The organism is Salipaludibacillus neizhouensis, from assembly GCF_002886185.1.
Lineage (GTDB): Bacteria > Bacillota > Bacilli > Bacillales > Salisediminibacteriaceae > Salipaludibacillus > Salipaludibacillus neizhouensis.
Map to the genome: position 1 here is coordinate 3,465,495 of NZ_KZ614146.1, position 57,671 is coordinate 3,523,165.

The following is a 57,671-nucleotide window of genomic DNA, read 5'->3' on the forward strand; positions in this document are numbered from 1 at the left end:
TCGTTATTTTCAAAAGTGAGAGGATCACCGACGACAATACCACGGAAATTTACAGCTCGTGCAACATGAACATGCTGTGCTATATCCACACCAACAACAAGATGTTTATCAGAAATTCTTTCAATTAGTTGATTTTGTTTGTCTTGCATTTTAAACTTCATATAAGAGCTCCTCCTTAGATTTGAGTTTTAGTTTGGTATCTATACTCTTATCTTACTGAGGGGCTCTATTTTTTTCAAAGTCGAAATTAACGCACTACAGGAATGCTATACTTACTAGCTGTTCCAAAGGCACTCATACCTAACTGTGCTAAAGCAACATTAGTCCCAGATAAATACAAATAACCTGTAAAGCCAACTAAAAGCAGGGCAATGCCAACTTGGACACGAAGCAAGATAAGAACAAATAAACTAATGATCCCGATAATCCCAACTACTTCAGGACTCATTTGGATGCACCACCTTCCGTACAGCTTTCAAAAAATCTACGATTACTGTCAAAGCATAAAACAAAATACCTACTGCGCAAACTAGTACAAATATACTAACAGGAAGCTTAAGGTCTCCAGTTACACTACTTGATACTTGGTTGGCGTAAGAATAGGTTTGCCAAGCCATCAATACTAACAGCACCAGAATAATGATATATGTGATACCATCCACAACAGCTTGTGCTCTTACAGACAGTTTATCAATAAAAACACCAACTGATATGTGACCCTTTTTCTGCTGTGTATAACCTAGACTTAAAAAAACAATTAGCGCTAGCCACAAATACGTTAACTCATAAGTGCCTGTAACAGGTCGCCATAAAAAGCGCCCTGTTACATCACTAAACGTTAAGATCATCATTAAAAATAATAATGTCGCAGAGACTTTCGAAGAAATACTGTTCAAGAAACCTACCAATTTCTCGAAATTAATCAAAAAACTCATAAACATAATAATTACACTCCTTGGTCGCGAAGTCGAACAGCTTCATCATAAACTTCTTTACCTGGTAATCCTTCTTCTTCCATCTCTTCAATCCATTTTTCGTAAAGTGGCTCTAATGGTTTTTTCCATATAGCAAGATCTTCTTCAGGAATTTCGTAAATATCAATCCCCGCTTCTGTTGCAGTATCCCAACCACCGTCAGCATCGACGTTATATAGCTCTGCAGCTTTAGTTGCCATGCCCTCACCAATAATCTCTTCAATGGCGGTTTGATCTTCTTGTGAGATTTCTGACCATGTATTAGGATTGATGACTACAAAGATACTACTTGTATAGAAATTACCTTTTGTAATATAATTTGTTACATCACCCAGTTGGAAGTTTGTAATAACAGATGCCGGAGCTAATGCACCATCAACTACACCTTTTTGCATCCCCTCGTATACATCCCCCATAGGCATTGAAACTGGGATCGCACCGTATGATTCTAATATTCCATTTGCTGAAGCAGAAGGTGTTCTTATTTTTAAACCTTTTAGATCCTCAGGAGAAAGGATAGGCTTATCAACTGTTAAGATTTGTGCAGGATCATTTTTAAATAACCAGCCAATTTTTGTACCTTCGTGCTCTTCTGCTATTTCGGGGAACGTCTCATTTAGTCCCCAAAAGATTTTAGTAGCATCTGTTGCATTTTCACCCATAAAAGGTAGTTCGGTAACCCCTGTAAGAGGGAATTTCCCTGGAGTATAACCGTGTAAAGACATTGACATATCAGCTACACCATTAACAACTAAATCATACTGAGCATTAGCTTCACCTAGAGCATTGGCTGTATATAATGTGCCAGTTACACGACCATCTGTTGCTTTTTCTATCTGCTGAACAAATGGTTCAAGAATTTCTGTGTGTTGTGGGTGAGGTCCTGGCATAAAAGTAGAGATGGTTAAATCGACCACCGCTCCTGATGGAGTTGTAGTGTTGTTAGAGTCGTTATCTGTACTATCGGTGTTTTCTGTGTTATTAGTATTATTTAAGTTATTTGATTCATTGGTTGTAACCGAATCTGTTTCACTACAAGCTGCCAAAACAACAATTAAAAGACCTATCATACCAAGACAAAGTAAGCGATTCCATATTTGTTTTTTCATTTTGCACCCCTTTTTAGTTAATAAACCTACTATTATATTTTCGAATGATCACATAATCTTGCTTTGGTCAAACTATCAAATGAATTATTCTCCTGTAATACGAACGTCTAACACAGCTGATCGACCTTCTCTTACAACTTGGACGGCTTTTTGTAAAACTTCTTTTAATTCATTTGGCTCATCTATAGTTCTAGCAAAGGTTCCTCCAGCTGCCTCTGCAACTTTCGCCAAATCAGAAGAGGGCACAAATTTCGTCCAGAATTGATCTGTTGTTTGGCAATCCCATTAGGATGTACTCCTAATGCTGAAATATAATAGTCAAAAAAGGAGTATTATACCTCCTAGCCATCCAGTGAACGGGGGTAGGATTATTAAAGATAAAGCACCCATCACCACATACCACCAATTGCGCTCCTCCCATTCCAACCTAAAGAACTCGCCCCTCTTTGTGAAGTAAGTACCTGCCTTTACTCTAGGTAAATGTTTATTTACCATTGAAAAGTTGGTAATTGTCCCACTCATGATAATCGTTTCTTCATCAATGATTTCTTTAATACAAGATGTTAATGCTAACAACTCAGGGGTAATTCTCCCTTCATCACTAGCTACTTTAAGATTAGTCCAACAATTCACTGCACTTGATGATATTGCATCACCTCCTTATAACGGGTCTTGACCATATCCTTGTTAGTTTTAAATTTTCTAGATAACCGTTTAACTGTTGCAGAGCAATAAGTGTATCCGCCTTAAAATAGCTCTCCGATGGGATATACCAAAGCGGGGTTTTCTATTTCAACGGATCAACCATCTACATAATATATCTTGCACTCCTCCGCGGGCTTATTGGTTAAAGAAATCTAGGGAACTTCACTATCTAAAACCAAACCAACACTAAATCTGCTTTTGTTAACTGCTCATCTTGCCCTGGTTTATTCCACACATATTCAACATGTAACAAAAACTATAGTTTATTCAGATCCGCAAAAATGTTTTTTTATCTTAGTAATTACCTTTTTATTTTGCAATATAACAATGTGTACTTATTGACTTTCATTAACTATCATAAAGCCAACTTACTGATAAATGTTTCTACTAACGCTCCTTCCATCCCTCCTCGTTTAACTATACGAGGAGAGAGGAACCTTCCCACTCTAATGGTAAACCAACATAATTTTCGGCAAGACTCTTTAAAGCTGTCCGAGAAGATGTGACATAATCCAATTCACTTAGCTGAATACTTCGTTCAAATGATGTTTTATTATGATCTGTATGAAGCATTGTCGTCATCCAATATGAAAACCGCTGTGCTTTCCAAATACGACGTAAAGCTATTTCCGAATATTTATTTAACAGTTCTTTTTCTCCAAACTGATAAAATCTGAGAATACCTTGTTTCAAAACTTGAATATCGGTCATCGCTAGATTTAAACCTTTAGCTCCAGTTGGAGGAACAATATGTGCAGCATCGCCAGCAATAAATAGTCGCCCATATTGCATCGGTTCGCAAACAAAACTACGCATAGAAACGATATTTTTTTGAACAATAGGACCATCTGGTAACTTCCAACCGTCATTAGTGTCTACACGTGTTTTCAATTCTGTCCATATTCGGTCATCAGACCAATTAGAAATATCATCTTTCGGATCAACTTGAATATAATGTCGTTGTAATTCTGGAGTTCGTGTGCTTAACAATGCAAATCCCCTATCATGATTGGCGTATATAAGCTCTGGATTTGCAATCGGAGTTTCTGCAAGAATCCCTAACCAGCCGAACGGATAAATTTTTTGTTTTTCCTGACGGAACAGTTCAGGTATCATTTTACGACTCGGTCCATGGAATCCATCACACCCAGCAATAAAGTCACAGTGCAATTCGTGTGCTTCTCCATCGATGTCACTAAATAATATTTGTGGCGATTCAGTAGAAATGCCATGAAGAGATACACCTTCAACATTAAAAAATATCTCTCCCCCTGCATCTAAACGTGCAGAAACCAAATCTTTAATAACCTCATGCTGTGGGTAAACCATAATTTCTTTACCCTCTGTCAGTTCATGCATATTCACTCGGTGTCTTTGGCCATTGTATTGAAGCTCAATTCCATGATGAATCTTTCCTTCCTTCATCATTCGCTCACCAAGTCCTGCTGCATTGATGAGGTCCACAGTCCCTTGTTCAAGAACTCCAGCTCGAATAGTTCCTTCGATTTCTTCTCTTGATCGAGATTCTAAAACTATCGAATCAATCCCTTCTAAATGAAGTAGATGTGAGAGCATAAGTCCAGCCGGACCAGCACCTATAATTCCTACCTTTGTTTTCAATTTTGATAACCTCCCTTATCTCTCCAACACTTTTTATGATTTCATTGTTAAAAATAGGTACAATTCTCTTAGTGAAGCACCCTCATGAGAATTACACCACTTATTTAAAATGGAAACTCTCGGTATTTGGTTTGAACAGAGACCCATTTTGTCACCGTAAATTCATCCACTACCCAAGGGTTACCAAAACGACCTAATCCACTAGCTTTCGTTCCACCGAACGGAATATTAGGAGCATCATTGACCGTTTGGTCATTAATATGTGTCATGCCTGCATCAACCTGCAATGCAAGTTCTTCTCCACGTTCCAAATCACTTGTAAATATCGCTGAACTTAACCCGTGATCGGTATCATTAGCTAATTTAATGGCTTCTTCATCTGACTCCGCCTTAATGATTGGTGCAATCGGAGCGAATAATTCACTCTGTGCTAAACTGCTGGCATTATCGACATTCATAAACACATACGGGGTAAGAACATTCCCGACTTGTTTTCCTTCTAAGGCAACTGTCACCCCCGCTAACTTAGCTTCTTTCACAAATTTCAACGCTTTCTCCATTTGTTTTTCATTCGCTAAGGGGCCAATCACAGTTTTCGGATCACTCGTATCACCATACGGAAGTGCACTTGCTTTTTCTACAAACTTTTGTACAAACTCTTCATACTTATCCTTATGAACGATCAATCGGTTGATAATCATACAAATTTGCCCCTGGTGGATAAACTTCCCGAAGATCGCTGCATCCACAGCACGATCCACATCCGCATCTGATAAAACGACAAACGGGCTATTCCCTCCCAGTTCAAGTGCCACTCGTTTCAAATTTTTGCCGGCAATGCCCCCAATATGGCGGCCGACTGCGGTGGAACCTGTAAAGCTAATAAGCTTGGAATGGCGGTTATCGAGCATGCCATCCCCTATTTCATCGATATCCGTCAACATCATGTTTAATACACCTTTAGGCAATCCGGCATGTTCAAATGCTTTGGCAATGATGACACCCCCACTTAAACCAACTTGAATATCCGGTTTGTGTACGACACTATTTCCTAATGCGATAGCAGGAGCGATCGTTCTCATAGAAAGATTCATCGGGAAGTTAAATGGTGAGATGGAAGCGATTACACCAAGTGGCAAACGATGAATATGGTTTAGTTTCCCATTTACTTCCGGTACTTCCCGAACCGTATTCACTTCTCCTGTATATTTTATCGATTCTTCTAAAAATTCGAGTGTCAGATGTAACTCTACATTTCCCTTTAAAACACTACCACCTGTTTCACGACTAATCACGCTTACAATCTCATCACGGTTTTCTTTTAAATAGTCCGCTGCGCGCTGAAGGACCACTTTTCGCTCATCAACCGTACTCTTCGCCCATTCCTTTTGCGCCCTGTTTGCAATCTCGAATGTTTCTTCTAGTTGTCGTGCTGTTGCTAAAGGTACAGAAGCAATCACTGAATGATCATATGGGTTCGTAATGTCATACGAACGTTCACTAAACCCCTTTGTCCACTCTCCACTGATAAAGCTCTTGTTATAGTTTTCATAGTTTTGCATGTTAGCCACTCCTCCTATTTTTTTATAAACTTATTTTTAATATGTTCCTCTACTAGTAGCTTATTGATATTGATTGATTAGATAGTAATTAAAAAGATACATTTAAATAAATAGAAATCCAAAGAGTTTGAATCTATGAAATGTCTTTTTGAACTATTTCCCTGTAATACGAACATCTACCACGGCTGATCTACCATCTCTTACGACTTGAACTGCTTTTTGTAAAGCTTCTTTCAAATCATTTGGATTATCCACAGTAAGTGCATAGGCTCCACCAGCAGCCTCGGCAACTTTTGCTAAATCGGAAGAAGGTCCAAATTTTGTCCAGAACTGATCCGTTTGTTTGGCAATTCCTTCTGGATGTACTCCTAATGCTGAAAATTTCGGTGCATTCCATTGTTCATTGTTATAAATAATCGTTAAAAACGGAATACTATACTTTCTAGACATCCAGTGGACGGGGGTTGGGTTACTAAAGATAAAGCATCCATCTCCGCATAAGCTAACAATCAGTTTATCCGGTGAAGCTAATTTTGCACCGATTGCAGCTCCCCCATTCCAGCCTAGAGAACTTGCCCCCATCGTGAAGTATGTCCCTGGCTTTACTCTAGGCAAATGTTTATTTACCGTTGAAAAATTCGTAATCGTTTCGCTCATGACAACGGTATCTTCATCAATGACTTCTTTAATACAGGATGTTAATAACTCAGGAGTAATTCGCCCCTCATCACTAGGTACTTCAAGTTTAGCCCATTCAAGCCGCTGTGTTTGATGATATTGTGTCACTTTCTCATAACGTGTCTTTATCATATCCTTGTTCAGTTGTTTATTATCAAGATAAGCGTTTAACTGTTGCAGAACTATAAGAGTGTCCGCCTTAAAGTAGCTCTGAGAAGGTATATACCAAAGCGGGGTTTTCTCTTTTAACGGATCAACGTCTACATAATAAACCTTACACTCCTCAGCTGGCTTATTGTTTAACGGAATCCAAGGAACATCGCTATCTAACACCAAAACCAAATCTGCTTTTGCTAACTGCTCATCTTGCCCTGGTTCATTCCATACATAGCCAACATGTAATGGATGTTTGGAAGGGAAATTCAAATAACTTGGAGCTGATTCTAGAACTGGAATTGCTAAACGTTCAACCAGTTTTAAAAGTTCACTGACACTTTCCTGTTTTCGACCAACGTACGATGTTACAATCAAAGGATTTTCGGCTTTGATAAGTTCTTCTGCAATCTCCTCCACATTTTGTGGCGGAATGGCAGCTGGTGATAATGGTCCCCATCTTTGTGTGTCTAAAGAAACTTTCTCTACTTCTTCCTCTAGTACTTCACGTGCTGCGATTAAGTATGCAGGACCTTTAGGGTCACTTTGAGCAAGCTGCATCGCTCTATGGAGCAATTGTTTGACATTCCTCCCTGTTCGAATTTCATTGGTGTACTTAGCATACTCCCTAACAATACCACGTTGATCAGATACATCTTGAATCCAATGAATGTACTCATTTCGACTGCCTGTAAGTTCCCCTTCTTGAGTGGAAGGAGATGTACCAGCAAAAATCAAAACTGGTATTCTTCCTTTTGCTGCGTTATGAACAGCTCCGCCAAGATTTTGTGTCCCGCAGTCAACGTGAATGACGACGACTTGCGGTTCTCCAGTTAACTGAGCAAATCCATGAGCAGCACTTAATGCAACCATCTCATGTTGACAAATAATGACTTCTGGCATCTTTCTTCCTTCTGCTTGAAACCTAGCAAAACTCTCAATTAAAGCAGGGTGATCACTCCCTAAATTTGCAAAGATATACGAAACCCCTAATTCCTGGAATGATTCTAACATTTGATCAGCTGTCGTATATAGTTTTCTTTCAACTGATACATTACTTTCAGTATCTTGTAATTTCATTAGTGATTTCCTCCTAATTTATTAAATTCCACATTATGATAACGCTTTCAATAATTGATGTTTACTTACTTGAGTTCAGAATATCTCATATCGGTCCTTTATAAAACATTATTATTCTCCTATGCGGAACACACTATAATTTAGGGCCCAATGCCACAAACTAATAAAAAAGTTTACACATTGTCTTCTGTTCAAAACGCTCTTCGCATTTTGAACAGTTTTTCAATGGATGACTCCGAAAAAAATTATTAATTTTAATTCGTTAGGTTTAGGAAAAAGTACTGTTAGCAGATTAATATCTACTCTATCTAGTGAAGGTTTTGTAGTGAGAATACCTGAAATAATCGTTACCGTTAGATATGCCCATTTTATAACTTACCACCTTCTATACTTCTAACTTTGAAATTCACAAGCGATGTCTGTCTCACACCAATTAACGAATTCTTGATGTTCCTGAAATTATTTACACAAATTTGAAAGTAGTCATCACTTTCGTACTTTTACCCTTATCAGTAGAAGGAATCCACCTACTGTACAAGTTCTGGGAAAGTTTTGTTAGCTTTTATTGATGAGTACTATTTTGTTTTGCAGACATATTTCAATACATTAGGTATATAGTAATTACCCACTAATCACTAGATAATCTTCATCTATTTTTCACCATGTTATGCGGATCAATCACAAACTTTTTTGAAACTCCGCTGTCGAATTGCTGGTAACCTTTAGGCGCTTCCTCAAGAGAAATTATCGTCGCATTAACAGCTTTAGCTATTTGAGCTTTTCCACTTAATATGGCCATCATTAGGTCCCGATGGTACTTCATTACTGGTGTTTGTCCCGTAACAAATGTGTGTGCCTTAGCCCAACCTAAGCCGAGACGGACCTTTAAAGTACCATGTTTGGCATCATTGTCAGCAGCCCCAGGGTCTCCCGTCACATATAATCCAGGTATACCTAATCTTCCACCTGCTTTCGTTACTTCCATGATTGAATTAAGTACAATTGCTGGCGCTTCCTCTTTTGAGTCACCATGTCCATGTGCCTCAAATCCAACGCAATCAATCGCACAATCAACTTCAGGGACTTTTAATATTTGCTCTATTTGTTCCGCTAAATTTGGGTGTTCTCGCAGGTTAACAGTTTCACATCCAAAACTTCTAGCTTGGGCTAATCGATCATTATTTAAGTCACCGACAATAACAACCGATGCACCTAAAAGTTGTGCTGAATGAGCAGCAGCTAAACCTACAGGACCTGCCCCTGCAACATAAACCGTTGCTCCAAGTCTGACTCCTGCACTAACAGCACCATGGTATCCAGTAGGGAATATATCAGAGAGCATCGTTAAATCGAGAATTTTTTCCATAGCTTGATCTTTATCAGGAAATTTGAGTAACTGAAAATCTGCATATGGGACCATGACATATTCTGATTGGCCTCCAACCCAGCCACCCATATCTACATAACCATAAGCTGATCCAGGACGTTCTGGGTTAACATTTTCACAAATATGTGTGTTTTGCTGTTTACAGCTAGTACAACGACCACACGCAATGTTGAATGGAACAGATACTAAGTCACCTTTTTTAATAAATTCAACATCGTTTCCCACCTCAATAACTTCACCCGTGATTTCATGACCTAGTACCAATCCACTCGGTGCAGTCGTTCGTCCTCTCACCATATGTTGGTCACTACCACAGATGTTCGTAGTTATTACCTTTAAAATAACACCATGGTTACATTTCCTTCCGACATTTAGTGGATTAACTCCCGGTCCATCGCGTAAAACCAATTCTGGAAAACTTATGTCTTGAACTTCTACTTCACCAGGTTTTGTAAACACTACTGCGTTATTACCAGCCATTAAAAAATCCCCCTTACAGATATTTTTTTCATACAAGAATTACTCATCTTCACACATGAACTCTTTTCTCTTAAATTATAAAAGCATACTCATGTTCATCGTACTCATCACCGTTTGATCAGGCAGAATCCGACGAGAAACCAACTTCCATTCTCCCTCTATTAATCTAACAACATCATCACGTTGACCAAACATTTCTTCTGTCTCTACCATTGAACCTCGACTTCTTTTGTACAAGAAATAGCTCCGAACCTTATATTCATCCGTTTTGTCTCCTAATTCAATGAAGACATTTGAAACAAAATGACGTTGTCTAGTTGAGGGGTTTTCCACCCAAGCAGATTTCGTGTACAGACGGTTTACTCTGGTTCTAAGAGAGGCTTTCGTTTCGTCAAAAAAAGCGGAGTCCTCTGAAATATTATCAACATTTACTCCTTCTTTCGTTTCTCGCATAGGCATCACATAATTTAAATCATCAGATAATAATTCTAGCCATTCTTTATATTTTCGGTTATCTAGGAAAAAAGATTCTTGGTAAAGGAAGTTTGTAATCTGATCCTTTATTTCAAGGGAAACTTGAGAACTTACGCTGAAACTCATTTATTTACCTCCTTTACAGTATCTTTCGTAATCAAGTCTAGCCAGTGTTCGTGCATTCTTCTCGATAAAGCATCCACATATGTTGTTGGGTATGCTATCCCTGGGCCCGGAAAATCTTTATCTGGTTTCACGTGACTAAATCCCATCAAATAGTTACTAACATTATTATAATTAAGCTCTTTATTCTTCATCATGGAAGCTTTACTAACTTCCACAATTCGTGCCCACGTTTCTGTGTCATCCTGTTCTAGCGTCCCTGTTGGTCCAAAAGATCCCAAATAACCTCGATATGCATCTTTCTTATAGCTCTCCGGGGCATCTTTATCAATCATAAACCAACACCAAACCTCTACTTTATCAGGGCCCAGTGGTCGCCAAACTCTAAAATTAAGGTAGTTATGCATTTCCCCCTCTGTACCATGAATTGGACTCACAAATGACAGATTAGGATATACCCCGCCAACAAAAACTGTGACTCTTTCCATAATATCCGCCTGTTTCTCTGATAGGTTTCGTTGGAACATTGGCCACATCGACTGAGGCATACTTTGAAATGCAGACTTAGAACGACCTGTCTTAGAAGTAATGACATTTAATCCGTGCCCATCATTCATTACTATTTGATGCCCATAACTAGCGTAAAGCGGATCCTCGGGACTTATTCCCATTTCCACCGTTGACCGATGAGTTGTCTGGACGTGATACGGATCTGCTGAAAAATTCTCTTGTGTCGACTTCCAATTTGCTTTAGCTACCCATCTCTGAGGCAGCCCAATAACTTCCATGCCGTTATCACTTCTTCCGAGCATCATGTCAAAATACCATTTCATGTCACCTAAATAATCTTCTAACGTCTCTGCTTCTGAATCCAAACACCCAAAAATCATTCCTCGGTAACTTTCAACTCTAGGTATTGGACGAAGGCCCCAATCATCTTTAACCATTTCTTCTCCATAAATTTTATTTCCTGCTACAATGCCGACTAAATCCCCGTCAAGATTATATGACCAACCATGGTACGGGCATGTAAACGTTTTCTTTTTTCCTCGATCAGCGGTGCATAATTGCGTACCACGATGAGAACAAGAATTTAGATAAGCTTTTATCTCGCCTTTTTTATTTTTCACCATCAAGACAGGATCGTTCACCATCCATCTAGTGACAAAATCTCCATTTTCTTTTAATTCAGTTTCATGACCAAGAAATTGCCACTTTTTGCTAAATATTTTTTCCAGTTCCAACTCATAAATGTCTGGGTCGGTTATGACCCATTGAGGTAAAAGCCCTTCTGCCATTTTTTCCTTCAATTGCTCAACAAGTTTTTCGTCAATTGTTCTATTAATCATGAATTATTTATTCCTCCTTGTGTTCAAATGAAAGTATTTCTATGCACATTCATAAATCAGTAAATCTATTACTCTGTTAAACTTGGTAAATAGAGAACGATCTCAGGAAAAACAACCAAAAGTATTGTAAAAAACACCATCACTATTACCATCGGTGTCACCCCTCTAAAAATCTTGTCTATCGGGACATCTTTCACCACCCCACTAATTATATAGATACTCAAGCCTAATGGAGGTGTTAAAACGCCAATATTTAAAACCATTACCATGATTATTCCAAACCATATCCCATCAAACCCGAGTTGCGTAACAATTGGATAAACGATCGGAAGTGTCAATACCATGATCGCGATTCCTTCCATGAACATTCCCAATACAAGATAAACGAGTAATATCATTGCTAAAATAATAAATGGTGACATATCTAGGGATCCTACGTATGCAGTTAATTCCATTGGAATTTGACTTAAAGCTAAAAACCTTCCAAAAATAGTTGCTCCAATTAATATTAAGAAAAGCATAACCGATAGGCGTATAGTATCATCTAATGATAAAAGGAATTTAGACCACGTTAATCGTCTCGTGATTATGGTAACTAAGAAAGCTCCCATTGCACCAATTCCACCTGCCTCAGTAGGAGTAAAAACTCCAAAGTATATCCCGCCAATACTGACCATAAAAATCAATATAAAAGGCCAAATGGTTCCAAGAGAAAGTATCTTTTCTTTATAAGACGATGTCTCTTGTGACCGAGGTGCAAGTTCCGGTTTTAATCTGACTTGTATATTTATCGTTACCATAAACACTAGCGCTAATAAAAGTCCGGGCACAATTCCGGCAATGAGAAGCGGACCAATTGGTTCTGAAGTTAATGCCCCATATAAAATCAATATTACACTTGGCGGAATTAATATTCCTAGCGTACCACCTGCAGCTACCGATGCCGTTGATAAAGACGACTGATATTTATATTTGTCCATTTCAGGAATAGCGATTCGAGCCATTGTTGCCGTTGTTGCATTGGTTGAACCCGAAATTGCTGCAAATATAGAACTAGCACCAATAGTGGCGATTGCTAATCCTCCTCGTAAATGTCCAATCCATTTATCTACTGCCTTAAACATATCTTGACCTAAACCCGTATTTGACATAAACATACCCATTAATATAAACAATGGAATGACACTTAAACTATAACTATTTGCCATACCAAAAGAAGCTGTTGCTAACTGTGCTAGACCGACATTCCAATCAGTTAAGAGCGATACGCCTAAGAAACCGACTAAGAAAAGGGAGAGACCAACAGATACATTTAACATAATTAAGAGGAGCAATAAAATAATTCCTAGCATTCCAATTAGTTCAGGACTCATTCTTTTGCACCACCTTAGTGAATGAATTAATCATATTTAATAAAATCGTCAAAGTATAAAAAAACATACCTATTGCCGCTAAATAAGCAAAGTAATTCATTGGGATTCCTAAATCTCCACTTGTCTGGTTACCGAACCTTTGAGCATAAACAATTAATTGCCATGAAGTTAATGACAATAAAATTATAATAACAAACGAGGTCACCACATTCAGTGATTCTTCAACTTTCATTGGAAGTTTAACGGTTAAAAAATTAATTGAGATATGATCCTCTTTTATCTGAGTCATCCCTAAGCTAAAGAAAATGATGATCGCCATAGAGAGACTCGTTAACTCTACAGCGCCAGTTATTGGATTATTAAAGAAGTATCTTCCAACAACGTCAACTACAGTTAATGACATCATAAAAAACAAAATGACCATGGAAACTCTATGTGTAATTTTATTCAACATATGAATAGCTTTTTCTAATCTGCTTTGTCTCTTATCTGGAAGAGAAGACTTGTCGGGCTCCTCAGAACCCAACAAATCTTTCTTAACACTTATGTCCTTATCTTTGGACTTCATTCTACATCACCTCTATGGGGTTATTTCTTATTCCTCCATTAATTTATGTGCTTCATCAATAATAGCCTGACCATCAACACCTTTAGCTTCCATGTCTCCAAGCCATCTCTCTGTCACTACTTCTGAAGCTTCTCTGAATCTAGCTAACTCGGCTTCCTCTAATTCATAAAATTCAATACCTTCTTCGATTGATTTATCGTAGGCATCTTCTCTTTGAGTATCGAATGCTTCACCGGATTGCCGAGCCATTTGTTCGCCACTCAGCCCTTCAATAATTTTCTGGTCTTCGGGAGAGATACTATCCCAGCTACTTTGATTCATGAATACATAAAATAATGATGTATTAAAATTACCTATAGTAACGTAGTCAACAACGTCATAAATATTAAAGTCTGCAATTGCTGCTACAGGAAGTACTCCTCCATCAATTACACCGCGTTGCATCGCATCATAGATTTCCGGAGCAGGCATGGAAACCGGTGTTCCACCCCATGACTCTATCATTTCGCCGCCCTCCACGTGAGGAGTTCTTAAACGTAATCCTTCTAAGTCTTCTAGTGTCTCCACTTTAGTGCCCGCAGTAATAATGGCATACGGATCAGCAGCGTGTGTCCATAGTACTTTTACGTCACCATACTCTTCCTGAATTTCAGGAAATGTATCATAAAGCTTTTGCGTGACTACACTTAAATCCGCTGCTGTACCTTCTGCCAAAAAAGGTAATTGCATTGCTGAGTGAATTTCCCAAACACCAGCATTATAGCCTTGAAGTCCCCAGCCAGCATCCATAATTCCAGTGACAATATTATCGTACGTTTCAGGAGGACTACCTAAAGCACCTCCTGGATAAATTTGAAATTGAACTCTACCTTCTGTGGCTTCAGCTACTTGTTCACTCCAAGGTCTCATGGCCAGTGAATCCTGTACATGGTCAGTCGAATTCATATGCCCCAAGCTGAATTCTAAACCCTCCACTGATGCCTCAACCGCAGTATTATTTTCTTCATTTGCATTTGATTCAGCAGAATCGTCCACTTCATTTATTTCGGTATTATTTGAGGTTTCCACTCCACTCGAATCATTTGTATCCCCACAAGCACCCAGAAAAAGTAACGTTACCATCAACATTGAATTTAAAGTAAGCTTTTTCATTTCTTTTTAACCCCCTAATTTATTTGGTATTAAGAACAAAAGCGGACCGAACATCACAATTAATTAAACGCTTACATTTAAGAATATTCGCTCTTTTCTTAATAGTCTTTATATTATTATTTAAATAACACTTATACAATAGTACCGTTCTGTTATAAACAACATCTGTAAATAAATTTTAAATAAAGGAACTTTATCAAATAAAGAAAATGTTCTAGTTTACAGATCTCAGATGTCTGACAAAGAGAAAGTGTGGATAAAAAAATAATTTAGGTGAACCGGGCCTCGCTGACCTAGTACACCTTCAGCTAGTATCTAAATTCACTCCGCCGTAGAATTTAATGTTCGACATTAAAAGGTTTCCTCTCTGCTATATCAGATCTGCTTTGTTCCAGTTAAAAAAATTAGAAAAAAAGATTTGGCAGAGCTTAGTAGCTTTAATAGTAATAAAAAAGCCTTCCGCGAGTTAACACCTCGTGGAAGACCTCTTTAACTTTACACCTATAACTTAAAACTCCTAACAGATTTTTGTAAATCTTCTGCCATCTGACTTAGTGTTTCAGCTGATGAAGAGATTTCCTCCATCGAAGCATTTTGTTCTTCTGCTGATGCTGCAACAGTTTGCGTACTCGTTGCTGAGGTTTTCGCTATATTACCAGACTCTTCAACAGAATGTAACATCGATTCCGTGCTTGATGTAATTTGCTGCACAGCTGCTGATACTTCTTGTACTTGCGTAGTTACGCCGTTTACTGCTATGGAAATTTCCTTGAATGTTACTCCGGCATTATCTCCGTATACAAGACCTTCTTCTACAGACTTTCGTCCTTCATCCATGGATATTACAGACTGACGAACGCCATTTTGAATATCTTCAACAAGTGTACCTATTTTCCCGGCTGATTGGCTCGATTGTTCTGCTAGTTTCCGGACTTCATCAGCAACGACCGCAAAACCTTTCCCGTGTTCACCAGCTCTGGCAGCTTCAATCGCTGCGTTTAATGCTAGAAGATTTGTTTGGTCAGCAACATCTGTAATTAGAGAAATAATATTGCCAATCTCGTTCGACTTCAGCCCTAATTGCTCCATACTTTTAGAGGTCGAACTGGTCTTCTCATTAATCTGGTTCATTTGCGCGACAAGTTGATTGATAACATTCGAACCTTCGTCTGATTTATTGCTTGTTGTAATCGCCGATTCATTTACTTGTTCCATGCTTCTAGCAATTTGATTCATTCCTGAAGAAATTTCATTTACCGTGTTCGTAGCAAAGTTAGCACTGCCAACTTGTTTTTCTGAACCCTCGGCAACATCTTGAATAGATGATGCTATGCTTTCTGTTGCTTTACTCGTTTCCTCTGCGCTAGCAGTCAATTCTTCCGCAGATGCCGCAACTTGTTCTGATGTGTCTGATATTTTATGCAACAACTCCCGTAAACTATCAAGCATTTGATTCATATAATTGCTCAATTTTCCAACTTCATCGCCAGAGTTCACTTTAATTTTTTCAACTTGTAAATCGCCTTTACTAATGCTTGAAGCCATAATCATTACCTTCTTTAAAGTACCAGTGATGCTGTTACTAAAGAGTACAAATAAAGCCGTACCAATGATTAACGCTAAAGCTAGAGATATCCCAAAAATAGTTTTGGTATTTTCAACAGCTTCATCGGCTACTAGTCCCGCTGACAGCATTTGCTCAAATACTAAGTCTGCTAACTCAAGAGAAGCCTCCGCAGAAACATCTCTGACCTCGTTTAATTCTACCATGAGTGTATCAATTTCGGAATCACTGCCAAGTAATACTTCATCTTTAATTTCATCTACTCTACTATTATTTTCAACGATGAGATTATACAATCGTAATTCTTCCTCTGAGTCCATCGTCTCTTCTATTTCATCTAACGTTTTCACCATTATTCCATCTAGTTCCGCAAATAATTGTGCATTAAATTCCCCTGTTCTAGCATATTCACTTATTGGGATGAATTTCCCTCGAAACAACGCTGCTACATCCGTAACGGCAACTGATCTTTCTGCACGTGCCTCCAAAATATTTATTTCATCTTCTACCGTGTTTAATTGTAGAAAACTGATAACAAAACCTACTGTAAAAAGGAATAAAACAATTCCAAACGTTGATAGTAACTTGTAGCGAATACTTAATCTTTTCCAAATTTTCATAAGACACATTCCCCTTTTTCTATTATGTACATTCTTACAATATCTTTTACTTTAAAAGCACACTTCATAAAGCATAGTTATTTAATCCTATAAAGTAGATTTAATAGTACTTTAATAGTAGTACTTATTGTATATTACATCTATTTTAGACAAACATCAACACTTTTACCTAATTATATTTACTCTCTTATTATCATATAAAGAGGTAAAAAAGGTTTCAAATCTACAATAATTAGTCTCAAATACCCACTTTAAAAACATTATACTGGAGCAGTTAACCAAAACAAGGACTAAAGACCGGTAAATGCTTAGGTATTTGTTTTATATTTACAACATATGTGCATAAATAGACTTCTTTCGACAGTTGTAAAATTATTTATTAACTCATTTCAAATAACTTTATACGCTTAGAAAAATAGAGTGAGAGATGGAAGAATTTATTATTTAAAAAGAAGGTTCCAATCTTGCAATATTAGGGAAGAGTACAAAAATACTAATTTTTCCAAAGGTGGTTGGTAAATATGGTTAAAACGTTTAAAAGGCAAGTTGACACCGTTGGCCGTATCGTTATTCCTAAAGAAATTCGAGAAGCACTGGATTTTTCACAGAGCGAACTTGAAATGAAAATTTTAACTGATAATAAAGGAATCAAATTGTCCAAGGCAAAAAGCACAACGAAGGTCTCCAAAAAATTAGACCGATACGGTCGTCTAATCATTCCATCTGAGATAAGAGAGAATTTGGCCTGGAATAAGAATATGGAGATTGAATTTAAACTTGCGGAGAGTTTTGTCGTGTTAAATGATCGTGTACAAGTCTGTGAGTTTTGCGGAAATGATGATTCTCTTGTAGATATTAAATCTAATTTCCTATGTGAAAAATGCTTAGACATAGGTAATAAACAAAAGAATATTAAATGGATAACACCGATAGATTCCCTTGTTTCTGATTACATTGCGGCCTGCGAAAGAACCATTAATAGTAAACATACAAGTGATATCCAACAAGCTAAAGAAACAGGAGAAAAGATTGAAGCGTTATTAGCGTTATTGAAAATTTCACCTGAACACACTCTCCTTATCAAAATGAAAGAAGCTGATAAACTTCTCGAAAAAATTATGGAGACAGACGCATTATCTAAAGAATTCGAGTCACGTAATGAAGTTGCCGTAGATGTAAAGCATGCCGAGGTGTACGCACAGATGAAGAAATTTGCTGAAAAAAAACGTAAGAAACAAGACAAAAAGCTTGAAAACAAGCTTCCACAGATCATCGACAATGGTTTTGTCGAAAGCTGGGAAGAGTTTAAAAATAGTGAATTCCCTAGTTATGTCGCATCATTTAACTTCTCCAATAATCTTGATGAACAGGAACGCTCTATTAAAGAAGCAAAAGAAGCTCAGAAAACAGCTGTGGAGGATCAAGGCGAGGAATCCCTGGCAGTAGTTGAAGTCAACAAACAACTTATGTTTGCTGAAAGACGAATCGCAGTTATGTATGATTATCTTGATGATATCCAAAGCAATACTAGCTTTAAAAATAAAGCAGCGAAATATGAAAAAGAGGCACACCAACTTCAGAAACAAACTAGTGTGAACAACCGTCTAACCGAATTCGAAAAGACCCGCAAAAATTTAGAGGGTAAGAAAAAACATATCAAAGCTGTAAAACAAGAGCTGATGGAGGAACTTCATAAGTAATTGTCGTGTCTCACTAACCAAAGGAAATATAAAGCTCATTCCTGAATTCAGGAATGAGCTTTACGCATACGACCAGGATGTTATTCATTCTACTGAAATCAAGGATCCTGAACAAAGAGGCGTTGAAAAACGATGAAATTAACCTCTCTCAATAAAACTGAAAAATAAAGATATATTTTTTTGTAAGGAAACCTATTTTGTCATCATAAATTCTTCCAAAACTCACGCGTTGACATAACACTTCCCACTTTCTTTTTGTACATAATAACAATTTTCAACAAGTTACTTTAATTAATCACTTAGATGAATCATACCTGCATTTAAAATGCGTATCTTCAGATCGCGTTCCTTCCAACGTTTCTTAATAAGCAGAAAGATCTATCATCATTTCTTTTAAGTGTAATCAAGAATTCTTTACTGATATGATAATGAATATAGTATTTTCGTCGATTAATCACATCTGTGTAATCAATTTCAATACCTTTTAAAAGTTATATAAAATGTCACTAGCATTGCATTATTAAATTTGAGGATTCTACCTAATCATAGTATTGAAAAAAGTGGTTCATGGCATAAAAAATCCTTTATAATGAATAGACAGGTGATTCCCTGTCCAACCATATGGACAAAAATACACTACTATTATCATTTGGTAAATGGGTTCGGCGACTAAAAGTCGTACAGTACCGTAAAATACAAAATGCCGTTGTCAATCGAGTTTAAATGTATAATATCACCAAATGGATAGAGCCACATTTTGTTCAGGTTTCCTTTTTTGACTCTGACAAGAGAAAAAAATAACAATCTCAACTTTCAGATCTTACTTTTGCAACACTAGTGATGAAATGTAGATTAATTTTTGGAGTATTATGACTCCTTGGAGGTGACGCTAAATATGAAGCCTTTATTTTTTATCACTTTATTGACCACCCTCCTGACTACTCAACAGTATTCTCTCATTGTAATAGCAGATGAACATAGCGAGCAAACTTTTGATTATAGAAACTCTCCCCCGTTACGCGTGGCCTATGATCCCGATCTCATTCCGTTTCATAGGTTTGAAAGTAGTGGTGAATCTGGTTTTGCGATTGAATTAATGGACCGAATCTCAGAATCTGCTGACATCGATGTGACTTATCTGCCAATGACAAAATCTGAGGCAGTTGATCGAATCGAAAATAACGAGATCGATATCATTCTAAGTGTCCCCTTCTCTGAAAAGCATTCGACCATGATGGAATTTACTGATTCATTTTTTTCCACATCCATTGGGATTCTGACTCGTGTAGAAGACAATCAAATTGACGCAATGACTGACCTCTCTGAGTCGTTAGTCGCCTTGCAATCAGAAACGATTGAATACGAATTCTTAAAAAATACTCGCGGTATTCAATATCAGGTAGCTAGTAGTCAAAAACGTGCTTTTGATATTTTTATAGCAGGTCGTGCCGATGCGTTTGTGGGAAATATTGTAACAACCAAGGAACTCTTGCGACAATATGATATAGAAGATCAATATACTTTTGCAGATACTTTCCTGCTTCATGTGGATTATTCAATAGCCATTCAAAAAGAAAACTATTCGTTGCTAAATCAATTAAACTCGGAAATTCGGCAAATGAAAGCTTCGGGAGAATACAGCGAACTTTACGATCATTATTTCCAGCAAGATAATGATTCTTTTGCCCGTTGGCTTCTTCTTTCTGTCCAAATAGCTGGTGGTCTTCTAATTATTATGCTCCTTTTAATTTTTATCGGGATCCGATGGAACCGGGCACTACAAAGAAAAGTGGACAAAAAAACAACCGATTTAAACCAATTAAATCATTCACTTATGCTACAAATAGTACTGAAACGAAATAATAATGAGTTTTTAAATCAAATATTAGATAGCAGTCCGAGAGGAATCGTCACACTTGATAAGCAAGGTAACGTGACAAAATTTAACCCTCGGGCACTTGAAATTGTTGGAATTACTGAACCGCCTGTTAAGAAACCTTATCAGAAAATTGAGCTCGTCCGTGAATTATTGATAGGGAAAGCTGAAACCGTTCTAACTGGCAAAACACAAAGGTTTTTAGGTCAACACAAGGCTTGGATAAGAAGTGATGACCAATCATTTCAATTTAGATACTTTGTCTATCCTCTGTATGACTTTGATCGGAAAATTAATGGCCTTATTCTTACATTTGAAGATGTTACCGAAGAATTCTCATTAAGAAAAAAACTGTTTGAACAAGAAAAAAACCAAGCATTGAGCCGAGTTGTTGCCGGGATTGCTCATGAAATTAGAAACCCGCTTAGTTCAATAAAGACATTTGTGGAATTAATTCCAACAAAAATTAACAATCAGAAATTCCAACAAGAAATCTCTACTTATGTTCCAAAAGAAATTGTTCGTGTAAGTGAACTAATCGAAAGTCTTATAAACTATGCAAAACCACGCCATCTAACCTTTGAGATTCTCGATGTAAAAAAGCTTCTGCATGAGTGTTTCATTCTTTTTGAACCAACTGCGAAAAATAAGGGATTTACCTTTAATTTTGATGTTCCTCACAATTTATTTATCTCTGCTGACTCTCATCAAATAAAACAAATTGTTATTAATCTAATTATTAACTCGTTAGATGCACTCGAAGAAAAACAGGCTACTGATTCTTCGCTAGAAGCCGTTAAGCTAGAGATTTCAGTTTGTAAAAAACAAGATGACATATACATAAATGTGACCGATGAAGGTATCGGCATGACATCTGATGAACGTAAGAAAATATTAGAACCTTTTTATACAACAAAGAAAAAAGGAAATGGATTAGGTCTTGCTATTGCTGACCAGATGATTCGTGAAAATGAAGGAGAACTACAAATAACTAGTCAAAAAAATATAGGAACAACAATGACTGTCATTTTTCCCGCTACTTCGTAATGAATGAAAAGAGAAAGGAATGATACATGATGATTAAGATTTTAATTATTGATGATGAAGAATCTATCTGTTCCTCGTTAACGTTTGCACTGGAAGATGCCTATCAAGTAACAGCAATAACTGACCCCATTCAGGCCTTACATGTAGTGGAGTACGAAATATACCAGCTTTGCTTGCTTGATTTAAAAATAGGTAATGTCGATGGGATCACGATTTTAAAGCAATTGAAACAACTTCAACCATCAATGGAAGTAATTATGATTACCGCCTATGGAACAATTGAGTCTTCCGTAACGGCTTTACAAAATGATGCTTTTTCATATGTAACGAAACCAATCAACATGGATGAACTTCATGCCAACATAAAAAAAGCTTTGAAGTATAAAGAATTAAATCAGCAAGTGGAATACTTAACAAGAGAGTTAGAAAAGAAATACAGATACGAAGAAATGATTGGTCAAAGTGAAGAAATGCAAAAAGTCTTCACTTTGATAGATAAAGTGAAAGAATTCAACACAAATATTTTGATCACAGGAGAAAGCGGGACGGGCAAAGAACTCGTAGCGAGGGCTATTCACTATTCAGGTAAACGAAAAAAGGGTCCCTTAGAGATTCTTAATTGTGCTGCGATTCCCGAACAGCTTCTCGAGAGCGAATTGTTCGGTTATGAAAAAGGTGCATTCACTGGAGCAGTCAGTTCCAAAGCAGGAAAATTTGAACAAGCCAATAGAGGAACCCTTTTTCTTGATGAGATTGGAGACATGCCAGCTTCTTTACAAGCGAAACTACTTCGAATTTTACAAAAAAAAGAAGTGACACGTTTAGGTTCAAATGAAATGAAAGTTTTAGATGTGAGGATTATCGCTGCAACAAACTTAGATCTAGAAGAAGAAATGGAAAAAGGAAATTTCAGAGAGGATCTTTATTTTAGGCTGAACGTCATTGAAATTCGTACTCCTCCTTTACGAGAACGAAAAAGCGATTTACCTTTTTTAATAGAATACTTCATTGGTAAAAATAACGATGACCACGGTCTAACTAAAACAAAGTTTACGAAAGAAGCTGAAGCGAGAATGCTTTCCTACAACTATCCTGGGAATATTCGCGAACTAGCAAATATCATTGAATCCTCGATCGTCTTTGCGGAGAAGAACGTAATAGGTGTCTCTGACTTACCTGCTTCAATGAAGCGATCTGGGAAACGCCCAGTGACTTTAGCTTCTGTCTCGCTAGAACAATTTGTTGGGCTTACCCTCAAAGAATTAGAAAAACGATTTATATTAGAAAACTTAGAATACCAGAATGGGCATAAGAAAAATACAGCAACTGCATTAGGAGTTAGTGAAAGAAGTTTACGAGATAAACTAAAACAATATAAAGAGGAAAATCCGCTTTAGTATTTACCGGCATTTTTTTCACAAACGGCAAATAATGCCGCAATTGTTCAGACATAATTTTGTATACGCTTACAATTAATCGCCCTGCATCAATGTTTTTAAAAGTTGGCATGGTTTTTGCATTCTATTTATACTGAACACAATATTAAAGGGGGAAAAATACGCATGAAAGATTTTAAATTATTGTTATTAGGAACTGTTTTGTCAGTTGGGTTGATCGCTTGTGGTGATGAAGCTGATGAGGTGAATAACGCAGAGAGCGAAGACGATAACAGCACAGTGGAAAACAACGATGGAAATGATACCAATAAAGAAGCTGAAGAAGGTACTTCAGGAATTGATGAAGATTTGTTTATTACTGTTGCGACTGGCGGGACTTCAGGAGTATACTATCCAATTGGTGGTGCGATCGCAAAAGTTTTAGAAAGTGATTTAGGTCTCGATACTTCCGTCCAATCTACAGGAGCTTCTGTTGAAAATATTAATCTTCTTGATACGAATCGAACCGAACTTGCCATAACTATGGCCGATGCTGTTTCTCAAGCGTATGAAGGTAATGGCGCATTTGAAGGCGAAGAGCCGAAAGAAAATTTAACAGGTTTAGCCGCATTATATCCTAACTTTGTTCAAGTAGTTACGACTGCTGATACAGGTATCGAAACAATAGATGACTTAGAAGGTAAAAGCATTGGCGTTGGTGCACCGGGGTCAGGCGTTGAGTTAAATGCTCGATTGGTATTAGAGGCTCACGACATGAGCTATGATGACATTGAAGAAGATTTTCTATCTTACAGTGAAGCCATAGACCAAATTAAAAATGGCCAGATTGATGCTGCATTTGTAACAAGTGGTGTTCCAAATGCTACGATAATTGACTTATCAACAACGCATGATGCAATAGTTATTCCAATTGAAGGAAAGCCATTGGAAAGTTTGATAGAGGAGTATCCATTTTTCTCCACAGGAGTTATTGAAGGTGGAACGTATGATCAGGAGGGAGATGTTAATACAGCAACAATTACAAATCTTCTCCTCGTTAATAGTAAATTGTCAGATGACACTGTATATGAAATAACGAAATCTTTATTTGAAAATATAGATGACATTCATGCTTCTCATAATGCTGCTCAAGATATTATTCTTGATAACATTGAAGAAGGAATGCCAATTCCATTTCATCCAGGCGCACAACGCTATTTCGAAGAAGTAGATGCATTTGACTAAATAAGGAGGCAGGCAGAAGGAACTTCTGTTTCTTCTGTGTATAACTATGGTAGGAAAAAGATTGTTAGCCACTTTTATTATTGCTGGAACGTTAACTGTCTCCTTTTTTCATAGTAGTGGTGATAAAGAGGATGTCATGCTCGTATTTCAGCACGCCCGAACAGGTAACGTTATTTCTCAATATCCAGTGACTGTAGAAAGTGAAATTACCTTATCATGGATACATTCCGTGGAGAAAACACCTTGGCATGAAACGTATCAAGTTCAAGATGATCATCGATTGCTATTAAAAAGAACAAGCTTTCAATCATACGGTGCTGGTGTGGATCATCAAAAAGGAGAGATTAAAATAGAGAATGGTTTTATCATTTATGAAAATATTAATGAATATTTCGATGAATTATCTTGGATACATTCTCATCGTACGAAGCATGAAATCACAATGGATGATGAGACTATCTTATCCGTGACGGACCTCCCACATCATGAACCAATTAAATTATCCGTTGAAAAGAGGTGACTTACATGGGAAATGAAAACCAAGTACCAGTAATTGAAAATGAGAAGGATGTTCTCGAAAAATACGATAAAGAATCCCGGTCTCGTAGCTATCGTTTAAAACCAGTCTCCCTCATCGTCTCAGGAATTGCAATTTCTTTGTCAGTGTACCACCTTTATACATCATATTTTGGCACACTTGTAACTTTACAGCATCGATCTCTACACGTGGCAGTCGTCCTAGCCCTAATTTTTCTAATCTACCCCGCTTTTAAAAATCTGGACAGAACAAAACTTCATTGGTACGACGTGGCATTCGCTTTGTTAGCTATAACAACAACTATTTATATTTATATAGATTATGATGGAATCGTTAATCGAGGAGGTATACCAAATGATTGGGATCTCTTCTTCGGCGCTATACTCGTCGTCCTTATTCTAGAAGCAGCAAGGCGAGTAGCTGGTTGGGCATTGCCGACGTTAGGGATTCTATTTTTAATCTACGGCCTCTATGGAAACCATTTATCAGGAATCTTCCGCCACCGAGGCTATAACTGGGAAGACATTGTCAATTTCATGTATGTGACGACCGAAGGGATTTATGGAACGGCTATTGGTGTATCGTCAACGTATATCTTTTTATTTATATTGTTTGGGGCCTTTCTAGCTAAATCTGGCATGGGACAATTCTTTAATGATCTAGCAATGGCTATTGCTGGTCAAACGAAAGGTGGGCCTGCAAAAGTATCGGTAATTGCAAGTGGATTTTTAGGTAGTATTAATGGAGCAGCGGTTGCTAACGTCGTTACCACTGGATCGTTTACTATTCCATTAATGAAAAAAATCGGCTATAAGAAAAACTTCGCTGGGGCCGTGGAAGCTTCCGCAAGTGTAGGCGGTCAAATCTTGCCGCCAATTATGGGTGCTGCTGCGTTTATCATGGCCGAAACACTGGGAGTTCCTTATCGGGAAATCGCTTTAGCTGCTTTGTTACCAGCACTTCTATTTTATTTAGGGGTCATCGTTCAAATTCACCTACGTGCGACCAAAGAAGGATTAAAGGGGATTTCTAAAGACAATCTACCTAAAATCATGGACGTAATGAAGGAACGCGGACACTTAATGATTCCACTGTTATTTTTGATGTATATGCTGTTCTTCAGTGGACGTACCATTATTTATTCCGCATTTTTGACAATTATTGTTACTGTTGGAATAGCAATGATTCGCAAAACGACACGAATGACGTTCAAAGATATCATAGAAGCATTGGAAAACGGTGCTCGAACAGCACTAACTGTTGCCATTGCTTGTGCTTCTGTTGGATTGATTGTAGGAATTGCAACGTTAACAGGCTTCGGACTTAAACTAGCAAATGCCATCGTGACATTAGGTGGAGAATCTTTATTACTGACTCTTATGTTTACTATGGTTGCGTGTATTGTCCTAGGAATGGGTCTCCCCAGTATTCCTACGTATATTATTACAGCTACGATGGCTGCACCGGCTCTTGTTCAATTGGGTATTGAGCCACTCGTTGCTCATTTATTCGTTTTCTACTTTGGTATTTTTGCGAACATTACACCACCCGTAGCACTAGCATCCTTTGCTGCAGCAGGAATATCCGGGGGCGATCAGATGAAGACTGGTTTTATCTCTATGAAGCTTGCGATCGCTGGCTTTATCGTTCCTTATCTTTTTGTATATAATGACAGTTTACTTCTTATAAATACAACCTTTTTAGAGGGGGTACTTGTTGTTATTACATCAATAGTAGGGGTCGGCATGCTTGGAATCGCCGCTGAGGGGTATTACTTAACAAAAGTGAATCCAGTTATTCGTATAATACTATTTGGTGGAGCTTTGTTATTAATGAATCCAAATTGGCTTCAAGATGTGTTCGCTTTAGTAATCATTTTGTTCGTTGTTTTTGTACAATGGAGAAAAGCTAAAAAAGAAGGGGGATTCAATCTCCCACTTAAAGGTTTCATGGAAGCGAGTTAAGACATCCTTGTCTCTTGAACAATATGGATTGCCTGAAAAATTTGCGAATACCAGTATTTTTCTCGGATCAGGAATGAACACTTACGTTACCGGACAAACGTGGTTAATCCGTGAACCCCCGAGCAAACTAACACTCTGCGGGGGCTAGCTTGGATCATTCTTCCCACAGGATTCTTCCAAACAACAATTTTTTATAAAGGCAGTTTACATTGACTTTCTTTTTTTGAACAAATAATAGGAAGAAGCGAAGGCTGCGATTCTTGCGTGATTAACAACAACTTCTGAAAAGAATAGATAAAGCAGTCGCCCCACTGCTTTATCTATTCTTCTGCTTCTGTCCCAAGATTTTAAAATAGTTATCCATAGGTATTCTTTAATCTTTTTTTCTATTATATATACGATCGATTCCAACCGCTACTAATAGTACTGCCCCTGAAATAACCATTTGGTAAAATTCATTAATATTAAGTATAACGAGACCATTCGCTAATACACCTAAAATAAATACTCCTAAAACTACTCCTATTAACTTCCCTTGTCCACCGAAAATACTTACTCCACCAAGTACTACTGCTGTTACTACCTCTAATTCAAATCCTTGAAGAGCATTTGGCTGTCCGGAATTTAATCTACCTAGCAGGATTAATCCTGCAATACTGCAGAAAAAACCTGATAGCATATAAACTAACATTTGAACTTTCTTTGTATTTATTCCTGAAAGTCTTGTAGCTTCTAAATTTCCTCCCAATGCATAAATATGCCTACCGATATATGTTTTATAAAGTAAAATATATACACCAACAAAAACAGCTACCATTATGATTGCAGGAACTGGAATACCTAGAAGATACCCATTCCCAAAAAAACGGATACTTTCCGGGAAGCCAAATACCGGGTACCCACCAGTAATAACAAAGGTAGTTCCTCTTAACATCGTTAGCATCCCTAAGGTGGTTATGAGTGCAGGAATACCTACCCGAGTAACAATTAATCCGTTAACTGCACCGACAAAAACTCCAGCAATTATTCCAACAATAATCGCTATCCAAGGTGGGATTCCTGCAGTAATCAACATCCCCATTACAACACTTGTAAAAGCAACATTAGAGGCAACTGAAAGATCAATTCCCCCAATTAATAACACCATCGTCATCCCAGCTGCAATAATTCCTAATAAGGCCACTTGACGAATGATATTAATTAAATTTCCCCCTGTTAAAAAAGTAGGTGACATAATGGAGAAAAAAATGATCACCCCTATAAGTACGAGTAACAAAATGACTTCTTGATTAAACTTGAATTGAAAAGATGATTTAGTTTCTGTTTTGGTTTCAGCTTTCATGTCTTTCCCTCCAAATCCTTAGAGATCCCTGATGATAGTGAAAATATATTTTCTTGAGTTGCTTTATCAAAAGGTAAAATCCCCGCTAATTCTCCCTCTTTCATAACAGCAATACGATCAGATAAATTTAATATTTCGCCCATCTCCGATGAAATCATGATGATTGATTTACCTTCTCTAAGCAGCTCATTCATTAAATTATAAATTTCTTGCTTCGCTCCGATGTCCACTCCTCTAGTAGGTTCATCAAAAATGAGTATATCCGCATCCGTAGCAAGAGCTTTTGCAATGACCACTTTTTGTTGATTACCGCCGCTCAACTGACCAGCTAGCTGTCCATCATAATATTTAATACTTAATTTATCTTTGTATTCTTTTGAAATACTTTTTTCCTTTTTTAAATCTAAAAAGAGCCCTCGACTGTTCTTTTTAGTTGCCCCTAAATTTGTATTTACTTCACAGTCCAAACCCAAAACTACCCCTTCTTTTTTCCGATCCTCAGGGATTAGTCCTATTCCTATTTTGAGAGCATGCTCCGGAGAATCAATTTTACTGTACGTTTTCCCTTTAACGCTTATTGTTCCGCTAGTTATTGGATATAAACCATACAATACTTTCGCGAGCTCCGTGCGTCCTGACCCCAGTAAACCCGCTACACCTAATACTTCTCCTTTTTTCAAATCAAACGAAATATTGGCTACCTTTCCTTTTGAAAATAGATTTTCCGCAATTAAAATCGTTTCTTCTTTTTTTGTCCTTGCTCGGGAAGACATGGTCAATTCCCTGCCGACCATCAACTTTACTAATTTCTCATAATCTAATTCTTCAATTGGTTTCGTAGCAATATAATTTCCATCTCTCAAAACCGTGACTTTATCGGATATTTCAAATATCTCTTCGAACTTATGGGATATATATATGATTGCTACGCCATTTTCTTTTAATGACCTCATTAATTTAAAAAGAGACTCTACTTCATCACTAGTTAAAGCTGCTGTTGGCTCATCCATTATCAGCACATTTACATCTTGCGAAATAGCTTTGGCTATTTCTACTAGCTGTTGGTCAGCCACACCTAAATCCTTTACATAAGTACTCGTTGATTTTTTTATATTCATTTTTTCCAAAACATCTTTTGTGATTTGTGTATTTAATTGTTTTCTTACAAAAAGCCCTTTTCGCTTTTCTTTTCCTAGCATAATATTTTCTTCTACAGTCAAATGAGGAACCAAATTAAATTCCTGATATATGATCCCAATGCCTTTTTCCGAGGATGTCCGTGGAGAAAACTCTGTGAGCTTTTCACCGTTCACTTCAATACTTCCGATGGTTGGAGATATCGCCCCTGCTAAAATTTTCATTAAAGTTGATTTTCCGGCTCCATTTTCTCCCGCTAGGGTATGTACCTCTCCAGGATAAATTTCCATATTAACTCCACTTAGTGCAATCGTTCCAGGGTACTCTTTTGTCACATCTGTAACTTTAATTATTGGATTAACCATTATGTCACCTCCTCATAAATTTCATTTACGAGAGAATGTTTCAAAAATCCAGAGCATTCTGAAACATCCTCAAGTAAATGAGTTTAATCATAGATTTCTACCATTAAACATATTATTGATATGAAACTATCACTAAATTTTTATTGGTATTCCTCGATGTTAGATTCATTTACTCCTCTAACTTCAATTTCATTCTCTACCTCATAGTCATCACCATTTATAATAGCTACCATTACTTCTACGATCGTTTCGGCAGTTAAAATGGGTTGCTGATCCACAGTAAATTTATAGATTCCTTCTTCACCAATAGCATCTATCGCTTCAGGTACAGCATCTATTCCACCAACTGCAAATGTATCAGATTCTTTCCCTGCTCCTACTGCTGCATTATAGGCACCTAATGCACCACCATCATTTATACCAAATATTCCTATCATGTCTGGGTTAGCTTGTAAGAATCCCTCTGAAACATCGTATGCTGTGTTAGGGTCACCTGCCTGTTGATCTCCGACAACTTCGACATCTGGTGAGTATTGACGGATTCCGTCAATGATTCCTTCTTTTCTTTGAATCACTTGTTCAATTTGGTCAAAATTCAAGATTCCAACTCCACCTTGACCATCATGAACTTCTTTAATCCACTGTCCCGCTTGTTCACCTAACGCTAATCCCATTCCATACTCATCTGCCCCAATCCAGGCATCCGCATTTTCAAGTTTCGTCGTGTGGGCAAGCACTGGAATACCAGCATCTTTAGCTTCCTGTACTGCATCGTTTATAGCATTTTGATCAGTGGCTGTAACGATGATTGCGTCAACATCTTGTGCAACGAAGTTTTGAATAGCTTCAATCTGAGAGTTTACATCATCTCTTGGATCATTAATAATAACTTCATAGCCTTCTTCAGCTGCTAACTCTTCAACTGCAGTAGTTAATTGAACAAAAAATGGATTACTTAGATCAAGAACAGTCATCCCAACTTTCATCGAACCCTCTGCATCACTTGCAACTTCACCATTATTTTCAACCGTTTCTTCTTGATTATTTTCAGCTTGATTGGCATCACCATCTACATCGTTATTTCCACAGGCTGCCAACATCATTATAGATAAAATACATAGAATCGAATAAATTGCATACTTACTTTTCAACTAAATCATCTCCCTTTTCCCAATAGTTATTATGATAAATTCATATAGAAACTTTCCAATAAAATAAAGCAAACTCACTCCTTTCAAATTCCTCTAAACATATGGAAGCACTTATTCAATAAATTAATCATACGTTTAAAGCGCTTTCATTTAAATGTGATATCTTTCTGATAAGGGGGGTTTTTTTCGGTAATAAAAAACAACAATTAATTAATGATAAACATTAATTAATTGTTGTTTTTGTATATCCACTAGTAAAACTTAGATCTGTTTTCATTTTTAAACTCGGAGTTAGCACCCACTTGTTTACCTAAAATGGAATAAAAAGATAACACGACGTTAATCAAGTAAACGTGGTCTATACTAGAATTTTATATTCTCTACCTTAAAGGAGTAAAATCTTCTACCTTCTTTAAAACTCGTTCAATCTCCTCTAAAACATCTGAGGATAGGTTAACTTCGACAGCCTTTACATTCTCCACAATTTGATCCGGTTTACTTGCACCAATAATCGCTGAACTTACACCTGGTTGACGAAGAATCCAAGCTAAAGATAATTGGGACAATGAGATGCCCAATTCATTTGCAAGGCCTTGAAGTTCTTGCACTGCCAAAAGAACATTCTCTTGTAAATAGCTTTTTATAACTCCATTCACGGTATCATTTGCAGCTCTACTATCTTTTGGAAGCTCCATTCCTGGTTTGTATTTCCCGGTTAAAATTCCCTGAGCAAGTGGTGAAAAAACTATCTGACCAAGTCCATTTTTCTCACTAACTTGTAACACTTCTTTTTCGATATAGCGTTCAAACATATTATAAATAGGTTGATTAGAAATAAGCGGTCTTAAATGTAAACGATTACTAATTTCACTAGCCTCAGTAATTTGCGCCCCTGTCCATTCACTCACTGCAGAATAGAGTATTTTCCCTTGTGAAGTTAAATCATCCAACGCCCGCAACGTCTCTTCTAAAGGTGTTTCATCGTCAAAACGATGACAAAAATATATATCAAGATAATCTACACCTAATCGTTTCAAACTAGCATCACATTGCTCGATAATATGTTTTCTAGATAATCCTCTGTCATTTGGTCCATCACCCATTGGGAAGAAGACCTTTGTTGAGAGCACATAACTTGATCGATCATATCCTTTCAATGCAGCACCAATCGCTTCTTCTCCTGCTCCACGATTGTAGGCGTTTGCAGTATCAATAAAATTGATACCATTTTCAAACGCAGTCCTTATACACGCATCTGCCGCCTTCTGTTCTGCTGCAGTTCCATATGTAAGCCAACTTCCTAAACCAATTTCACTTATTTTCACACCACTATTACCAATACGTCTATATTTCATTTACACATCTTCCCCTTTTATAAAATACATACAGGTCCAGTCACCAAATAAAACTTGGAAACCAATGATTATATTATACATTATTAACCTTGATGAATTAAACTTTTAGAACTTCATTTTAATTATACGGCTTTAGCTTAAAAGTCGAATTTTTACAAGGCGAACCTGATTCATCAATTGTCGCATTTGCAGTAGAGGGCTCAGTGCCATATAAGGATTAGTGCTTAGAAGTACAGTTGCCAAAAGAGCTCATTGTGTCGCGTTCCTTATTAAAGACATAAAAAAACTACCACTGAGTGATAGTTTCAAAGTTGAATATTTCTATATTTAGAAGGCAACTCACCTGTGTATTGTTTAAATAATTTACTGAAGTACTTTGTATCCTTGAAACCAACCTCTTCTGAAATTTCATGTATTTTTAGATTCGATTGATGAAGAAGATCTTTTGCTTTTTCTATTCTTATTCTAGTAACATAGTCCAAAACTGTTTCTCCCGTTTGTTTTTTAAATACTTCGCAAAAATAAGTTGGATTCATATAGATGATATCGGCTATTTTAGAAATAGTAATACTTTCCGAAACATTCTGTTGAATCCAATATTTTGCTTTATCAATATGATTTAAACTACTATCAACGCTCATTTTTTCATTGATGACATTCTTCGTCCACGTGATCACCTCAAATTTTAATTGCTCAAAATCCGAAATATTTTTAATCCTGATAAAGATTGGATAAAGATATTCATACCCACGATTATCATCTTTAAAAAGATACTTGATGACACGAAAGAGATAAAATCTAATGGTTGTTTCCACTGCTTCTGGTGACTCTAATTTCTTTAGTTCACTAAAAAAATCAGGGAACTTTCTTTCTACATCTTGTACATCTAATTTTTCTATTGATAACACTAATTTTTGAATTTCTAAATATATTTTTTGTGAAGTCTTCCCTTTTGATTCCTTATGAATTTCAGATAGAAACGCAGGGTAATAAACACGATTCCCACCATGTATCATACGTAATTGCATCAATGACAAAATTTTATCTCGCATAGCTGGCAACACAGACAAATCATTGAAATAGTCCTCCAGTGCAAAAGAAAAAGTAAGAGGCGTATATGTTTGGATATTTTTTTTCACATGTTTTACAACACCCTTGCTTTGATCTTCATAATTTATGTCCTCTTCATCAAAGTGTAACAGAAACCAATAACTTGATTTCTCTCCTCTCCACCACCAAACATTATTTTCTTCTCTTTTGGAGAAACTTTCTAAAGTTTCGTCTATTATATTTTCAATAGCAAATATCCACGTTTCCCAATCTTTATCAGAAAATATGTTTTTCTTATAAGATAAATTATCAAGACTAGTGTTAATCAACATATATTTCCCTGCCGGAAATTTCCTTGTCCATTCCATATTTGATAAGTCGATATCATTTTTTAGAACCATTTCACTTAATAGCTGTACTTGCTTCGTATAGGTTAACTCTTTAGCCTCCGAATGGACTTCAACTAAATGCCTGTCCAACTCGATTTTATCGATAACCTTTTCTCTTACAATTCGAAATTGTTTTTCGAGCATTTTTCTATCGATAGGTTTTAATATATAGTCAATTGCCCCTTCTCTCAGAGCCTCTTGAACAATTTCAAAATCTTCAAAGCCGCTAATGATTACTGAGAGTATCGAGTGAGTGTGATTTAGTTTCTTTATTAATTCGATACCTCCCATATTCGGCATTTTTATATCAGTAATCAACACATCAAATTCAATTTTTTTATCCTCTATCTCTTCTAATAAAGGTTCCCCATCAGGAAATGCTCCGACTACTTCCCAACCATCAAATCCATCTATTAATCTAACAATCCCCCGTCTGATTCTAGCTTCATCTTCACAAATTACTGCTTTAACCCTATTCATGTAACAAATCACCTCCATCTTCTATCCGGTACTCTTTCTTTGGAATCCTTAATACAACAGCCGTTCCGGATCCTAATTCACTTTGGATAGCAATTCCATAATTAGCACCATAAAGCATTACAATTCTTCCATGAACATTTACCAGCCCAAATTTCTCGTCTTTTTTTATCATCGGGTCGTCTTCATATAATGTTTGTTGCAAACTCGTTAATTGCTGTCTAGACATTCCTGGACCATTATCAATAATTGTGAAAATGATATCGTCACTAGTTGATTCATCTGAAACAGTAATTGAAATAGCCGCTCGATGTTTATTTCTAAGCGCATATTTAACGGCATTCTCAGCAATTGGCTGTAAAATAAATTTGGGCGTAGTATAATTTCCCGAATGAATATTTTCAACTATTTCAAAATCCAACCGATCTTCATATCTAAATTTTTGAATAGTCAGATAGTCTTTCACATGCTCTACTTCTTTATCTATAGCGACAGACTCTTCTTTATTTTGTAGGGAGTATCTTAACATTTTGCCTAGCAAAGAGATCATGTCAACTGCGGTTTCGTTGTCATTTTCTTCTACTGCCATTGTCAGAGACTCTAACGTATTATACAAAAAATGCGGATTTATTTGAGATTGAAGGGCATATAATTCCGCTTCCTTTTGTTTGATAGTAGTGAAATAATTTATTCTAATTAATTCCCTTATCTTTTCTATCATAGAGTTAAAACTATTTGACAACATCCCTACTTCATCTTTTGTATCTATATTAATACCCGCGTTTAAATCCCCCTGTTCAACGGCATTCATCGTTCGACGCAATCTGTGAATTGGTTTTGTAACTGACCACGCCAAAATAAACGAAATTCCTATCGAAACTAACGCTAAGGTAATCAATGCAACCAAAATTATATTACTAACTACATTTGTTCGGTCTGTAAGATAATTTGATTCAATCTGATGCACTAACGTCCACCCAGTGTTTTCGGATTTACTCACACTTAAAAGGTAATCGTCATGATCATTTGTTAATTTAAATGTCCCATTTTCAATAGGTATTTCATTAATCCCTTTATATTTACTGCCTATTTTATCTTTTTCAGTTTGATGATATATAATTTGATTCATATCATTCATTATCCAAATTTCGGCATTATCTTCTAAACCTAGTAAGATTTCATCAATAAAGCTAATGTCTATAGCTAACGACATCGTTCCTAGGTTTTTTCGATTATCTACGTCAACAATTTCTTTCATGACTAAAATAAAAGGAATATCCTCCTCAAACGTGATAGGAGTACTGTAAGACGGAAGCTTTTTCACTTCACTCCTCAAATCATAACTCTCTCCATATGGAACGAAGTCTTCATATTGAAGCTCACCTTCGTAACTTACTCTTGCACTGCTAAAAATCCGATCATTAGAATGGATAAATACAGCTAAAATAGCCGGATTAATGCCTTGAAGATATGTTCTTGATAAATAATTGTTAACTTGAAACCGGTCTCTTAGCAATGAAGACTGATTTTTATATTGAGTTTCTCCTAAAATAGCTGAAATGGCTGAAGAAGATGTAACAAGTTCAGGCATTTTCTCAATTTCCGATATTTGTGAATCAATATTTCTATTAGCCTGATTTAATATGGAAGGGATATATTCAGCTACTTGTAACTCTATCGATTTTGCATAGTGAGTATGAGCAATAGCAGCAAGAAATAACAGTGGAATTAATGTTAGTAATACATAGGTGAGGATTAGCTTAGTTCTTAAGCTATAATTTTTTAATTTATTCCATTTCTTTATTTTAGAAATCATAAAAATCTACATTCTCTTTCGTAAAATCTATCGGATCTCCCATTATAACCGTGTCCCCATTCCACTTAATTCTGCCTACGTTTGGAATATCCTGTCCATTAGATGGTTTTTTCCCATTTAATAGTTGCTTCGAAAGACTAACCGTTAAATAACCTAACTTTTTAGGACTCCAGAGCGTAACCATTTGAGCGGAATCATTCTTTAGGTATTGCCTCATTAAGCTAGGAGCCGATAAACCCACAACTGAAATTTCACCTATCTTATTCGCTTCCAACACTGCTTCCGCAGCTGCCGGAGGACCTACAGAAGAAGCACCGATAATCCCTCTTAACTCCTCATGTTTTTCAATAAGATCCGTCGCCGTTTTATATGCTTTTTGTGGATCATCGTCTGTCTCTACTACATCCACTAAATTTAAATCAGGGTAATGATATATTTGTTGATATTTCATCCATTGGAGCCATTCATTGATATTAGGTGCTGTTTCACTTCCGATCATAATCGCAAAATCTCCTGATTCACCAACATTCCATGCAAGTGTATCCATAAGGTGCCTGCCTAAAGTTTCTGATTCAACCATATTGATAAAAAAAGATCTTGATTCTGGCAATACATCCGAGTCCCAAGTAATTACCTCAATCCCTTCTTTTTGAGCATCTTCCAACACAGAAGATAAATCATTAGGGTCGTTAGCCGAAACAGCTATTAAATCAACTTCTTCTTCTATTAATTCTTTAATGATCGTTACTTGTGAGTCACTATCACCTATTGCAGGTCCTTTATAAATCAATTCTATCCCTAAGTCTTCTGCCGCTTCACGTGCACCGTCCTCCACCGCATTGAAATAGCCAATATTCTCTAGCTTTGGTACGAGAGCAATTTTATATTGGTTCGTTGTTCTACTTTCCTTTTCTTCTGCCTGTCCCGTATTATAAGTATATAAAACTTCATAACTATTTTCTGTTGAATGAAAGTTTCCACATGCTGTGATCATGATTAATAAGGCGCTAAAAATCCATAACTTGTACTTCACCTAACTCATCCTCTCCAGCTAATAGATAACGTTCACAAAAACGGGGAAGCAATTATAAATTTTTAATCCAAACACCAGCTAAATCAATCCAGTTTGCAACCTCAGGCTGTAAGGTTGATTCATTGTCTTTCCCCTTTGTTTCTTCCGTGCCAAGGGATAGACCGTGTACCCCCTTCGGATAAATGTGCATTTCCAAAGATATTTTATTTTTCACTAGGGCCTCCGCAAACATAAGGCTATTTTGAACCGGAACACTAAAATCTGTCGTTGTGTGCCATAAAAAAGTGGACGGAGTATCTTCGGAAACTTGCTTCTCTAGTGACACCTCTTCAAAAAGCGCTTCCTCTTTTCCATCCAACAAAGCCTCAAAAGATCCTTTATGCGCATGCGTTCCCGAAGTAATTACCGGGTAACTCAAAAGAAGCCCATTAGGTTTTATCTCTTCGCTAGCAATCCCTAGTCGCTCTACTAAAAATGATTTATTCCAGTGAACACCTAAGCTTGCCGCTAAATGACCACCTGCTGAGAAGCCGGCAACGATGATCTTGTTTATATCGACATGCCATTGGTCCGCATTTTTTCTAATTAAAGATACTGCCTTTGATAGCTCTAGCAATGCCGTCGGATAAACAGCCGGGCGAACACTATATCTTAAAACACATGCGTTAAATCCCATCGCATTCAACCTTATCGCAACAGGCTCCGCTTCTCTATCCGACGTGAATTCATAGCCTCCTCCAGGACAAATAACGATCGTCGGACGTTTCCGGTCACTGTCTATATCAGGAGAGTTATTCAAAATATACGTATACAATTTTGCCTCGGAATTCTCTGTTCGAATAGTGATTATTTCATGTATCAAAACTAGTTCCTCCTCTTATTTTGACAATACAATTTAATAAACTTACATAGCTTCTTTTTCTAAAAACTCTAGTAACTAACTCTTTAATGGGATAATCCTCTTTCATAGTTTAAATGAAACCGTTAACAATATCTATGAATTCTTAAATTATTTACTCAATGATTTAATAAAAATGCATAGCGTTAAATACAGCGTGATCTTTCCCCACCCCGAAGCACCTACGAAGTGTGTGTAGGTGCTACTCGAAAGGAGGAGGGGTTCGCTTGATACGCGTGGCGTTAAGATAGCTGTCATCTTATAAATTATCTCGCAAAAAAAAAGCACTTCAAAGTATAAATCACTTTGAAATGCCCATGATTGAACGAATTTTTATCTGTCTATACTTCCATAATAATTGGTAAAATGATTGGTTTACGCCTTGTTTTAGCATATAAAAATGGGGTCAGAATGCCGGAAATCTCATTCTTAATTTCAGACCATTTTGTTGTTTTTCTTTCCATTAATAGAGTCAAATGGTCTTCTAGCATTCCTTGTGCTTCATTAATTAAATCGCCAGACTCACGCATATAAACGAACCCACGCGAAATAATACTTGGACCTGCTGTGACCTTGTACTCTTTCATGTCTATCGTAACAACGACGACCACAAGTCCTTCTTGAGAAAGAATACGTCGATCTCTTATAACGATGTTTCCTATATCTCCAATTCCGCTTCCATCAATATAAATATCTCCCGACGGAATTTTCCCTGCTAAAGAACCTTCTGTTTTATCTAGTGCTAATACTTCACCGTTTTCCATGATAAAACAGTTTTCTTCTAAAACACCACAATCTTGAGCGAGTTTCGTATGCTGTTTCAACATCCGATATTCTCCGTGAATTGGCATAAAATACTTCGGCTTCATTAATCGAAGCATAAGCTTTTGTTCTTCCTGCGCCCCGTGACCAGACGTGTGGATATCGTTTAATGAACCATGGATAACCTCCGCTCCAACTCGGAATAGTTGATTAATCGTTTTATTCACACTTAACGTATTCCCCGGTATTGGCGATGCAGAGAAGACTACGGTATCTCCAGGGATAATCTGAATTTGACGATGGTTACCAAAAGCAATTCGAGAGAGTGCTGCCATCGGTTCCCCTTGACTACCCGTACAGAGGATGGTTACTTTATCTTTTTGAATTTTATTTAACTGTGATGAATCTATAAATGTATCTTTAGGTGCTTTAATATATCCCAACTCTGTTCCTATCGTTATTGCAGACTCCATACTTCTTCCAAAAACAGCTACTTTTCGACCATACTTAACTGCTGCATCTACTGCTTGTTGTAGTCGATAAATATTAGATGCAAACGTTGCAAAAATAATTCTTCCATCGACAGAACGGAAAATCTGGTCGATGCTTTCACTAACCTTGCGTTCGGACATGGAGAATCCTGGAACCTCACTATTTGTACTATCTGATAACAGGCAAAGAACGCCTTCTTCACCTATTTTAGCCATTTTCGTTAAGTCTGCCGGGTCTCCAATCGGTGTAAAATCAAACTTAAAGTCCCCAGTATGGACGATGTTTCCCGCTGGCGTCTTAACAACAACTCCGAATGAGTCTGGAATACTATGTGTCGTTCTATAAAATGAAATAGATGTCTTTTGAAATTTAACAATCTCATCCTCATTAATTTCTCGCAAATCCGCTGTACGCAATAAACCATGTTCTTCCAACTGTTTACTTAATAAACCTAATGCTAATTTCCCAGCATAAATTGGCACATTAATTTCACGCAGTAAATATGGCAGACCACCAATATGGTCCAAGTGACCATGAGTAATAAAAACCCCTTTAATCTTATCTGCATTTTTAACTAAATACGTATAATCAGGAATAACTAAATCGATTCCTAATAATTCATCTTCGGGAAACTTTATTCCCGCATCAATAATAATAATCTCGTCTTGGAATTGTACCCCGTAAGTGTTTTTCCCGATTTCACCCAATCCTCCAAGGGCAAAAACCGATGCTTGATGATTTTTTGTTTTCATAATATAATCTCCAATTTTTTTGTCTTTTAACTTATAAAACTTTTGTTTATTGTCTTTTCATTTTTTATAAATATATAAGTAGTGATGCTAATTAGACACTATGTATATTTCCCGCATATTTCCAATTAATGAATGTAAGTCAATTATACACTATACGACCACGTAAATCTTCCTTGCCTGTCAAAACAAGAAACTTCCACTACTAAAAGTCCGTAGAATTACGAATAACCTTCTATCTCAAAGCCTGACACATATTTTCATTCTATTTGTAAAGTCTAATATTTAAAGGAGTGAACAACATGAATCAATCGATAAGAAATTTAATGAGTAGCAACCCGGTATCCGTAACCCCGCAACAATCCATTCAAGAAGTAGCTTCCTTAATGGAACAGAACGATATAGGAGCTGTCCCAGTAGTTGAAAATGGACAACTCAGGGGCCTTATTACTGATCGTGATATCACATTACGTGCGACTGCACATGGATTGCAAGCTGACTCTAAAGTATCAGAATGTATGAGTAATAACTTAAGCGTTGCTGATGTAAATATGGACATTCATGAAGCCGCACAATTGATGGCTCAACAGCAAATACGCAGATTACCTGTTGTTGAAAACGATCAGTTGGTTGGAATGCTTTCAATCGGGGACTTAGCAACGCAAAACGTCTTTCAAAACGAAGCTGGAGAAGCATTATCGAATATTTCTATCCCCACTCACAATGCAAACAATGTCGATAGAAATACATTAGGATAAATTAACCGTATAGTATTTGAAGGCACTTTTTCAGTGCCTTCATTTTGTTGGTTAGATGACAGTTCTCTTTTGGCCACACATATCAAGGGAAACTCCCTCTCCTTACGATTATCATCTCTTGTAGCTGGATTTGTTCTTATGTTCCTTATCATAGCGCTAGGAAATATCGTCGTACAAATACCCATGGCCGCATTAGCCGGCGTTATGATCATGGTTGCAATTGGTACGTTTGATTGGAGCTCATTAAAGAATATACACAAACTACCACGGACAGATGCAGCTGTTATGGTTGTCACTGTCGGAACGGTTCTCTACACCCATGACTTATCTAAAGGGGTCTTTGCTGGCGTAGTCTTAAGCACCATATTCTTTGCAATTAAGATTTCCAAGGTGAAAGTTGATTCGACTTTAGAAGGTGATTCTGTAAAAGTGTATCAACTGAAAGGCCTGTTATTTTTTGCCTCAGTAACAGATTTTCATAGACTCATTTGACTTCAACGAAGATGTAGACAAGGTAATTATTGATGTATCTGAAGCTCAACTATGGGATGATTCTGCCGTAGGCGCAATGGATAAGGCTGAATCGAAATTTGAACAACGAGGCATTAAAGTTGAAATACGCGGCTTAGATAAACAAAGTTCAATTTTGATGGATAAAATAGGTGGCCTAAGTAAGGCTTCAGGTCACTAATCACAGGTATTATCATAGAAAACGCAGAGGACTTTTAAAGTCCTCTGCGTTTTATTTATTAGTTAGCTTTTTTAGCAACAACAATTCCTATAGGATAGTGTGCATCTGGACGTTTCACTTTTTCAACGACAACTCCTAGCTGAAAATAAAAATCGACGCATTGAAATTCGAGCTCCGAGCCATTAAAAAGATCAATCAATTCTGTCTCCGTTAACTGATGGTAATGGAAAGGTACAGCCGATTTTATTCCTTTTCCCGCTCCAAACGGTGTAGATAAGATCAGTATTCCACCTGGTTTAAGAAGCTTGTAAATACTAGATAAAAACTCTTGGTCGTCAGGTACATGTTCAATCGTTTCAAATGACATAATTGTATCAAAGGTTCCAATCGAAGCTCTGAAGTTAGGATCCAGTACGTCACCCATTTGAAAGGTTAATAGAGGATGATAATATGTTTTAGTAGCATATTCAATCGTTTCTTTATGAATATCAACACCAACCATTTCAGATATCACTTTCTTTTTTGCCTTTGCTACGATTTGACCTCCATAGCCAGTTCCACAGGCCAGATCTAGCACTCTTCCTTTTGCATAAGGAAAGGCAAAATAATACCTCGCCAGATGTTCCAAAAGCATAACATTTGTTGGCTTCATTTTTTCGGGGATAATTCTTTCCCCAGTATCCTCTAACACATGAGATCACCGCTATCTATTATAGTTAACACTATTATATTAAACGATAAGATCCGTTTCCTTCAAGTACTATCCTTTTTCGGTAAGTGAAAGTCATTTGTACTAAGTTACGAGCAGTAGGTAATCGACATTTAATCTTTCATTAAGCGGCAATCGATATAATTTCTTGCGATAAGTGCATACTCTAGCGGGTGAGCTTTTGCCGGGTCTTGTTCTGCTTCAATCACAATCCACCCTTTATAATCTGAAGCAAGCAGTTCTTGATAGACTTGGACAAAGTCTAAGTCTCCATCTCCCGGTACAGTAAACATGCCGTGCAAAAATGAATCTAAAAAGGATTTCCCTTCTTTTACACATTCCTTCATCTTATTCGTTCGAATATCCTTAAAATGAACATGTTTAATTCGATCCATATGTTTTTTTAATAGATCCATATAATTGTTATCAGATACGAAAATATGTCCCGTATCATATAACAAATGCACGTGCGCCGGATCGGTATTTTCCATGAGGCGATCGACTTCTTCTAATGTTTGCACCCCTGTACCCATATGATGGTGAAAAACGAGTAGTAATCCATAATCTTCAGCCATCTTTCCTAATGTATTTAAACCTTCACAAAGCTTTTGCCATTCTCCATCATTAAAATAAGGTTTTTCTTCAAAAACATTTTTACTTGTTCCTTGAATGCTGTATGACTGCTCTGAAACAACCACGGCACTTGCTTGGACGGCTTTCAGATAAGCACAAAGTTCATGAAATTCTTTGGATGCTTCTTCAATACCATCTCGAATAATATAACTACTAAACCATTTTGAGGCGACTTTTAAGTTACGCAGTGTTAATTCTTTGTTTAATATTTCGGGTTCCGGAAAGAAGCCACCTACTTCGGTGCCGTCAAAACCTGAAATATATACATCTCCTAGTAAGTGAGACAGGGTCGTTTCCTTACCGATCTCAGGGATATCGTCATTTCTCCAACCGATCGGCGCGATGCCCCATTGAATATGCTCTTGGCCCATATATATCCTCCATTCTTTTTAGTACTTCTTCGCTTTTTCAAGCATTTTTTCCTTGAATTTATATGCCTGCTGGATACTTTCTTTTTCAGAGACTTCTGCTACACCTAAATTCCACCAGCTGCCTTCATAACCGTCAGACATTGTTTTAGGTAAAACTTTCATTTCGATCAACGTGGATGTTTCCTGTTTTTTGGCATCTTCCAGAGCAGCTATTAACTCTTCTTCCGTATTTGCCCGATAGGTTTTCGCCCCGTATCCTTCCGCAACTTTGGCATAGTCTATGTTTAACACCTGGTCATCTGCCGTGCGAAATTCACAATTGTAGCTTCCCCCGCCATGAGCCATTTGAAGATTGTTAATACAACCATATCCAGAGTTATCAAACAGAAGGACGTTAATCTTCGTATTATATTGAATGGCCGTAATTAATTCAGAATGAAGCATCAGGAAACTTCCATCTCCTACCATGGCATACACTTCTTTTAATGGTTCCGCTAATTTTGCACCCAAGGTTCCAGAAATTTCATATCCCATGCAAGAGTACCCATATTCTAAATGATACGTGTTAGGAACTTCTGATTGCCACAAACGCTGTAAGTCACCTGGTAGAGATCCTGCTGCGCATACAACCACACTATCCTTATCTATCGTTTCATTAATAGTCAGAAGTGCTGTTGTCTGCGGAAAGTTCGTATTCAATGTATCTGCGTAGCGATTCAACTTTTCTTGCGAGAATTGCCCTTTTACTTCTGGATCAAAGTTGTCTCGATCATAGGTGATATGACGAAGACGGTTTCGCTCTCCCGCCCACTCTTCTTTTAATTCTGGGAGGGTTGAACCATGAGAACTCTTATAGCCTTCCAACATGGGTGTTAACTTTTCAAACGTTATTCTTGCATCTGCTACTACTTGGAAAGCATCCAATTTCGAAGCTTGCATCCTGCTGACGTTAATATTTAAGAATTTCGTGTTTTCAAAATTGAAAACCGTTTTAGATGAGGTTGCAAAGTCCGTATATCTCGTTCCCACACCAATTACCAAATCTGCCTGACGAGCAGCTTTATTTGCCGCCAATGTTCCAGTGATTCCAAGGCCACCTAAATTTTTTTTAAACGTGTGCTCTATTGCTGATTTTCCTGCCTGCGTTTCTGTAAGTGGGATATCATAGGCTTCGGAAAACGCCATAATTGCTTCACGGGCCTCGGAATATTTCACTCCCCCACCTACTACAATCAGTGGCTTTTTGCTTTGTTTGATTAGTTCGGTAGCTCCTTTTAGTTCTCTTTCTACCGGTTGCTTCCGATCGATATAATGTACACGCTTCCGGAAAAACTCTTTGTCGTAGTCGAAGGCTTCCCCTTCTACATCTTGAGAAATACAAATCGTTGCTGGACCTGATCTCGCTGGATCCGTCATCACTTCAAATGCTCGGATAAGACTAGACATTAACTGCTCCGGCCGTGTAACGCGATCCCAATAACGAGATACTGGCTGCAGTGCATCATTGGTTGTAATAGCTGTACTGTGCTCTTGTTCAAATTGTTGGAGTACCGGATCCGGCTGACGTGAGGCAAATGTATCCGCTGGTATGAGTAAAACTGGGATATTGTTAGCAAGCGCTGTTGCAGCTGCTGTCACTAAGTTTGCGGAACCAGGTCCACTTGATGTCGTTAAAGCATATATCTTTTTGCGAAGTTTTTGTTTACTGTAAGCAATCGCAGCATGTGCCATTCCTTGTTCGTTTTTCCCTTGAATCACTTTTAAGTGTCCAGCATCCTGTTCTAATGCTTGCCCAATTCCTAAAACGTTACCATGACCAAAGATGTTGAAAACACCTTCTACAAACGGGAATTCTTCACCATCTATATGCACATATTGTTGATTTAAAAATTTAATGAGTGCTTGCGCTGTTGTCAAACGGATCTTTTCCATCGTTTACACCCCTTTATATTGTATTATTTCCCTTAATTAATTTCTCTATCTCTTCTACTGTTGGCATCGCATCTGAAGAACTGTGTTTACTTACGACAATCGATGCTGATGCACTGCCATACTTCAATGCTGTTTCAATATCTTTTCCTGATACAAGGGCATAAAGGAAGGCTGATGCATAGGAGTCACCTGCACCAAATGTTTTTAACACTTTTGTTTTATATGCTTTACCACGGTACGTTTCGCCTGATCTTGTATAGGCAAAAGAACCTTCGACCCCATGCTTGATGACAACCAGCTCCGGAGAGTGCTCAAATAAGTCCTTGATTGTTTTTTCATTTACTCCTTCATGGTCAAGGTTTTCCATCATGTCAAACTCTTCGCGTGTACCGATCACAACATCTGATTGTTCAGCAACCTGTGTATAATAGACGGCTGTTTCTTCTTTGGATTTCCACGTGTATGGACGATAGTCCAATTCGAAAATAACCTTTACATGATTTTTCTTCGCCAGTTTCACTGCTTTAAGCAATGCTTCTCGAGATGGGCTTTGTGCCAATGCCGTTCCTGAAACAAGTAATATTTTTGTCCGTTTAATATATTCTTCATCTACTTCTGCCGGCTCTAAATAAAGATCCGCTACTTGTTCTCGATACATAAGGATGCTGCACTCCTCAGGACTCTTTATTTCCGTGAAAGCCAGACCTACTTTGTGCCCGTCATTGTCGATGACCATGTTTGATGTATCAATGCCAACGTTACTCATATATTGCTCTATGAATCTACCATGCTGATCATTCGGTATCTTACCGATAAAACCAGCCTTTAATCCTAATTTTGAACTTCCGATTGCAACGTTAGCAGGGGAACCACCAACATATTTTTGAAACGTGATGGTTTCTTCCATCGGTCTGTTGAATTCCACTGCATTTAGATCAATGCATGCTCGCCCAACTGCGATCAAATCAAACTCTTTATCTTTATTAAATAAAATAGTCATAAAAATAGTCATCCCCCTTTTTGTTAGATTCTGTTAAATAAGTTGTTTTGTCTTTTTATTCTTTCAGCACTCAATAAAAATTTATGAGTTGATTATCCACTCGTGATCGGGATCATTATTGAACTTCCATACCCGCTTAGGACCTGCCATCACATTAAGATAGTAAGAAGTGTATCCCGCTGGAACACCAACTGGATGATAGCCTTTAGGTACAATAACCATATCTCCGTTTTCGACTGTCATCGTTTCATCTAATGATCGATCATCTGTATACACCCGTTGGAAAACAAACCCTTGTTTTGGGTCTTGTTCATGATAATAAGTTTCCTCCAACATTGATTCCTCTGGAAGATTATCCTTGTCATGTTTATGTGGCGGATAGCTAGACCAGTTACCACCTTCCGTAAATACTTCTACTACTAATAAGCTATTTGCAGAAGGATTATCATCTGGCAAGATGTTATGAACTAACCGTTGATTATTCCCTTTTCCACGGTGCTCAGGTTTAATATCAGCACCTTTTATAAGTTTTGTAGGCAATTGTTTACTAGATGGAGAATAACAAAGCGCTATGCGAGCATTAGTCTCCGCTTTCACCTTAAAAATACGATTGTTTGATACATATACGCTGTCAGTTGGCTTCTTTTCAAAAACTGCATTACGAGTACCAATACTTTCATGTGTTACTTCCCCGTCTGTAAAAGTAATTTTACCTGTCATTACAACAATACAACACTCCTGCCAATTTAACTCCTCTCTATAAGTGATACCGATTTGAAGATCTATCAGTTTGAAACTAACGTACTTTAAATCAGAATTTTCTGAATTGATTTCGTGCAACAAAATTGCTCCATCGATGTTATTACGATTCAACTTCTTCCGGAGTAAACTATCCATTTTAATAAACCTCCAAGTATAAATTATTATTAAACCTTCTGCTAAACTAATTAGCATTTTAATCGACAGGTTTTATTTTAGATCACCAGCGAGCTGTGACCATTTTTTTGCGAGTGTAAAATTCAACCCCGTCTGTTCCGTTAGCGTGAAGGTCACCGTAAAACGAGTTTTTCCAGCCGGAGAATGGGAAGAATGCCATTGGAGCTGGCACTCCTAAATTAACACCTAACATGCCTGCATCAATTTCTTGACGGAACTTTCTTACGCTGCTTCCGCTGTCAGTATAGATGCATGCTCCGTTTGCAAACTCAGATTTGTTCGTTAGTTGAATAGCTTCATCCAATGTTTCTACACGAACGACGGACAAAACAGGAGCAAAGATTTCTTCTTTCCAAATAGTCATCTCGGTTGTTACGTGATCAAAAATAACTGGACCAATGAAATAACCTTCTTTTAATCCGAGAGTTTTATCGCGTCCATCATAAGCTAGTTCTGCGCCTTCTTTCTGACCAATTTCAATATAATCTTCTGTTTTCTTCTTATGAGACTCTCGAATGACAGGACCAAGGAATACACCTTCATCAAGACCATTACCGATCGTAATGTCATCGACTGCAGACTTTAGTTTCTCCATCAATTTGTCTGCCACGTCACCAACAGCTACTGTAACGGCTGCGGACATGCAACGTTCTCCTGCAGATCCGTATGCAGCACTTACAATTTGTTGCACCGTAGAGTCAAGATCAGCATCCGGCAGTACGATCGAATGATTTTTTGCTCCAGCGAGCGCTTGTACTCGTTTTCCATAGTTGGCTCCTGTTTTATAAACATATTCCGCGACAGGTTGAGAACCAACGAAGGAAATCCCTTTAACTTCAGGGTTTTCGAGGAGACCATTCACCACATCGTGTGCTCCGTGAACGAGATTTAATACACCATTAGGTAAACCTGCTTCTGTAAATAATTCAACGAGTCGACCGGCAAGTATCGGCGTCCGTTCCGAAGGCTTTAATACGAATGTATTACCGCATGCAATAGCTAGCGGGAACATCCAGCAAGGAACCATCATTGGGAAGTTGAAAGGAGTAATTCCGCCAACAACACCAATCGGGTAACGATACATACCAGATTCAATGCCAGTTGCAATGTCAGGTAACTGTTTTCCCATCATAAGCGTCGGAGCACCGGCAGCAAATTCAACACATTCTATTCCTCTTTGAACTTCTCCATAAGCTTCACTGTAACTCTTTCCATTCTCTTCAGTGACGAGTCTAGCTAATTCCTCCCAGTGTTCTACTAAGAGTTGTTGATATTTAAATAGAATACGAGCTCGTTTAGGAACTGCAGTATTACTCCAAGATTTAAAGGCACCATTGGCTACTTGAACGGCGCTATCTAAATCCTCACGGCTCGAGATTGGTACGTGAGCGATTGTTTGACCAGTTGCAGGATTAGGTACCTCTTCTGTTTTTCCGGAAGTTGATTCGATCCATTGACCTCCAACATAATTTTTGAGATAAGGTGTTTTTTCAGTCATTTTCATTTCTCCTCTCAGTAAATTTTTTAGTAGGATCTGCCTGGAACCAGGAAATACTATCAATTACTTTGAATGACTTTCATATAAATCCAAATGAACCGGATGACCTTTATCTAGAGATTCTTTTGCTGCTTTCGCAATAAGTTCTGCCTGAAGCCCATCGTTTCCATCGCATATATTCTTCTTACCCATAACACAAAGATTCACAAATTCTTTCACTTCTTCTATATAGGCATCTTTATATCTTTCAATAAAGAAATAAAGAGGGTTATCTTTTACTACTCTATCTTTTGTTGAAATTTCTATTGTAGACGGTCTATTATTTTCAACATGAGCCATTCCTTCACTTCCTAGTACTTCGACTCTTTGATCATAACCATAAATGGCTTGCCTACTGTTATCTATGACCCCAATAGCTCCATTGGCAAATGTCAAAGTAACGATAGCAGTATCAATATCTCCTACCTCCCCAATTTTTGGATCAATTAATACAGCACCAACCGCAGAGACTGTCTTAACTTCGCTACCAATCATAAAACGCGCCATATCAAAATCATGAATCATCATATCCATAAATAATCCACCCGAGTTGATTATATAGTCAATGCTTGGTGGTGCTGGATCTCTAGATGTTATTTTAAGAAGATGAGGAATTCCTATTCCTCCATCTTCAACTACTTGACGAAGCTTGATAAAGTCAGGATCAAATCGGCGATTGAATCCTACCTGTAATTTCACTCCTGTCTTAGACACTACTTCGAGAGCCTCTTTTGTTTCTTTAACTGAAAAGCTAACTGGTTTTTCACAAAAAATATCTTTTTTAGAAAGAGCAACTTCTTTTATGATACCTGCATGAGTAGAGGTCGGTGTACATATAAAAATTGCTTGTATTTCTGGATCTTGAAGTAAAAGATGATAATCTGTAGTCAACTCTTCTACTTGATATCTTGCTGCCCAATCTTGAAGGTGATCTACTTTTATATCTGATACACTTTTTACCCTTACAAAAGGAAGTGCACTAAGATTCTCAACATGTAGTTGGCCAATACGACCAGCACCTATAATACCAATTGTAAATGTCATATATAATTCCCCTTTGTGATTAAGCGCTTAATCATTTTATATAGATTTAAATGAAGTAAAGAAAATTGAACGTACTGCTTATTTCAATCTATTTTCACTTCTTTTATAATTTTAACTGACTTACCTTCCTTAAGTTCAGGCATAAGAACTATCCGTTTCCATTCCCCTTCTGGATATGATATTGAGTGAACAATTTGGTCAATTGTATGTTTCGCCAATTCTTTTATTGGCTGAGCAACTGTTGTTAACTCTGGATCACACAATTCTGCTAATAAAGTATTATCGTAACCAACAACAGAAAGTTCCTCTGGGACTGATATTCCTAGAATCCTTGCCTCTTTAATTAGCACCATTGCAATTAGATCAGTAAAGCAAAAAACAGCTGTTGGTATTTCTTCTGAAGCTAATAAGGATCTTGCAATTTCTCTGGCTTCTAATATGCTAGATTTTGATGTATATAACTGGTTTTCTGATAATGTAACGTTCTGCTCGCCGATTGCTTCTTTAAAACCTTTTAAACGAGTAATACTGTTTTTCCTTCCTTCTTCTAGAATTACAGTTATTTTTCTATGTCCATTTTCCATCAAGTAACGCCCTGCAAGATAGCCTCCTCTAAAATCATCTGTTGTTACAACATGAGTTGAAAATGACATCTCATCAATAGTAAAGAGAACAACCGGGATTTGTCTTACTTTCACCTTATTGAATGCTTCTATATTAAGAGGATCTGTGGCAATAATAATTCCATCCACTTCTTTTTTTATTAATAAATCTAAATACATTTGTTCTCTATCTATCTGATAATAGGTACTACAAATAATAAGAGCATAACCCGCTTCTCTTGCATTATTTTCTAGTAATTTAGCCATTTCAGAGAAGAATGAATTGGATATATCTGGTACCAAAACACCAATTGTAAAAGTCTTTTTCCCCGCTAAAGCCGCAGCAACTCCACTCGGCTGATAATCCAAAGAATCCATTACTGCAAGAACTCTTTTAATTGTACTTTCACCTATTCTACCGTTATTATTAATTACTTTAGATACTGTGGCAATTGAAACTCCTGCCTCCTTAGCAACATCGTAAATCGTAGGTTTCATAAGCAGACTCCTTTTATGTCATTTACTTTAATATTACCATAAAGCCCCACTTACGTTGGTCTTTCAGAAAATAAATCCATAATTAACACTTATAAGCGTGCAGTGGAGCCTATAATTATCTTCTATATGTTTCGCTGTCGCTGTACGACCTGATTGATGATGTATTTTATATGGTGTCATCAGAAAATTCCCTTTATTTCTTTATTTTTCTGATTAATTTTATTACTTAAGAGAAGACCATTCTATGCCACTTGTATCTTTTTACTCTAGCTTAAGATGAAAGGTTTTATTAACTGGTGAAAGTAGATTTACCTTTACTATTTGCGCACCATGGCTTTGATTGATATGTTGAATATCTTCCATCCAATGTTCATGAGCACCGGATGTGAGTGTTATTTTATCTCCTCCTGCCTCATACAAAAGTTTATCGTCCTTCCAAAAATAGCTGTTCTTCTGTGGAATAAGACCCTTTCCAGATAAATTACCATTTGCATCAAAAATAAAAACTATCTGAGTAAACACATCTTTTCGTTCATCTGTTCGTATATTAATGATCCAATCATTTCTATCTGGTAATATACTAATATCTAATTTATGATATTGATTATGGGTTAGCTCACGATCTTGATGTGGAAGTAAATACCAGGGACTTTCTGTAGGTTTTCCTTTTATAGATTCCGATAGACACTGCGAGGGAATTGGACCTTTATATCCCTTTTGCATCAGTTTCTCTAAATGATACCCACCTTGTATTGTTTCCAGTGAATCTAATTCAATTAGGCCCGGTGTGAAGCTAGTAAATATCTGGGTCGCTAACAAACTTGCATTGCCGTGTCGCAATGAAAAAAAAGAGGGTGTACGACCCATAATCGTAGCACTAGTTTCATCTTTACGGTAACGAATAATTGGTGCTCCAAATGAAGTATGCATACTACTGTGTTCTATCTTCGAATGATGCCCTACGTTTTCCATCTTCAATAAATTATCAGATAAGGGGTAGTGTTCATTAATAAAAACCTCATAATCCGTTACCAAGTTTTCTTTTTCTACCTCCATTTTCTGAACAAAAGGATAGACTAGATATCCAAGCATAATATGATTGTTAGCAGGTCCCATATCCGTAAGAGACTCCACCGCCAGATCAGCCATTGTAGCAAATGTAGAGTTATTATCATGAACAGCCATTAAGCGATAAATTAAATGATATGGGGATAAGTCAAATTTAACACCGAAATCTTGTCGACTTGAATAATCCGTCACAACCTCACCATTTGGGTGAATCAGATATTCCATCATCTCTAAGTTCTTTCTTACACTATCGAGTAATTCAGGTTTGTTTAACAATTTTGCAGTATGATAGAGGAATATATCACTGACAGAATTATAAATTCCGTTGCTTCGTTCTGTCCATTCGCCATCCTCGGAGATATCGATTCCTTCAAGAAGCCATTCTTCCGCTCGATTAACCAATTCTCGTTTTTCAAAAATATTATAGAGATGTGCCAATGCAGAGGTTAACACCCACCGATGATTTGGAGTATGACAACCTCCATTCAACATTGCCGGTATAGTTCTCTCAAGGAACAATTCCACCTTATTTATTAAATCGCTTACCATACCGCTTTGCTTCTCTTTTAAAAGAAGATAGATTTGTGCAAAACCAGTAACAATAAAAGCAGTATCTGGTGGGGAATGATAATTAGTCCAACCAGGTGAGATAGTCCCATCCTCGTGCTGCTGATTAACCATGTAATCTAATGCGCTATTCAAACGAAATCTTAAACTGGATTTTTGATAATATTTAGAATCCGGGTTTACATATGAACATACCCACCCTGCAATTATAGCCGCTGTTCCAACATGACTAGGGCTTGGAATTCCGGTTTTTACATTTATTATCCCTCCTAAATACTTACTATGATCATCAACAACTTGCTTTTCAAAATAAGACTCGGTTATTTGATCGTTAAGCGCTACCATTTTTTTGTACAATAAAATTCACCACTTTCACCAGATATTTATACTTTAAATGTGATAGAGCGATTCCGTTAGCAAAATCATTGTCAAAGCCTGTCCATAAGCCATAGGTGCAATAATTATATTTTTATAATCTTCCTTTTTTTCCCCAATCGGAGTACCACCGGAAACTCCTTGAACTGTTCCATCATTTGAAATTTTTTGCAATATAGTATCGATAGCTCTTAAGCAGACAGGAAAGTTTTTCTCTTTGGACAGGAATCCAAGCCTTATCCCTTTTAGTATTCCAGCAGTAATTGCAGCTGTTCCAGAGACTTCCGTATAACTATCCTTATCATCAAGTAAAGTATGCCACAGTCCGTTTGAAGCTTGATAATCTATCAATGCGTTAACCTGTGCTTGATACGTTGATAGTAAATAATCATAAACTCCTTTGTCCAGATAATCCTTCATAATAATTAGATATTCCGGTAAGCCTAAAGTAAACCAACTGTTCCCACGACACCAAAAGGCTTCACTAAAGTTATCCCGATTATTATAATTCCATCCATGATAAAACAAATTGGTCTTTTTATCATAAAGATATTTTATATGTGTTAACAACTGGTAAATCGATTCATCTCTCCATTTTTTTTCATCATGCTTCACACCCATTTTAGCACTAAATAATACAGTCATAAAAATAGTGTCTAACCAAATTTCACCTTCATTTAATTTCACTTCAGTCTTATTCTCTCCTGTAGTAACATGCTGAAAGCCTTTTTCTTCCGTGCGAGGAAGTTCATTTATTAACCATGTCATCCACTCTTTACAGAAATCTTCGTTTCCCTCTATATCCATTAATGTCAGTAGAGGTACGGTTGTATTTATATTTCGGGTTGGGAGACCATTTTCTACTTGCTTGTTCATCCATTTTATAAAATATTCTTCGTATCTCTTATCATTATAATAATGTTGTAATTTGTCTAAACCAAATAATCCTACACCTTGTGGCCAGTCCCATTCCCCCATACCGAAGTCACGTGCGAAATAGCCAACTTTTTCTCCTTCTTTTCCCATAAGGCGATAATCATTTTCATTTTCAGGTCTTTTTAGATCTATTAGTTGGTCTGTCACTACTTCTAATTTTTGCAAAATAGATAACTTATACAATGATAATCTTCCTTTCATATTTATCCTTTTAATCCGGAAGAAGCTTGCGTATCCATAATATATCTCTGGAAAACAATAAATAATAATATCATTGGCACTAGTGAGATAACAGAAGATGAAAGCAGTAAAACCCAGTTAATATTATCTGCTCCTACAATACTCCTTAAGGCAACTTGTACGGTATATTTATTGGGGTCACTCAGTACTATTAATGGCCAAATATAATCATTCCATCTCCACTGAAAAGAGAAGATTGCAAGAGTTATAACTATGGGTTTAGCTATAGGTAACATTAACTTAAAAAATATTCTTCCTTCACTTGCTCCATCAATTCTTGCTGATTCTAGTAAGTCATCTGGAACTGTCATAAAAAACTGACGGAACATAAAAATACCTGTGGCTGTATTTATTGAAGGGAGAATCAAGCCCCAAAGATTATCATATAGTCCTAGGTTAAGAATGACTGTAAAAGTTGGACTCATAATAACCTCAGTTGGCAGCATAGTTGTCGCTAAAATGCATATAAAAAACACACTGAGCCATTTATACCTGTATTTTGCAAGAGCAAATCCACAAGTAGCACTAGCAATAATCGTTAATAAAGTTGAAACAACCGCAACAAAAAAAGTATTTGAAAAATATTTAAAAAACTGCATAGAAGACCAAGCATTTTCATAGCCATCTGTTGTTGGATTTTGAGGCAATATGTTTAATGGATATGAAAACAATTCACTTCCTGGTTTTAAAGAACTTAATAACAACCATAGACATAATTCTAAATTTAATATCTTTTTAGATCGTTCTTGATAGCAATTTGATAACGCTTCCCAATATTGATCAGTAACCGACTTCTTTTTATTAAACTCGTAAGCTATTCACAAAAATTCCTTTCTACTAACTAGTTCTAAAACTAATTTACTCAACTTTCGCACCTTTAAAAATGTAATCTGGTCAAATTTCTTAAATCAGTCGACTTTTTCATGGAGACGATTTTTAACATTCCTTAGTGCTGATGCGATCAAAAAAGTATCGACACTCACGACCCATTCGTCCAAAAGTATTAATTTTAGGTGATTCTTCTTATGATCGAAATCGTAGAAAATCAGTTGAGTTACTCGTTCGTTGTTTTGATACGCTTCTCAAAAAATGCGTTACTCTAAAGGGTTTCGCATGCTTACGCTCGTGTAGTCGGATGAAGCAACGTTTATACTCGTCGACTTTTCTTTATTGAGTTCCAAAAAGAGCCAGATCAACGGAATATCAACAAAAATTGTTAAGCATAGCTCTTCTGGTTACAAACGACGTCTAGAAGCCCTTCAAAAAGCACCGGAACAGGTTCCAGATATGATTAATCGTGCGATGAATACTGGCTTTGATGCCTCTTATGTGTTGATGGATACACAGTTTACTCATCAGCCACTCATTAAGGACATTAAAGACAAAGGACTTGATGTGATTGGTATGGTGAAGGCCTTCAATTAACGCTATCTTGTAGGTAGTGAACGAGTGAGTTTGAAAGAGCTTTATCGATCGGCAGCACCCGTGAAAGGAAAAAAAGTCTTCTTCGCTCATTCATACAACCCAAGCGAATGGCGTTGCAGTTAAAGGCATCTTCGTTCGCAATCGGAATAAAAAGAGAGACTGGTTAGCCATTTTGAGTACTGTCTGCACGTTAAGCGACCAAGAGATTATTCGTATTTATGGCTTGCGGTGGGATATTGAAGTCTTCTTCAAAACAACAAAGTCCATGTTAAAACTACAGAATGAGTTTCAAAGTCGCTCGTATGATTCGTTAATCAGCCATACGACAATCGTTTTGTCCGATACATTGTATTGTCTTGGCAAAATCGGTGCAGTACCGACCAACGAACTCTAGGCGGCATGTTTTCTAAACTTTGTGATGAAATTGGTGATCTCGATTGGGCTGTTGCACTTCAGCAATTAATCGAGCTTCTTAAAGATATCCTACAAAAGAGTAACAAGAAATTGAAAAAACTCATTCAAAGTCAACTACAACAGTGGATCGCAGGCTTACCTAACTACATCAAGGCATTCCTGCCTATTTCAGTCTGCGAAAGTTGGGAATAGTTCCATATTACATATCCTCTTATCCCTTATCACCAGAGGATATATTTATACCTGTAATATACTTTTGTAATATAAGAAATAGGATAGTAATAGGAATGATAGATATAACTGATCCAGCTAGAATAGAATTCCAGTCAACTCCGTTTGCGCCAATGAAATTTTTAATTGCAATTTGAATGGTATAGTTTTTCTGATCTGATAAAACTAATAGAGGCAAAATATAATCATTCCATCTCCACATAAAACTAAATAAACATAATGTGATGGTTACTGATTTGGATAGTGGCAACATAATTTTGGAAAAAATGTAAAATTCACCAGCTCCATCAATCCTTGCGGCTTCAACGAAGGAAGTGGGTACTGTCAAATAAAATTGCCGATACAAAAAAATACCTGTTGTTGTGGTTACGACTGGAAAGATTACCCCCCAAATATTATTATACAATCCTAGTTCACTAATTACAGTAAATTGTGATATTGTTAATGTTTCTCCTGGTATTAAAGTCCCAAGCAAAAACACTCCAAAAATTATATTTGTATATTTTACATTATGCCTGTAAATTGCTAGAGCGTAACCGCACATTGAGCTAATTGCAACTGTAATTAATGTTCCTACAACTGCTAAGAAAAAGCTATTATAGATATACCTGAAAAATCCATTTTCAATAACTTTTATATAGTGATCAATAGTGAATTCCTCTGGAAATAAACTTAATGGGTATGCAAATAGCTCACTAGATGGTTTAAAGGAACTAGATAATAACCATATAATTGGAAATACAATTAGAAAAGCACATGTCAAATTAATGGATGTTAAGACGATGTTAGTGTCTTTCTTCTGTTTTCTTCTATTATGGTTACTAAATCTATTTTTGTTTCCCATTAGTATTTCTCACCACCTTGATTTGTTTTAAATTGAACATATGCAATTATTGCAAACACAATCATAACTATAGCAGAAATGGCTGTTGCATATCCATATTCCCCCTGATTAAAACCTTTGTCAAAAATGTACTGTATGGTATAGGTAGTCCCAGTCCCTGGTCCACCTTGGGTAACGCCTTGTACCAAAGCGTACTCTTTGAGGAGATCTATGGTACTTAATAACGTAACTAAAAATGTAGTTGGTGCTAATAAAGGGAAAGTAACGCTTATAAATTTTTGTACACTGTTAGCACCATCAATTTCAGCTGCCTCATATATATCGCTTGAAAGGTTATTAATCGAGCCAATATAAATAATCATAAAAAAGCCTGTAGTCATTAGTGTGCTTGCCACACTAATGACTATCGTTGCTAGAACGACATTTGAGCCCCATTCCAAGGGACTACCACCTAATTGCTGAATTATAAAATTTACTAAACCATACTCCTGGCTGAACATCCAATTAATTGTTATCCCCATCACTAAAGCAGATAGTAATACAGGAATGTAGATTAGAGTACGAGCTAGCGTTTTAAATCTAACCTTAGGGGAGGTTAGTAAAACTGCTAACAGCAAAGGTATTGCTACTTTAAAGGGTAAATTTACAATAGTATAGATAATGCTTCTAAAAAAAGCGCTATAGAATTCTTTATCTTGTAAGACTCTTACATAGTTTTCAATTCCAATAAAATCCATTTGCTTCCATCCATCATAATTTGTGAAGGACAAGATCAAATTTAGAAATAAGGGAATTAAGAAAAATATTGTAAACAAAACTCCACTTGGTGCAATAAATAACCAAAAGACGCGATGGTTTCGTGAATTTTTCGACAAATCAAATCATCCTCCACTTCAAAAGAGCATATAGTAAAATATGCTCTCTATAAATCTCTTAATTTGCAATTTCCCAATCTGATTTTTCACTAAGATCATTTGCAAATACATCAAGTGCTTCTTTTGCAGTCAATTCTCCACTAACAGCACGTTTGATAACGTCTCTGTATTCACTATCTAAATAATTTCTCCATGCAGACTTTTCATCAACTAAAAACCTGTCAGTAACGTTTTTCATTTCAGCTTGTAAGA

47 protein-coding genes and 2 pseudogenes (1 of these 49 only partly in view) are annotated in these 57,671 nt (G+C 37.0%); 11 read left to right on the forward strand and 38 right to left on the reverse strand.

The window, feature by feature from the left end; genetic code table 11:
- From CEF18_RS16230 to CEF18_RS16270, 8 genes and pseudogenes are all read right to left on the reverse strand, one after another.
- Positions 1-161: pseudogene (locus tag CEF18_RS16230) on the reverse strand (IS110 family transposase); the annotation flags it as partial.
- A gap of 86 nt (positions 162-247) precedes the next feature.
- Positions 248-448 (reverse strand): hypothetical protein, encoded by a 201-nt coding sequence (locus CEF18_RS16235; RefSeq protein WP_190238694.1) that lies wholly within the window; start codon positions 446-448, stop codon positions 248-250.
- Positions 438-941 (reverse strand): TRAP transporter small permease subunit, encoded by a 504-nt coding sequence (locus CEF18_RS16240; RefSeq protein ID WP_110937429.1) that lies wholly within the window; start codon positions 939-941, stop codon positions 438-440. The genes CEF18_RS16235 and CEF18_RS16240 overlap by 11 nt, the downstream gene beginning before the upstream one ends.
- A gap of 5 nt (positions 942-946) precedes the next feature.
- Positions 947-2,083, reverse strand: coding sequence for a TRAP transporter substrate-binding protein (locus CEF18_RS16245; RefSeq protein ID WP_110937430.1), 1,137 nt, complete (start codon positions 2,081-2,083; stop codon positions 947-949).
- Positions 2,084-2,167: 84 nt separating this feature from the next.
- Positions 2,168-2,329, reverse strand: coding sequence for a thiamine pyrophosphate-dependent enzyme (locus tag CEF18_RS16250; RefSeq protein WP_110937431.1), 162 nt, complete (start codon positions 2,327-2,329; stop codon positions 2,168-2,170).
- 876 nt (positions 2,330-3,205) lie between these two features.
- Positions 3,206-4,408, reverse strand: a complete 1,203-nt coding sequence (locus CEF18_RS16260) for a 4-hydroxybenzoate 3-monooxygenase (RefSeq protein ID WP_110937433.1) — start codon at positions 4,406-4,408, stop codon at positions 3,206-3,208.
- Between the two features lie 104 nt (positions 4,409-4,512).
- Positions 4,513-5,970, reverse strand: a complete 1,458-nt coding sequence (locus CEF18_RS16265; protein WP_110937434.1) for an aldehyde dehydrogenase family protein — start codon at positions 5,968-5,970, stop codon at positions 4,513-4,515.
- A gap of 153 nt (positions 5,971-6,123) precedes the next feature.
- Positions 6,124-7,881: a thiamine pyrophosphate-requiring protein gene (locus tag CEF18_RS16270; protein ID WP_110937435.1), complete on the reverse strand. Its 1,758-nt coding sequence runs from the start codon at positions 7,879-7,881 to the stop codon at positions 6,124-6,126.
- 229 nt (positions 7,882-8,110) lie between these two features.
- On the opposite strand from CEF18_RS16270, the gene CEF18_RS16275 reads away from it, so the two are divergent.
- The gene (locus tag CEF18_RS16275; protein ID WP_223292333.1) at positions 8,111-8,278 is read left to right on the forward strand and encodes a helix-turn-helix domain-containing protein; all 168 of its coding nucleotides are present in this window, start codon (positions 8,111-8,113) and stop codon (positions 8,276-8,278) included.
- 249 nt (positions 8,279-8,527) lie between these two features.
- Here the strand turns inward: CEF18_RS16275 and fdhA are convergent, their stop codons facing one another.
- The 7 genes from fdhA to CEF18_RS16310 all read right to left on the reverse strand — a co-directional run bounded on the left by fdhA (position 8,528) and on the right by CEF18_RS16310 (position 16,971).
- On the reverse strand, positions 8,528-9,748 hold the full coding sequence (gene fdhA, locus CEF18_RS16280; RefSeq protein ID WP_110937436.1) for a formaldehyde dehydrogenase, glutathione-independent: 1,221 nt from the start codon (positions 9,746-9,748) through the stop codon (positions 8,528-8,530).
- A gap of 75 nt (positions 9,749-9,823) precedes the next feature.
- Entirely contained in the window at positions 9,824-10,348 is a 525-nt protein-coding gene (locus tag CEF18_RS16285) for a 3-phenylpropionate/cinnamic acid dioxygenase subunit beta (RefSeq protein ID WP_110937437.1), read from the reverse strand.
- On the reverse strand, positions 10,345-11,694 hold the full coding sequence (locus CEF18_RS16290; RefSeq protein ID WP_110937438.1) for an aromatic ring-hydroxylating oxygenase subunit alpha: 1,350 nt from the start codon (positions 11,692-11,694) through the stop codon (positions 10,345-10,347). Before CEF18_RS16290 ends, CEF18_RS16285 begins: the two co-directional genes overlap by 4 nt.
- Before the next feature lie 68 nt (positions 11,695-11,762).
- Positions 11,763-13,067 carry a TRAP transporter large permease gene (locus tag CEF18_RS16295; protein WP_110937439.1) on the reverse strand — a complete coding sequence of 435 codons (1,305 nt, stop codon included), beginning with the start codon at positions 13,065-13,067 and terminating at the stop codon, positions 11,763-11,765.
- Positions 13,057-13,635 (reverse strand): TRAP transporter small permease, encoded by a 579-nt coding sequence (locus CEF18_RS16300; protein ID WP_110937440.1) that lies wholly within the window; start codon positions 13,633-13,635, stop codon positions 13,057-13,059. The genes CEF18_RS16295 and CEF18_RS16300 overlap by 11 nt, the downstream gene beginning before the upstream one ends.
- A 27-nt stretch (positions 13,636-13,662) precedes the next feature.
- The gene (locus CEF18_RS16305; RefSeq protein WP_110937441.1) at positions 13,663-14,787 is read right to left on the reverse strand and encodes a TRAP transporter substrate-binding protein; all 1,125 of its coding nucleotides are present in this window, start codon (positions 14,785-14,787) and stop codon (positions 13,663-13,665) included.
- A gap of 501 nt (positions 14,788-15,288) precedes the next feature.
- Entirely contained in the window at positions 15,289-16,971 is a 1,683-nt protein-coding gene (locus CEF18_RS16310; protein WP_110937442.1) for a methyl-accepting chemotaxis protein, read from the reverse strand.
- Between the two features lie 521 nt (positions 16,972-17,492).
- Here CEF18_RS16310 and CEF18_RS16315 point away from each other — a divergent pair.
- The 6 genes from CEF18_RS16315 (at position 17,493) to CEF18_RS16340 (ending at position 26,717) form a co-directional block, all read left to right on the forward strand.
- The gene (locus tag CEF18_RS16315; protein ID WP_110937443.1) at positions 17,493-18,671 is read left to right on the forward strand and encodes an AbrB/MazE/SpoVT family DNA-binding domain-containing protein; all 1,179 of its coding nucleotides are present in this window, start codon (positions 17,493-17,495) and stop codon (positions 18,669-18,671) included.
- A gap of 895 nt (positions 18,672-19,566) precedes the next feature.
- Positions 19,567-21,594, forward strand: coding sequence for an ATP-binding protein (locus CEF18_RS16320; protein ID WP_110937444.1), 2,028 nt, complete (start codon positions 19,567-19,569; stop codon positions 21,592-21,594).
- 26 nt (positions 21,595-21,620) lie between these two features.
- Complete coding sequence (locus CEF18_RS16325; RefSeq protein ID WP_317624108.1) at positions 21,621-22,991, forward strand: sigma-54-dependent transcriptional regulator; 1,371 nt, start codon at positions 21,621-21,623, stop codon at positions 22,989-22,991.
- 165 nt (positions 22,992-23,156) lie between these two features.
- Complete coding sequence (locus CEF18_RS16330) at positions 23,157-24,215, forward strand: TAXI family TRAP transporter solute-binding subunit (RefSeq protein WP_110937445.1); 1,059 nt, start codon at positions 23,157-23,159, stop codon at positions 24,213-24,215.
- Positions 24,216-24,276: 61 nt separating this feature from the next.
- Positions 24,277-24,735, forward strand: a complete 459-nt coding sequence (locus tag CEF18_RS16335) for a DUF1850 domain-containing protein (RefSeq protein WP_190238695.1) — start codon at positions 24,277-24,279, stop codon at positions 24,733-24,735.
- A 5-nt stretch (positions 24,736-24,740) separates the two neighbouring features.
- Positions 24,741-26,717 (forward strand): TRAP transporter permease, encoded by a 1,977-nt coding sequence (locus tag CEF18_RS16340; protein ID WP_110937447.1) that lies wholly within the window; start codon positions 24,741-24,743, stop codon positions 26,715-26,717.
- 373 nt (positions 26,718-27,090) lie between these two features.
- Here the strand turns inward: CEF18_RS16340 and CEF18_RS16345 are convergent, their stop codons facing one another.
- The 9 genes from CEF18_RS16345 to rnjA form a co-directional block, all read right to left on the reverse strand.
- Positions 27,091-28,059, reverse strand: coding sequence for an ABC transporter permease (locus CEF18_RS16345; protein WP_110937448.1), 969 nt, complete (start codon positions 28,057-28,059; stop codon positions 27,091-27,093).
- A complete protein-coding gene (locus tag CEF18_RS16350; protein WP_110937449.1) occupies positions 28,056-29,561 on the reverse strand; it encodes a sugar ABC transporter ATP-binding protein in 1,506 nt (501 codons plus the stop codon). The genes CEF18_RS16345 and CEF18_RS16350 overlap by 4 nt, the downstream gene beginning before the upstream one ends.
- Positions 29,562-29,701: 140 nt before the next feature.
- Positions 29,702-30,712 carry a sugar ABC transporter substrate-binding protein gene (locus tag CEF18_RS16355; protein ID WP_110937450.1) on the reverse strand — a complete coding sequence of 337 codons (1,011 nt, stop codon included), beginning with the start codon at positions 30,710-30,712 and terminating at the stop codon, positions 29,702-29,704.
- A 380-nt stretch (positions 30,713-31,092) separates the two neighbouring features.
- Positions 31,093-32,067, reverse strand: a complete 975-nt coding sequence (locus CEF18_RS16360) for an aldo/keto reductase family protein (protein WP_110937451.1) — start codon at positions 32,065-32,067, stop codon at positions 31,093-31,095.
- Positions 32,068-32,372: 305 nt separating this feature from the next.
- The gene (locus CEF18_RS16365; protein ID WP_183041063.1) at positions 32,373-33,986 is read right to left on the reverse strand and encodes a response regulator transcription factor; all 1,614 of its coding nucleotides are present in this window, start codon (positions 33,984-33,986) and stop codon (positions 32,373-32,375) included.
- Positions 33,979-35,799 (reverse strand): sensor histidine kinase, encoded by a 1,821-nt coding sequence (locus CEF18_RS16370; RefSeq protein WP_110937453.1) that lies wholly within the window; start codon positions 35,797-35,799, stop codon positions 33,979-33,981. Before CEF18_RS16370 ends, CEF18_RS16365 begins: the two co-directional genes overlap by 8 nt.
- Complete coding sequence (locus CEF18_RS16375) at positions 35,789-36,832, reverse strand: autoinducer 2 ABC transporter substrate-binding protein (RefSeq protein ID WP_223292334.1); 1,044 nt, start codon at positions 36,830-36,832, stop codon at positions 35,789-35,791. Before CEF18_RS16375 ends, CEF18_RS16370 begins: the two co-directional genes overlap by 11 nt.
- 52 nt (positions 36,833-36,884) lie before the next feature.
- Positions 36,885-37,694 (reverse strand): alpha/beta hydrolase, encoded by an 810-nt coding sequence (locus CEF18_RS16380; RefSeq protein WP_110937454.1) that lies wholly within the window; start codon positions 37,692-37,694, stop codon positions 36,885-36,887.
- 377 nt (positions 37,695-38,071) lie between these two features.
- Positions 38,072-39,736 carry a ribonuclease J1 gene (gene rnjA / locus CEF18_RS16385; protein ID WP_110937455.1) on the reverse strand — a complete coding sequence of 555 codons (1,665 nt, stop codon included), beginning with the start codon at positions 39,734-39,736 and terminating at the stop codon, positions 38,072-38,074.
- 299 nt (positions 39,737-40,035) lie between these two features.
- Between rnjA and CEF18_RS16390 the strand changes: the two genes are divergently transcribed.
- Genes CEF18_RS16390 through CEF18_RS27245 form a run of 3 tightly spaced genes read left to right on the forward strand, consistent with a single transcriptional unit; the run spans position 40,036 to position 41,182 of the window.
- A complete protein-coding gene (locus tag CEF18_RS16390; protein ID WP_110937456.1) occupies positions 40,036-40,491 on the forward strand; it encodes a CBS domain-containing protein in 456 nt (151 codons plus the stop codon).
- A gap of 33 nt (positions 40,492-40,524) precedes the next feature.
- Positions 40,525-40,983 (forward strand): SulP family inorganic anion transporter, encoded by a 459-nt coding sequence (locus CEF18_RS27240; RefSeq protein WP_407690404.1) that lies wholly within the window; start codon positions 40,525-40,527, stop codon positions 40,981-40,983.
- Between the two features lie 28 nt (positions 40,984-41,011).
- Positions 41,012-41,182, forward strand: a complete 171-nt coding sequence (locus tag CEF18_RS27245) for a hypothetical protein (RefSeq protein ID WP_407690422.1) — start codon at positions 41,012-41,014, stop codon at positions 41,180-41,182.
- Positions 41,183-41,240: 58 nt separating this feature from the next.
- Here the strand turns inward: CEF18_RS27245 and CEF18_RS16400 are convergent, their stop codons facing one another.
- The 11 genes from CEF18_RS16400 to CEF18_RS16450 all read right to left on the reverse strand — a co-directional run bounded on the left by CEF18_RS16400 (position 41,241) and on the right by CEF18_RS16450 (position 54,301).
- Positions 41,241-41,873, reverse strand: coding sequence for a class I SAM-dependent methyltransferase (locus tag CEF18_RS16400; protein ID WP_223292335.1), 633 nt, complete (start codon positions 41,871-41,873; stop codon positions 41,241-41,243).
- Between the two features lie 131 nt (positions 41,874-42,004).
- Positions 42,005-42,895 (reverse strand): myo-inosose-2 dehydratase, encoded by an 891-nt coding sequence (iolE, locus tag CEF18_RS16405; RefSeq protein WP_110937457.1) that lies wholly within the window; start codon positions 42,893-42,895, stop codon positions 42,005-42,007.
- Between the two features lie 18 nt (positions 42,896-42,913).
- Positions 42,914-44,827 (reverse strand): 3D-(3,5/4)-trihydroxycyclohexane-1,2-dione acylhydrolase (decyclizing), encoded by a 1,914-nt coding sequence (gene iolD / locus CEF18_RS16410; protein WP_110937458.1) that lies wholly within the window; start codon positions 44,825-44,827, stop codon positions 42,914-42,916.
- Between the two features lie 13 nt (positions 44,828-44,840).
- Positions 44,841-45,827, reverse strand: a complete 987-nt coding sequence (gene iolC, locus CEF18_RS16415) for a 5-dehydro-2-deoxygluconokinase (protein WP_110937459.1) — start codon at positions 45,825-45,827, stop codon at positions 44,841-44,843.
- Between the two features lie 81 nt (positions 45,828-45,908).
- On the reverse strand, positions 45,909-46,724 hold the full coding sequence (gene iolB / locus CEF18_RS16420) for a 5-deoxy-glucuronate isomerase (RefSeq protein WP_110937460.1): 816 nt from the start codon (positions 46,722-46,724) through the stop codon (positions 45,909-45,911).
- Positions 46,725-46,806: 82 nt separating this feature from the next.
- A complete protein-coding gene (locus CEF18_RS16425) occupies positions 46,807-48,261 on the reverse strand; it encodes a CoA-acylating methylmalonate-semialdehyde dehydrogenase (protein WP_183041062.1) in 1,455 nt (484 codons plus the stop codon).
- A gap of 63 nt (positions 48,262-48,324) precedes the next feature.
- Positions 48,325-49,344 carry an inositol 2-dehydrogenase gene (iolG, locus tag CEF18_RS16430; RefSeq protein ID WP_110937462.1) on the reverse strand — a complete coding sequence of 340 codons (1,020 nt, stop codon included), beginning with the start codon at positions 49,342-49,344 and terminating at the stop codon, positions 48,325-48,327.
- An 83-nt stretch (positions 49,345-49,427) separates the two neighbouring features.
- Positions 49,428-50,444: a LacI family DNA-binding transcriptional regulator gene (locus CEF18_RS16435; protein WP_110937463.1), complete on the reverse strand. Its 1,017-nt coding sequence runs from the start codon at positions 50,442-50,444 to the stop codon at positions 49,428-49,430.
- Between the two features lie 261 nt (positions 50,445-50,705).
- Positions 50,706-52,436 carry a prenyltransferase/squalene oxidase repeat-containing protein gene (locus CEF18_RS16440; RefSeq protein WP_223292336.1) on the reverse strand — a complete coding sequence of 577 codons (1,731 nt, stop codon included), beginning with the start codon at positions 52,434-52,436 and terminating at the stop codon, positions 50,706-50,708.
- A gap of 33 nt (positions 52,437-52,469) precedes the next feature.
- Positions 52,470-53,573 (reverse strand): glycoside hydrolase family 88/105 protein, encoded by a 1,104-nt coding sequence (locus tag CEF18_RS16445; protein ID WP_223292337.1) that lies wholly within the window; start codon positions 53,571-53,573, stop codon positions 52,470-52,472.
- Positions 53,574-53,593: 20 nt separating this feature from the next.
- Positions 53,594-54,301 carry a carbohydrate ABC transporter permease gene (locus CEF18_RS16450; RefSeq protein WP_223292338.1) on the reverse strand — a complete coding sequence of 236 codons (708 nt, stop codon included), beginning with the start codon at positions 54,299-54,301 and terminating at the stop codon, positions 53,594-53,596.
- Positions 54,302-54,530: 229 nt separating this feature from the next.
- Here CEF18_RS16450 and CEF18_RS16455 point away from each other — a divergent pair.
- Positions 54,531-55,661 (forward strand): annotated as a pseudogene (locus tag CEF18_RS16455) (IS4 family transposase); the annotation flags it as partial.
- A 19-nt stretch (positions 55,662-55,680) separates the two neighbouring features.
- Here CEF18_RS16455 and CEF18_RS16460 read toward each other — a convergent pair.
- The 3 genes in view from CEF18_RS16460 to CEF18_RS16470 are tightly spaced (at most 58 nt apart) and all read right to left on the reverse strand, a layout consistent with a single transcriptional unit that may run on beyond the window.
- Positions 55,681-56,544, reverse strand: a complete 864-nt coding sequence (locus CEF18_RS16460) for a carbohydrate ABC transporter permease (RefSeq protein ID WP_110937467.1) — start codon at positions 56,542-56,544, stop codon at positions 55,681-55,683.
- A complete protein-coding gene (locus tag CEF18_RS16465; protein WP_110937468.1) occupies positions 56,544-57,419 on the reverse strand; it encodes a carbohydrate ABC transporter permease in 876 nt (291 codons plus the stop codon). The genes CEF18_RS16460 and CEF18_RS16465 overlap by 1 nt, the downstream gene beginning before the upstream one ends.
- Positions 57,420-57,477: 58 nt before the next feature.
- On the reverse strand, positions 57,478-57,671 hold the 3' end of the coding sequence (locus CEF18_RS16470; RefSeq protein ID WP_220693819.1) for an extracellular solute-binding protein. 1,090 nt of this gene lie beyond the right edge of the window; 194 of the gene's 1,284 nt are visible here — the last part of the coding sequence; its start codon lies beyond the right edge, outside the window — the gene reads right to left on this strand; its stop codon occupies positions 57,478-57,480.

What these genes read in the sequence shown, in the direction of transcription:
- CEF18_RS16340 (WP_110937447.1), top strand. Translation starts at nt 24,741, where the DNA reads ATGGGAAATGAAAACCAAGTACCAGTAATTGAAAATGAGAAGGATGTT.
- CEF18_RS16265 (WP_110937434.1), bottom strand. Translation starts at nt 5,970, where the DNA reads ATGCAAAACTATGAAAACTATAACAAGAGCTTTATCAGTGGAGAGTGG.
- CEF18_RS16305 (WP_110937441.1), bottom strand. Translation starts at nt 14,787, where the DNA reads ATGAAAAAGCTTACTTTAAATTCAATGTTGATGGTAACGTTACTTTTT.
- CEF18_RS16320 (WP_110937444.1), top strand. Translation starts at nt 19,567, where the DNA reads ATGAAGCCTTTATTTTTTATCACTTTATTGACCACCCTCCTGACTACT.
- CEF18_RS16325 (WP_317624108.1), top strand. Translation starts at nt 21,621, where the DNA reads ATGATGATTAAGATTTTAATTATTGATGATGAAGAATCTATCTGTTCC.
- CEF18_RS16295 (WP_110937439.1), bottom strand. Translation starts at nt 13,067, where the DNA reads ATGAGTCCTGAACTAATTGGAATGCTAGGAATTATTTTATTGCTCCTC.
- CEF18_RS16345 (WP_110937448.1), bottom strand. Translation starts at nt 28,059, where the DNA reads ATGAAAGCTGAAACCAAAACAGAAACTAAATCATCTTTTCAATTCAAG.
- CEF18_RS16425 (WP_183041062.1), bottom strand. Translation starts at nt 48,261, where the DNA reads ATGACTGAAAAAACACCTTATCTCAAAAATTATGTTGGAGGTCAATGG.
- rnjA (WP_110937455.1), bottom strand. Translation starts at nt 39,736, where the DNA reads ATGAAAACAAAAAATCATCAAGCATCGGTTTTTGCCCTTGGAGGATTG.
- CEF18_RS16435 (WP_110937463.1), bottom strand. Translation starts at nt 50,444, where the DNA reads ATGAAACCTACGATTTACGATGTTGCTAAGGAGGCAGGAGTTTCAATT.
- iolD (WP_110937458.1), bottom strand. Translation starts at nt 44,827, where the DNA reads ATGGAAAAGATCCGTTTGACAACAGCGCAAGCACTCATTAAATTTTTA.
- CEF18_RS16310 (WP_110937442.1), bottom strand. Translation starts at nt 16,971, where the DNA reads ATGAAAATTTGGAAAAGATTAAGTATTCGCTACAAGTTACTATCAACG.
- CEF18_RS16330 (WP_110937445.1), top strand. Translation starts at nt 23,157, where the DNA reads ATGAAAGATTTTAAATTATTGTTATTAGGAACTGTTTTGTCAGTTGGG.
- CEF18_RS16370 (WP_110937453.1), bottom strand. Translation starts at nt 35,799, where the DNA reads ATGATTTCTAAAATAAAGAAATGGAATAAATTAAAAAATTATAGCTTA.
- CEF18_RS16390 (WP_110937456.1), top strand. Translation starts at nt 40,036, where the DNA reads ATGAATCAATCGATAAGAAATTTAATGAGTAGCAACCCGGTATCCGTA.
- CEF18_RS16235 (WP_190238694.1), bottom strand. Translation starts at nt 448, where the DNA reads ATGAGTCCTGAAGTAGTTGGGATTATCGGGATCATTAGTTTATTTGTT.
- CEF18_RS16270 (WP_110937435.1), bottom strand. Translation starts at nt 7,881, where the DNA reads ATGAAATTACAAGATACTGAAAGTAATGTATCAGTTGAAAGAAAACTA.
- CEF18_RS16360 (WP_110937451.1), bottom strand. Translation starts at nt 32,067, where the DNA reads ATGAAATATAGACGTATTGGTAATAGTGGTGTGAAAATAAGTGAAATT.
- iolB (WP_110937460.1), bottom strand. Translation starts at nt 46,724, where the DNA reads ATGGATAGTTTACTCCGGAAGAAGTTGAATCGTAATAACATCGATGGA.
- CEF18_RS16315 (WP_110937443.1), top strand. Translation starts at nt 17,493, where the DNA reads ATGGTTAAAACGTTTAAAAGGCAAGTTGACACCGTTGGCCGTATCGTT.
- CEF18_RS16285 (WP_110937437.1), bottom strand. Translation starts at nt 10,348, where the DNA reads ATGAGTTTCAGCGTAAGTTCTCAAGTTTCCCTTGAAATAAAGGATCAG.
- fdhA (WP_110937436.1), bottom strand. Translation starts at nt 9,748, where the DNA reads ATGGCTGGTAATAACGCAGTAGTGTTTACAAAACCTGGTGAAGTAGAA.
- CEF18_RS16365 (WP_183041063.1), bottom strand. Translation starts at nt 33,986, where the DNA reads ATGAATAGGGTTAAAGCAGTAATTTGTGAAGATGAAGCTAGAATCAGA.
- CEF18_RS16350 (WP_110937449.1), bottom strand. Translation starts at nt 29,561, where the DNA reads ATGGTTAATCCAATAATTAAAGTTACAGATGTGACAAAAGAGTACCCT.
- CEF18_RS16290 (WP_110937438.1), bottom strand. Translation starts at nt 11,694, where the DNA reads ATGATTAATAGAACAATTGACGAAAAACTTGTTGAGCAATTGAAGGAA.
- CEF18_RS16245 (WP_110937430.1), bottom strand. Translation starts at nt 2,083, where the DNA reads ATGAAAAAACAAATATGGAATCGCTTACTTTGTCTTGGTATGATAGGT.
- CEF18_RS16275 (WP_223292333.1), top strand. Translation starts at nt 8,111, where the DNA reads ATGACTCCGAAAAAAATTATTAATTTTAATTCGTTAGGTTTAGGAAAA.
- iolG (WP_110937462.1), bottom strand. Translation starts at nt 49,344, where the DNA reads ATGACATTTACAATTGGTATTATAGGTGCTGGTCGTATTGGCCAACTA.
- CEF18_RS16300 (WP_110937440.1), bottom strand. Translation starts at nt 13,635, where the DNA reads ATGAAGTCCAAAGATAAGGACATAAGTGTTAAGAAAGATTTGTTGGGT.
- iolC (WP_110937459.1), bottom strand. Translation starts at nt 45,827, where the DNA reads ATGACTATTTTATTTAATAAAGATAAAGAGTTTGATTTGATCGCAGTT.
- CEF18_RS16240 (WP_110937429.1), bottom strand. Translation starts at nt 941, where the DNA reads ATGTTTATGAGTTTTTTGATTAATTTCGAGAAATTGGTAGGTTTCTTG.
- iolE (WP_110937457.1), bottom strand. Translation starts at nt 42,895, where the DNA reads ATGGGCCAAGAGCATATTCAATGGGGCATCGCGCCGATCGGTTGGAGA.
- CEF18_RS16460 (WP_110937467.1), bottom strand. Translation starts at nt 56,544, where the DNA reads ATGGGAAACAAAAATAGATTTAGTAACCATAATAGAAGAAAACAGAAG.